The organism is Nocardia sp. FDAARGOS_372 (genome assembly GCF_002554515.1).
GTDB lineage: Bacteria > Actinomycetota > Actinomycetes > Mycobacteriales > Mycobacteriaceae > Nocardia > Nocardia farcinica.
On sequence record NZ_PDDW01000001.1, the window covers coordinates 2,415,663 to 2,471,198 of the forward strand.

Below are 55,536 nucleotides of genomic sequence, written 5' to 3' on the forward strand. Positions count from 1 at the left end.
GGCCGAGGAGATCGCCGCGGTGTTCGCCGGGCCCGGCGAGACCGTGGAGCTGCGGCCGGTCATGTGGCCGGGCGGCGACGATCAGTGACCGGCGCGACGGTGGCGGAGGTGTGGCGCCGGGAGGCGCCGCACGTCCTGCTCGCCCTGCTGCGCAGGCACGGCGATCTCGGCGACTGCGAGGACGCGGTGCAGGAGGCCGCCGCCGCGGCGGCCGAGCAGTGGCCCCGCGACGGCATCCCCGGCAATCCGCGCGGATGGTTGGTGCGGGTGGCCGCGCGGAAACTGATCGACCGGGTGCGGGCCGACCGGGCCCGGGCCGAGCGGGAGGCGACCGTCGGCGTCGCCCGGCCCGCCGACGCCGACCTGGCCCCGCCCGCCGACGAAACCGACCACTCCGGCGAGGACACCCTCCGGTTGTTCCTGCTGTGCTGCCACCCGAGCCTGAGCCGCCCGTCCCAGGTGGCGCTGACCCTGCACGCGGTGGCCGGACTGCCGACCGCCGAGATCGCGGCCGCCTACCTCGTCCCGGAACGCACGATGGCGCAACGGCTTTCGCGAGCCCGTCGCACCCTACGCGCGGCCGGGGCGCGCTTCGAACTGCCCGCCGCCGAGGAGTTGCCCGAGCGGGTGGCCGCGGTGCTCGACGTGTGCCACCTGATGTTCACCGCCGGGCACACCCGCAGCACGGGCGCGTCGGTCCACGACCCCGGCCTGGCCGCCGCGGCGCTGCGCCTCACCCGGCGCCTGCACCGCGCCGTCCCCGACCACGACGAGGTCGCCGGCGCGCTCGCGCTGATGCTGCTCACCCACGCCCGCGCCGCCGCCCGCACCGACGCCGCGGGCGAACTCGTCCCCCTCGCCGACCAGGACCGCACCCGCTGGGACCGGACTGCCATCGCCGAGGGCGTCGCCCTGCTCGAGCGGGTGCTACCGCGCGGCCATGTCGGGCCGTATCAGATCCAGGCGGCCATCGCCGCCGTGCACGCCGAGGCCCCCGGCGGAGACAGCACCGACTGGGCGCAGATCGCCGTGCTCTACGGAATGCTCGACCGGCTCGCGCCAGGACCGGCCGTCACCCTCAACCGCGCGGTCGCCGTCGCGATGGCGTTCGGCCCACGCCACGGGCTCGAACTCGTCACTCCCCTGCTCACCGACCCCGCCATGCGCCGCCACCACCGCACCCACGCCGTGCACGCCCACCTGCTCGAGATGAACGGCGACCTCGAGGCCGCCCGTGCCGCCTACACTCGCGCCGCCCAGCTCACCACCAGCACTCCGGAACAGCGCTACCTCAACGCCCGGCTGCGCAAACTCGCCGCCACCACCGGATAGGCCGCACAGCGCCGCTCGACCGCGGTCGCCGGGCTGGTCCGCCTCGCGAGCGCTCTCGGCGCGTGCGCTAACCGACCGGAACGGTGGCGGGCAGGGCGAAGTGGGTGCGGAGGTCGGCGCCGAGGAACCAGGTCACGTGGTGGATGGCGGTGGGTCCGACGGTGAGCACGAGCACGCCCGCGGGGTGCGCGGTGTGCGGGTCGGTATCGGTCAGGTAGCAGGCGAGGGCGGGCCGGGTGTTGGCGCGGGTCTCGACCAGGTGCAGGCGACGGGCTCCGCGCCAGGTGGTGAAGACGGTGAGGAAGGCGCCGATGGCGGGCAGGCCGTGGTATTCGTGCGGGGCGGGCGGCATGGTCAGCCAGGCGTCGTCGGTGAGCAGGGCGATGACGGCCGCGACGTCGCCCGCGGTGAACGCTTCGGCGAAACGGGCGGTCAGCGCGCGTTCCCGCGGGCTGTCGGGCAGCTCGACCGATTCGCGGTCGATCCGGTGTCGGCGCAGCTGCTCGCGGGCGCGTTGCAGCGCGCCCTTCACCGCGGTGGCGCTGGTGCCGAGCATGGCCGCGACCTCGTCGGCGGGAAAGCCGAGGACATCACGCAGCAGCAGCACCGCCGACTGGCGGGGCGGCAGGTGTTGTAGCCCCGCGACGAACGCCAGCTCGACGGACTCGCGTGCGTGGTAGCGGGCCTCCGGGCCGGCGGCCGGGTCGGCGACCCGGTCGAGCAGGCGGTCCGGGTAGGGCTCCAACCAGGTGACCGTGCTGCGGCGGCTGGGTTCGGGCGGGTCGAACGGCGGGTCGGGCTCGGGCGGGCGGCGACGGGCATTGTCGCGCATGGCGTTCAGGCAGCGGTTGGTGGCGATCCGGTAGAGCCAGGTACGCAGCGAGGAACGCCCGGCAAAGCCGCCGAGCCCGCGCCAGGCCGCCAGCAGCGTTTCCTGCAGCACGTCCTCGGCGTCGGTGAGCGAACCGAGCATCCGGTAGCAGTGCACCTGCAGCTCGTGCCGGTAGGGGTCGGTGAGGGCGCGGAAGGCGTCGTGGTCGCCGGCTCGCGCGCGCTCGAGAATGTCCGGATCCACCGGGGCATCGTCGCACGGGGCGGTGACGCGCTCCGGGACCGTTCCGTTCCGGCGACGGGCGGTGTCACCACAACGACCGACCCCGAACCGGATGGAGGAAATCCCGTGACCGAGACACCCACCCGCACCGTCCTCGACGATCTGGCGAGCACGATCGCCACCCTCGCCGATCTCGTCGCCACGATCGGCCCCGACCACTGGCAGGCGGCGACACCCTGTCCGGCGTGGACCGCCCGCGACCTGGTGAACCATCTCGTCCTCGGCACTCGGCTCTGCACCGCGGCGCTGACCGGAACATCGGAATCGGCGGCGGGCACACTGGACCCGGCGCTGGTCGACGCACTCGGCGCAGATCCGGCGAGCGCGTACCGGAGCGCGGGCGAGGCCCTGCTCGCCGCCTTCGGGCGGCCCGGCGCGGCGGACCGGATCGTGCACATGCCGTTCGGCGCCGTGCCCGGGACCGTCGCGGCGCACCTGCGGCTGACCGAGGAACTGGTGCACGGCTGGGACCTGGCGACCACGCTCGGCACCCGGCCACCGTTCACCGATGCCGCGGCAGAGCGGGCGCTCGCGTTCACTCGCGCCACGCTCTCCGAGGTCCCCGCCGGCCGCAGCCCGTTCGCGCCGCCGCGGCCCGCGCCGGCCACGGCCACACCGGTGGAGCAGCTCGCCGCCCTCCTCGGCCGCCCGGTGCGCTGATCGAGACCGGACCGCCCGCGCTGACACCTCGCGCATCGTTTTCGCATCGTTTTACCGACGGGCGGCGGGGTACGCGGCAAACATCCCGCGTCGGGCGGTCCGCCTCGGTGGCCGCTCGCTCGATCCGGGCCTCCCGCCCCCGACAGAGAGCGAAACACCATGACAGCGCACCGTTCCGAGGATCGCCCTGCCCTGCGGCACCGCCGTCCCGAGGGCGTCGACGACCAGACCGTCGCAGCCGCGGGCAAGCTCTCCGAGGCGCTGGAGACCATCGAGCGAGCCCGCGGCCACCTGTACTCGTTCCACCAGCTGACCGGCGGCGCCGACTTCCTGCTCGACGAGGCGGTGGCGTTGCTGCGCGACGCCGGACACCCCGAACTCGCCGACCGCATCGCCACCGAGCTCGTCGGGCGCAACGTGTTACCCGATCGCTGGACGTTCCAGATCGTCGAGGAGTACGACGAGGGCTACTACGCGCTGTTCCGCGAACTCGACCGCGCCGTCCGCGAGCAGTTGCTGGACGGGCGCACCCACGTGTTCGAAGCCGAACTCAAGGAGGCGCGGCGCACCCACGGCCGCGCGGGTCACTCCGCCGGACCCCGCTGACCACTCGGAAGCACCCGGAGCCGGATCGCTTCCGGGCCGGCGCATTCCAAGGCGGCTCATTCCAGAGCCGGATCCTTCCAGAGCCGCTTCATTCCAGAGCCGGTTCACTCCAGAGCCGGTTCACTCCAGAGCCGGTTCACTCCAGATCGATGACGACCTTCACCTCGTCGCCGGTGTCGCCGAACGCATCGACCGCGCGTTCGAGGGGCACCCGTCGGGTGATCATGGCCGCCAGCCACGCCGGGTCGGCGGCCGCCAGCGCGTCCGCCGCGGCGCGATAGTGGCGCTGGTTGGCGTTCACCGATCCGACCACCACGTCGTTCTCCAGCACGATGGACCGGTTGAGGCCGCCGGTGTCCACCTCGAACGGCCGCCCACCGGTGGACACGCCGGTGAGGCAGGTGATCCCGTAGTGCGCGGTGCCCGCCATCGCGGCGACGACGAGGGCGCTCACCCCGGTCGCCTCGATCACGACGTCCGGATGCGTCTCGGCGATCACCCCCGCCACGTCGCCGTGGTGATAGGTGGCGCCCAGGCCCCGCACCAGAGCGGGTTTCGGGCCGTCGGTCACCCGGTCCAGCACGTGCACCTCGAGTGCGCGCTGGACGCCCATCAGCGCGGCGAGCAGCCCGATCGGCCCCGCGCCGGTCACCAGCACGGTGCGCGGCTCGAACCAGCTGCGTCCGCCGATGCGTTCGATCTGCTCCCACGCCTTGGCCAGCACGCTGGCCGGTTCCAGCAGCACGCCGAGGTGGCCGAGCTCCGGGTCGACGCGCACCGCGTAGTCGGTCTCGACCGTCCACAGTTCGCTGCCGAACCCGTCGAGTTCCTTGATGCCGCGTTCGCGGTAGCGGCCGTTGCGGCACATGTCGAACTCACCGTGCGCGCACGCCCCGCACGGCACCGGGTCGGGCCTGCGCACCACACCGGCCACCAGCTCGCCCTCGGCGAATCCCGAGCCCGGCGGCGCCTGCACGACCCGGCCCAGCGACTCGTGCCCGAGCACCAGCCGGTCCCGCCCCGGCGGCGCCCACCCGTACTCCGCGGCACCGATCTCCTTGTCGGTGCCGCAGACGCCGAGCGCGACCCCGCGCACCAGCAGTTCGTCCGTTCCCGCGACGGGATCGGGCAGTTCCTCGACCTGTACCGACCCCGCCCGCCCCGGCTGCACAGTGATGGCCCGCATGCCCTCCGGCTACCCGCGCCGCCGTCGCTCTACCCCGCGGGTCTCAGATCAGCAACTGGTGCTGCGGCGGCCCGCTCGCGGCGGATTCGGCGGGCCCCGAGCGCCCGAGCATGGTGGCGGCCGCGGCCTGCCAGAATTCCAGCACCGACCGATCGCCGTGCCCGCGCCGGATCGGCGCACTGAAGGCGAGCCCGCGGGCCAGTTCGACGGTCAACATCGCCACCTGCGGATAGTGCGGGTGGGCAGCGATCTCGGGACCGAACAGCTCGGTGAGCTGCTCGCGCAGTCGCGCACCGATCTTCTCGACCAGCGGCACCAGGCTGGTGTGCAGGGCCGGGTTCGTCCGTGCGGCGGACCACAGCTCCATTTCGGCGAGAAAGTCCGGGCCGGAGAACAATTCGCGCACCGCGGCGATGGCGGCGACGAGCCGGTCGGCGGGTGGGCGGGCGGCGAATTCGTCGATGATGCGTTGCGCGCGGGTCGCGCGGCGGCCGACGAGTTCGTCGATGACCGCCGCGAGCAGGTCCTCCCGGGTCGGGAACTGGAACAACAGCGATCCCCTGGACAGCCCGCAGGCGGCCTGCACGGCACGAGTGGTGAGCGCGGAATAGCCGGCATCGGTGAGGATCGCGATGGCCGCGTCGATGATCGCGGCCCGCGCCCGCTCCCCGCGTGCCTGCCGCGCCATGGCCACCTCCCACCGACTCCTCCGCCGCCGGACCGGCGACCGCTTCACTGTATCCAGGGGCTTGACAGTGCTCTGGATCACCGCTGCCACGCCGGACCGGATCGCCATCCGCTACGGCGATCGCACCTGGACGTGGTCGCAATGGCGGGCGCGGATCGCCCGGGCAGCAGGCGGCATGCGGGCGGCCGGCATCGGCCCCGGCGACCGGGTGGCGTTCCTGGACAAGAACCATCCCGCCTGCCTCGAGATCGCCCTGGCGGCCGCCTCCCTCGGTGCCGCCGTCACCATCGCCAACTGGCGGCTGGCCGGTCCCGAGCTCGGCTATGTGCTCGCCGACAGCGGCGCCCGCCTGTTGTTCGCCGGCGCCGAGTTCGCCGCCACGGCGGCCGCGGCAGGCACCGGGATCGAACGCATCGTGGTCGTCGGCGGCGACCACGACGAGTACGAGCGATTCCTGGACACCGCCGAAGCGGCCGAGCCCGATCCGGCGGTCCGCCCCGAGGCCGACGCGCTCGTGATCTACAGCTCCGGCACCACCGGCCACCCCAAGGGCGTCGTGCTCAGCCAGCGGGCGCTGGTGGCACACACGGTCAACGCGGGCACCGGCTTCCCCTTCGACGCGGGAGATGTCAATCTGGTCGCGATGCCGCTGTTCCACGTCGGCGGGATCTGCTACGCGCTGTTCGGCATTCGCGCGGGCGTTCCCTCGATCATGACCCGCGAGCCCACCCCGGCCGCGCTGCTCGGCGCGCTCGCCGCCGGCGCCACGCACACGTTCTTCGTCCCGCCGGTGATCGCGGCCCTGCTCGATGCGGGCGAGCAGGCCACCGCCGCGCTCGGTCGCCTGAAGTACCTCGGCTACGGTGCCGCGCCGATGCCCCTCCCGCTCCTGCGCCGGGCGCTGGACACCTGGCCGGATCTCGCCTTCGTCCAGGTCTACGGCCAGACGGAAGTGTCCGGGGTGGTCACCATGCTGTCCCCCGAGGACCACCGCGGCGACGAGTCGCTGTTGCTGTCGGCCGGACGACCCGTCCCCGGCGCGGAGGTGCGCGTGGTCGATCCGGTGGACCTCACCGAGATCGGCGTCGGCGGGCAGGGGGAACTCTGGTTCCGTACCGACCAGCGGATGACCGGCTACCTGAACCGTCCGGACGCCACCGCCGCGACCGTGACGGCCGACGGCTGGGTGCGCACCGGTGACATCGGCCGGGTGGACGATCGCGGCTTCGTGTTCGTCGAGGACCGGCTCAAGGACATGATCATCACCGGCGGCGAGAACGTCTACGGACCCGAGGTCGAGCGCGTGCTGCTCGCCCATCCCGCCGTCGCCGACGCCGCGGTCGTCGGCGTGCCCGACGACCACTGGGGCGAGTCGGTCCACGCGGTGGTGGTGGCGGGCGAGCCGGTCGAGGCGGCGGACGTCATCGCGCACTGCCGCTCGCACCTGGCGGGCTACAAATGCCCGAAGACCGTCGAATTCGTCGCCGAGCTGCCCAGGAACGCCAGCGGCAAGATTCTGAAACGTACCCTGCGCGAACCGCATTGGTCCGGGCGCGCCCGAGCCATCTGACCCGTCGACCGCCGTGCGTCACACCGCTTCGACGACCACCGCGAGACCCTGACCGACGCCGATGCACAGGGCCGCCAGTCCCCACCGGCCGCCGGCGCGGCGCAGTTGATGGATCAGCTGGGTGACGACGCGGCCACCGGAGGCGCCGAGCGGGTGGCCGAGCGCGATGGCGCCGCCGTTGACGTTGACGATCGCGGGATCGAGTTCGGGCCAGTCGGCCAGGCAGGCCAGCGACTGCGCCGCGAAGGCCTCGTTGAGTTCCACCGCGGCCAGATCTCCCCAGCCGATGCCGGCGCGGCGCAACGCGATCTCGGCCGCGCGCACCGGGCCGATGCCGAACACGTCGGGGTCGACCCCGGCCGCCCCACGTCCGGCCACCCGCGCCAGCGGTTCGCGGCCGAGCCGAGCGGCGGTGGATTCGTCGCCGAGCAGCAGCGCCGCGGCGCCGTCGTTGAGCGGTGAGGCGTTGCCCGCGGTGACCGTGCCGTCGGGGCGGAAGGCGGGCTTCAGCCGGGCGAGGGTCTCGACGGTGGTGGCGGGGCGCAGGGATTCGTCGCGCACGAGTTCGCTGCCGGGCACCGCGACCACGTGGTCGTCGTAGAAGCCGCTGTCCCAGGCGCGCGCGGCCAGCTGATGGCTGCGGGCGGCGAACTCGTCCTGTTCGGCGCGGCCGATACCGTAGCGCTCGGCGAGGATCTCGGTGCTCTCCCCCAGCGACACCGTCCACCGGGCGGGCATGGCCGGATTCACCAGGCGCCAGCCCAGCGTGGTGGAGTGGGCGGTCGCGTTCGCGGCCGGAAACGCCTTGTCCGGCTTGGGCAGTACCCACGGCGCCCGGCTCATCGACTCCACGCCGCCCGCCACCACCAGCTCCGCGTCGCCGGTCTCGATGGTGCGGGAGGCCTGGACGATCGCGTCCATGCCGGACCCGCACAGCCGGTTGACGGTGGTCGCGGGCACGCCGGTCGGCCAGTCGGCCAGCAGCGCCGCCATCCTGGCGACGTTGCGGTTGTCCTCACCGGCCTGGTTGGCCGCGCCGAGTACCACCTCGTCGACGGTGGTCGGGTCGAGGCCGGTCCGTGCGGCCAGCGCGCGCAGCACGTGGGCGGCCAGATCGTCGGGACGGGTGCCGGCCAGGCCGCCCCCGTATCGCCCGAACGGCGTGCGGACACCGTCGTAGACGAACGCGCCGCTCACGACGCCGCCCGCAGCGCGCGCAGGGTCGCCAGTTCCTCGGCGGTCGGGGCGGGCGAGACCGTCGGGTGGTCGGCGACGCGCAGGTCCCAACCGGTCGCCGCGCGCACCTGCTCGACGGTGACGCCGGGGTGCACGGCGGTGAGCACCAGTTCGCCGGTCTCGTCGGGCCGCAGCACGCCCAGGTCGGTGATCACCAGGGTGGGTCCGGCGCCACGCAGGCCGAGTCGGGCACGCTCGCCGCCGCCGCGGCCGTGTCCGAAGGAGGTGACGAAGTCGACGCGGTCGACGAAGGTGCGCCGCGACTGCCGCACGACCACGAACACCTCACCGCAGGAGGCGGCGATCTCGGGCGCGCCGCCCGCGCCCGGCAGCCGCACCTTCGGGTGGTGGTAGTCGCCGCCGATGACGGTGGTGTTGATGTTGCCGAAGCGGTCGAGCTGGGCGGCGCCGAGGAAGCCGACATCGATGCGGCCCGGCTGTAGCCAATAGTTGAACACCTCCGGCACACTGATCACCGCGTCGGCGGTCTCGGCGAGGACGCCGTCGCCGATGGAGGCGGGCAGCCGGTCGGGTTTCGACCCGAGGGTGCCGGATTCGTAGATGAGCACCAGGCCGGGCGCGTGCGTGGTGCGCGCGAGATTGGCCGCGGTGGACGGCAATCCGATGCCGACGAAGCAGCGCCGATCCCCCCGCAGGGCGCGGGCCGCGGCGATCGTCATCATCTCGTCGGCGGTGTACTCGGCCGCGGGCGCGGCGGCGGTCTCGGTGGTGGTCATGCTCGGCTCCCCTGTGCGGCCGCGGCGTGGACGTGCTCGTCCAGCCAGCGGGTGAAGCCGTCCCGGTCGCGGGCGATGGCGTCCCAGGCGGCGTAGTAGGCGTTGTCGCGCTCGGAATAGCCCTGCGCGTAGGACGGATGCGCGCCGTCGGGCACCTCGGCGACCGCGGTGACCGCCCAGGCGGGCAGCACGATCGCGCCGGGCACCGGCGTCAGCTCGTCCACGATCTCCTCGACGGTGACCAGGCTGCGGCGCGCGGCCAGCACGGCTTCCTTCTGCACGCCGAGCAGGCCCCACAGCTGCACGTTGCCGTGCCGGTCCGCCCGCTGGGCGTGCACGATCGTCACGTCCGGGTTCAGCGCGGGCACGGCGGTGAGCCGTTCCCCGGTGAAGGGGCAGGTGATCGGTTTGATCGTGTCGGTCACCTCGGGCAGGTCGGTGCCGACGTAGCCGCGCAACACCGCGAACGGCAGGCCGGAAGCGCCGGCGACGTAGCGGTTGGCCATGCCCGCGTGGCTGTGCTCCTCGATCTCGAGCGGCACCGGCCAGCCGTTCTGCACCGCGTCGCGGAACCGGTGCAGCGAGCCGACGCCGGGGTTGCCGCCCCAGGAGAACACCAGCTTGCGCGCGCAGCCCGCGCCGATGAGCTGGTCGTAGACCAGGTCGGGGGTCATCCGCACCAGCGTCAGGTCGCGGCGGCGCTGCCGGATGATCTCCCGCCCGGCCGCCATCGGAATCAAGTGGGTGAAGCCCTCGAGCGCGACGGTGTCGCCGTCGTGCACGAGCTCGGCGATCGCGTCCGCCAGCGGCGCTATTTCGGCCACGAGCCCTCTCCTGTTCGCATCGTGAACACTTGTTCTCATTATGAACATTTCTCGAGGCACCGTCAACCGTCCCGAATTGATCATTCGCACGTATCAATCGGGCCGGAAATAGTATTTGTCCTGACTCAATATCTCTCTCTACCGTGACTCAGGACACAGCCGCAGTCTCGGTAGGACGGAAGGAGGCCCCGATGGAGCTTCGCCATCTGCGCTACTTCGCGGCCGTCGCCGAGACGCGGCACTTCGGCCGCGCGGCCGAACGCCTGCACATGGCCCAGCCCGCGCTGTCGCAAGCCATCCGCCAGCTCGAGGCCGAACTCGGCGCGGCGCTGCTCACCCGCACCACCCGACAGGTCGCGCTCACCCCCGCGGGCGAGTTCCTCCTGGGCGAGGCCCGGCGGGTGCTCGACACGCTGGACGACAGCGTGCGCGGGGTGCGCCGGATCGCCGCGGGCAGGCTCGGCCAGGTCCGGCTGGGCTTCACCAGCACCGCGACCCTCTCGCACCTGCCCGGCATCGCGCGGGCCCTGCGGCGCGAACTGCCGGGCGTGGTGCTCGAGGTCCACTCCGACCTGCTCACCGCCGACCAGTGCGAGCGCCTGCGCACCGGCGATCTGGATCTGGGCATCCTGCGCCCGCCGGTGATCGGCGACGGCCTCGGCCTGCGCACCCTCGAGATCGAACCGCTGGTGCTGGCCGTGCCCGCCGACCACCGGCTCGCCCACGAACCCGCGGTGGCGATGGCGGACCTGCGCGACGAGGACTTCCTGCTCTACGCCAACCGCGAATCCATCGTCAACGCCGCGGTGCTGCGCAGCGCCCGAGCCGCCGGGTACACCCCGCGCACCGCGCTCGAGGGCGTCAGCACCGGCGTCCTGCTCGCGCTGGTGGCCGGTGGGCTCGGCATCGCCGTGGTGCCTGCCTCGGCGCGCGCGCTCGCGCTCACCGGGGTGGTGTTCCGCGACCTGCCCGATGCCGAGTCGGTCGAACTGGCGTTGGCCTGGCGCCGCGACAGCGATTCCGAACTCGTCCGTTCCGTGCTCGGAGTGCTCGCCGCCGAGCTCCCCGACCCCCTACCACCCGTCGAGGTCGATCGATGAAAATCACCAGGGTCGAGGCGATCCCGTTCGCCATCCCCTACCGCAAGCCGCTCCGGTTCGCCTCCGGGGAGGTGCACACCGCCGAGCACGTGCTGGTCCGGGTGCACACCGACGACGGCGTCGTCGGTGTCGCCGAGGCGCCGCCGCGTCCGTTCACCTACGGCGAGACCCAGGACAGCATCGTCGCGGTGATCCGCAAGCTCTTCGCGCCGCAGGTCGTCGGACTGACGCTGCTGCAACGGGAGACGGTCGCCGCCCGGCTGGCCCGCACCGTCGGCAACCCGGCCGCCAAGGCCGCGCTGGACATGGCCATCTGGGACGCGCTCGGCCGCACCCTCGACGTGCAGGTGACCGAGTTGCTCGGCGGCTACACCGACCGCCTGCGTGTCTCGCACATGCTCGGTTTCGACGACCCCGCCGCGATGGTGGCCGAGGCGCAGCGCATGCGCGAACGGCACGGCATCACCACCTTCAAGGTGAAGGTGGGGCGCAGGCCGATCGGCCTCGACCTCGCGGTGGTGCGCGCGCTGCGCGAGGGCCTCGGCGAGGAGGTCGAGCTCTACGTCGACGGCAACCGCGGCTGGACGGCCTCCGAATCGGCGCGAGCCATGCGCGAGATGGCCGATCTGGGACTGCTCTTCGCCGAGGAGTTGTGCCCCGCCGACGACGTACTCGGCCGCCGCTGGCTGGTCTCGCAGCTGGACGTGCCGTTCATCGCCGACGAGTCGGTGCCCACCCCCGCCGACGTCACCCGCGAGGTCCTGGCCGGATCCGCCACGGCGATCAGCATCAAGACCGCCCGCACCGGCTTCACCGGCTCCCAGCGCGTACACCACCTGGCCGAGGGCCTCGGCCTGGAAGTGGTGATGGGCAACCAGATCGACGGCCAGATCGGCTCGCTGTGCACGGTCGCCTTCGGCGCCGCCTTCCCGCTGACCTCCCGTCGTGCCGCGGAACTGTCCAACTTCCTCGACATGAGCGACGACCTGCTCACCGAACCGCTCGACATCCGCGGCGGCGAGCTCACCGTGCGGCCCGGCGCGGGCCACGGCGCCGAGATCGACCCCGACAAGCTCGCCCGCTACCGCCAAGACCGCTGACCACAGCCCGGACATACCCACAGCCCGAGAGATACGAGGAGTCACCGATGACCACCGTGCATCCCGCACCGGCGCCCACCGCCGCCGATTCCGGCGCCAGCGCCACCGACCGCTTCAAGAACGACAAGGCCGTGGTCGCCGACACCCCGCCCGAGCGGGTGGATCTGCTGGCCCGCGAGGTGCTCTCGGCGGTGCACGAGACCATCCGCAAGCACCGGGTCACCTACGCCGAGTACAACGCGCTCAAGGCGTGGCTGATCGATGTCGGCGAGACCGGCGAATGGCCGCTGTTCCTCGACGTGTGGGTCGAGCACGTGGTCGAGGACGTGGCGACCTCGCACCGTCGCGGCAACAAGGGCACCATCGAGGGCCCGTACTACGTCCCCGGCGCGCCGGAGCTGGGCGCGAAGGCGACCATTCCGATGCGCGAGAACGAGGACGGCACCCCGCTGGTGTGGACGGGCCGGGTCACCTCGGTGGACGGCAGCCCGCTGCCCGGCGCCCGGATCGAGCTCTGGCACGCCGACAGCGACGGCCTCTACTCGCAGTTCGCGCCCGGCATCCCGGAGTGGAACCTGCGCGGCACCTTCGTCGCCGACGACGAGGGCGGCTTCGAGATCCGCACGATCCGCCCGGCGCCGTACCAGATCCCCACCGACGGCGCCTGCGGCAAGCTCATCGCCGCCGCCAACTGGCACGCCTGGCGCCCGGCCCACCTGCACGTCAAGGTGAGCGCGCCCGGACACGAAACCCTCACGGCGCAGCTGTATTTCCCCGACGACGAGCACAACGACGACGACATCGCCTCGGCGGTGAAGCCGGAGCTGATCCTGGACCCGCGGCCGGCCGCCGATGGCGAGCAGACCATCGACTACGGGTTCGTGCTCGACCCCGCGCAGCCGTAACCGTTCACCGACCGTCAGCGGCGCGGATGCCGGGCCGCGCCCTGCCCAGAGGAGTACTCACCCATGCTGTTCCATGTGCGGATGGATGTCCGCATCCCCCACGACCTGCCCGCCGACACCCGCGCCGAGATCGTGGCGCGGGAGAAGGCCTACAGCCAGGAGTTGCAACGGGCCGGGAAATGGCCGCAGCTGTGGCGCATCGTGGGTGAGTACTCCAACTTCTCGATCTTCGACGTCGAGTCCAACGACGAACTGCACGACCTGCTCTCGGGGCTGCCGCTGTTCCCCTACATGGACATCCACGTCACCCCGCTGGCCACCCATCCGTCCAAGGTCGCGGGGGTCTGAGGGTGGCGGTGCTGCGCACGCCCGCCGGTCCGGTGGGCTACACCGACGACGGGACCGGCCCGGCCCTGGTGTTCGTGCACGGTTTCCTCTTCGACAAGCGGATGTGGGCGCCGCAGGTCGCCCGGTTCACCGCACGCGGATACCGGGTGATCACGGTCGACATGGTGGGGTTCGGGGCGAGCACCGCGACCTCGGCGACGGTGCCGATGGGCGCGCACAGCGCCGCGCTGGCCGCCGTGCTGGCCGCGTGCGACGTGGACACCGTTGTGCTGACCGGGTATTCGATGGGCGGGCAGGTGGCGCTGGATTTCGTCGCCGCCCACCCCGGACGGGTGCGCGCGCTGGTGCTGTCGGACACGTTCGCCGGTCTCGACAGCGCCGAGGTCAAGGCATCCCGGTTCGCGTTGGCGGATCGGCTGGCGGCCGACGGCGTGGCGGACTACGCCGAGGAATTCCTGCCGCTGGTACTGAGTCCGCGCACCGTCGCGCAGCGGCCCGCGGTGACCGAGCGGGCCCGCACGATGATGCGCGCGGCCGATCCGGCGGGGGCCGCGGCCGCGCTGCGCGGGCGCGCCGAGCGGCGCGACTACACCGGCGTCGCGCGCACACTCGACGTGCCGGCCCTCGTGATCGTCGGTGCCGAGGACCAGTTCGACCGGGGCGTGCTCGGCGCCGACCTCGCCGCGACCATCCCGGACGCCCACCTGACCGTGATCGACGAGGCCGGACACACGCCGAACATGGAGCGGCCCGAGGCGTTCGACGACGCCCTCGCCGCGTTCCTGGACTCGCTCACCCGCGTCGGATAGCCCCATCACCGGCGCCGCGCCGCCACATCCCGACCCGGCCCCGGGCTACCGCCCGCCCGGGCTCAGGCCCCGCCCCGACCCCGGGCGGGGCCGTTCGTGTTGCGCAGATCCTGCTCGATCCGCGCCGCCGCCGCCAGCAGCGGCGGAACCAGATCCGCCCGGATCGAGGCGACGCTGTGCCGGGTCGCCTGGGTGGAGATGTTCACCGCGGCGATCACCGTGCCCGCGCGGTCGCGGATCGGGGCGGCGACCGAGCGCAGCCCCTCCTCGAGTTCCTGGTCGACCAGCGAATACCCTTGCGCGCGAACGGCGTCCAGTTCCGCACGCAACGCCGCCTCCGACACCGTGGTGTGCGGGGTGCGCGGCGCCAACGTGGTCGCGGCCAGGTAGGCGTCGAGTTCGTCGGGGGTCAGCCCGGCCAGCAGCACGTGACCCATCGACGTGGCGTAGGCGGGGAAGCGGGTGCCGATGTCGATGCGGACCGTCATGATCCGCGAGACGGCCACCCGTGCCACGTAGACGATGTCGGCGCCGTCGAGCACCGAGACCGACGACGACTCCGCCACCGTGCGCGAGAGCTGCTCGAGGTGCGGCTGCGCCACGTCCGGCAGACCCATGCTCGACAGGTAGGCGTAGCCGAGCTCGAGCACCCGCGCCGTCAGCGCGAAGTTCTTGCCGTCGGTGCGCACGTAACCGAGATCGGCCAGGGTGAGCAGGAATCGGCGCGCCGCCGCCCTGGCCAGACCGGTCCGCCGGGCCACCTCCGACAGCGTCAGCTCGGGATGCTCGGCGTCGAAGGCGCGGATGACGGCCAGACCGCGATCCAGCGACTGCACGTGGTGCGCGCCCCGTTCGCCGTCCTGTGCTGCCACCATCCCGCATCCTCTCGCCGCCGATTCCCCGACCGGCGTTCACGATACGCCCAGGTGTGCGCGGTATCGGTGGTCAGAGCCCGAGCAGTTCGGCGGTCTCCTCGCCGAGCGCGGGTCCGAGGGTCATGCCGCGACCGCCCGGCCCGGTGATCACCCACACGTGCTCGTCGGCGCGCGCCCGCGTGACGATCGCCGCCGGGTCGACACTCTGGCTGTACACCCCGGCCCAGCGCCGTACCACCGGCGGCAGGGTGCGGCCGAGCAGTTCCTCGGTGACCGCGGTGAGGTGTTCGTAGGGCGCCTCGTCGACGTCGAAGGCGAACGGCTCGGTGTATTCGTGGGTGTCGCCGATGGTGAGCCCGCCGTGCAGGCGCTGCACGCACAGCAGCTGCATCTTGTGCTCGGCGGCGGTGGCCGCCTGGGACTGCTCCCGCTCGAGCGCTTCGACCGCGGGCCCGGCGAAACCCGGGTAGTAGCGGAAGCTGTCGCCGTCGGCGATCGAGGTGGTCAGCGGCTCCCCCAGCGGCGCGGTCTGCATCATCTGCAGGCGCACGCGGCGCACCGGGATCTCGCCGACCAGTTCGCGCACCAGCCCGGAATGCGCGGCGCCGGGGCAGACCAACACCAGATCACCGGCGTGGACGCGGCCGTGGTCGTCGAGGACCGTGGCCGATGAGCCGGCGACGGACCTGGCCTCGGTGGCGGGATGGAAGGTGTAGCGCCCGGTGCCGGTGAGGTAGGCGCGCAACGCGGGCAGCGCCTGGCGGGATTCCACCGCGGCGTCGGTCGCGCAGTGCAGGCCGGCCAGATACGTGCCGCGCAACGCGGGGTTGAGCGCGCGGACCTGTTCCGGCTCCAGCAGGCGGAACCCGCGCGCGTCCGCGGAGGCCCCCGCCGCGGCGGCTTCGGCGACGGCCAGTTCCTCGGGGGTGCGCACCAGCGTGATCGAGCCGTTGGCACGGAATCCGATGCCGGGCACCTTGCCGCCCAGTTCCTCCCACAGCTCCCGGGAACGCAGGGTCGACGCGAGTTCGTGCTCGGCACGACCCGACACCCACACCAGACCGAAGTTCCGCACGGTCGCGCCGCGCGCTTCCGGTTCCCGTTCCAGCTGCACCACCTCGTGTCCGCGGCGCACCGCGGCCAGCGCGTGCGCGGTACCGAGAATGCCGCCACCGATGATCGTTACTCGCATGACGCCAGGATGCCGAATGGTCTAGACCTATGCGCGTCCCCGCCGCGAACGGCACGTGAACAATTGGTATAGACCAGTACCGGCGGCATCGGTGGCGGCGTTGAGCGGCAACCGGCTCGGCTTGGGTCAGGGTGCGACGGCGCAGCGGGTCCGTCCGGCGGGCGGACCGGTCAGGGCGGCGGCGATGTCGTCGAGCGGCAGCGGCTCGGCGACCAGTTCGTGCCAGGGGTAGGTGCCCGCCGTCGCGGCGAGGAAGTCGACGGCGTCGGTCAGATGCCGCGGCTCGTAGTTGTGCACGCCCGCGATGCGCAACCAGCGGCGCACCACCCGCTCCGCGTCCAACGGGACCGGCGGACCGGGCGCCACCGAACCGGCCAGCACCAGCGCCCCGCCGATGTCCAACCGGGTGAGCGCATCGGCGATGGCGGCGGACGAGCCGGAGAAGTCGAACGCGGCGTCCACCGGCAGGCCGTCGTCGGCCCCGCCGCCGAAGCCCGCCGCCAACGCCGCCCGCGCGGCGACGACGTCGCGTACCGCGACGTGCGCGCCCCGGTGCGCGCAGGCCGCGGCGGCGGTCAACCCGAGCATGCCCGCCCCGTAGACGAGCACCCGCCGCCCGGCCAGGTCACCGGCCGCCTCCAGCGCGGCCATCACCGTTGCGGTCGCGCAGGCGGCCGGGGCCGCCACCGCGTCGGGCACCGTGTCGGGCACCGCCACCGTGCGCACGCCCGCGGGCAGGACGAGATGGCGGGCGTAGGAGCCCGACAGCGGCCAGTCGCCGTCGAAGGCCTCGTGCCCGACCTTGCGCACGGACAGGCATTTGGCGGTGCGGTCCGCGCGGCACCGCGCGCACCGCCCGCACGCCGCCGTCACCGACCACACGATGCGCTGTCCCGGCGCGCCGTGCCCGGCCCGCGGCGTGGTGGCCACGATCTCGCCGACCGCCTCGTGCCCGAGCACCGACGGGCACGGTGCCGCACGCCGGCCCGCGACGGTGTGCAGGTCGCTGCCGCACACCGTGGCGAGGCGGACCCGTACCAGCGATTGGCCCGGCGCCAGGCGCGGCACCGGCACGTCGCGGACCGCGACCCCGGCACCGGTCCACACCGCCGCGCGCGTCACACCACCTGGGAGCGAATCCATCCGGAGAGCCTTTCGATGACGTAGACGAGCGCGAAGACGACGAGCACGATCGCGCCGGCGACGCCGAACTCGAGCGTGCGGATCGACTCGAACAACAGGTAACCGATCCCGCCCGCGCCCACGATCCCCAGGATCGTGGAGGTGCGGATGTTCACGTCGAGCAGGTAGAGCGTCGAACCAACCAGCGCGGGCACCGCCTGCGGAATCACCGCCGCCACCAACGTCTTCCACCAGCCGCCGCCGAGCGCGCGGACCGCCTCGAGCGGGCCCGTGTCGATCTCCTCGACGGCGTCGGCGACGAGTTTGCCGAGCAGCCCGACCGAGCCGATGGCCAGCGCGCAGGTACCCGCGATCGGCCCGAGGCCCAGTGCGGCGACGAAGATCACGGCCAGGATCAGCTCCGGGATCGCGCGCACGACCAGGATCCAGGCCCGCGCAGCCCAGTACACCGCCGGATGCGGAGTCACCGTGCGGGCGGCGAGGATTCCGACGGGCACCGACAGCACCGCCCCGATCGCGGTCGCCACCACGGCGATCGCGACCGTCTGCCAGGCCGCCTCGAGCAACTGCGGGCCCAGCGCGGCGAAATCCGGCGGCAGCAGCCGCCCGAACACCTCGACGGCGGCGGTAGGCCAGGTCAGCAGTTCCACCGGATCGACGTCGAGCACCACCAGCGCGGCCACCGTGGCCGCCACGGCGATCGCGCCGAAGGCCGTGCGGGCCGCCCTGGCGGCCCGGGGTCCGAGAGACTCCGGACTCAGCAGCACCCGCCGCGCGAGGATCGCGAACACCTCCATCGCCGCGATGATCGCCAGGATCACCGCCACGATGCCCAGCGCGCGGGGATAGGCCAGCCCGCGCAACGAATCCTGCAGCGCGAAACCGATGCCGCCCGCGCCGACGAAACCGAGCACCACCGAGATCCGCAGGTTGATGTCGACGCGATAGACGAACGTGCCGATCCAGGACGGGACCGTCTGCGGCACCACGGCGTGGATCATCTCGCGCAGGTACCCGGCGCCCGCCGCCCGGGCGGCCTCGCGCGGGCCGGGATCGGTCTGCTCGATCGCGTCGGCGAACAGCTTGCCGAGCATGCCGATGGAGTGCAGCGCCAGCGCGAGAATGCCGGGCAGCACACCGATGCCGAGCGCGCGCACCAGCAACGCCGCGAACAACAGGTCCGGCATGGCCCGGCAGAAGGTGATGATCCCGCGCGCGATCGCCGCCACCGCCGGGTGCGGGGTGGTGTTGCGTGCCGCCAGGAACGCCAGCGGCACCGAGGCCAGTGCCGCCAGCACGGTGCCCAGCACCGCCATCAGCAGCGTCTCCACCGCGAGCGCCCAGATCCGCGGCGGATCGTCCAGTCGCGGCGGCAGCATCCGCTCGAGCAGCGCGGCCATGTCGTCGAGACCGTCCAGCAGGGTGGCCGGGGCGAAATCGATCGACCAGGCCGAGATCAGGGTCAGCACGAGACCGCCCACCCCGAGCAGCCGCAGCAGCGCCGCCCGCACCCGCTCGGCCCGCGGCGGCGAGCCGGGCAGGACGGGCCCCGGTGTGGTGAGCGTCGCGGTCACAGCGCCCCCGCGGCCAGTCCGGCGGGCGCCGACCGGGTGACCTCGGCCCGCTGGTAGATCGCCATGACCTCGTCGCGGGACAGTCCGGCGGCGGGCCGGTCGAACACCTTGCGGCCGTCCCGCAATCCGATCACCCGGTGCGCCCAGCCCAGCGCCAGGTCCACCTGGTGCAGCGTGCACACCACGGTCAGGTTGTCCTCCAAGCAGATCCGGAACAGCAGATCCATCACCACCCCGGCGTTCTCCGGATCCAGCGAGGCGACCGGCTCGTCGGCCAGCACCAGCTTCGGGCGTTGCATGAGGGTGCGCGCGATCGCGACCCGCTGCTGCTGCCCACCCGAGAGCGTGTCGGTGCGCCGGTGCGCCAGATCGGCCAGCCCGACCCGGTCGAGGTGCGCGACGGCCTCCGCGCGCATCCGCTTCGGGTAGGTCAGCGCGCCGTAGCGCGGCAGGCGCAGCCGGGCCAGCCCGCCCAGCAGCACGTTGTCCAGGCACGACAGCCGCCCGACGAGGTTGAACTGCTGGAAGACGAACCCGATGTCGCGCCGCAGCGCGCGCACGGTGGCCCGCGGCGCGGTGTCCACCCGCGTGCCCGCCACGGTCACCGCACCGGAGGTCACCGGGTGCAGGCCGTTGAAGCAACGCAGCAGCGTCGACTTGCCCGAGCCCGACAGACCCAGCAGGACGACGAGTTCACTGCGGTGCACGGTCATCGATACCGCATCGAGCGCCAGGGTGGCACCGAAGCGCTTGGTCACCGCCTCGGCGTGCAGCACCACCTCGGCGCGGGAATCGGCGGACACGACGCTCAGCCCGCGCACTTGTCGGAGCGGGTGACCTCGCAGACGTGCCGCACGCCGTCGTAGTCGCTGTCGGCGGCGGGCACCACGCCCCAGGCGCGTTCGTCGGTGATCCGGCACTCGCCCGTGCACAGGCCGGCGCCGCGCAGGTGGTCGGCGTTCACCTTCTCGGTGAACAGCGTCCGCAGTTTCGCGACGGTCTCCGCGCCCAGCGCGTCGGCGGCGGCGAACACCGAGCCCGCGATGGTCTCGGACTTCCACACCGTCTTCAACTGGCCCGGCGCCAGGTCGCCCTTCTCGACGAGGGTCTTGTCGACCATGGTGTCGAAGGCGAAGCCCGCGTCGCAGTCACCGGCGGCGATCGAGAGCGCCGAGGCGTCGTGCCCGCCCGCGTAGATCGGCGTCAGCCCCTTGGACAGGTCGGCCTCCGCGCCGGAGGCGATGACCTTCTGCTCGATCAGACCCGCGGTGGGATAGAGGAATCCGGAGGTCGAGCTGGGATCGACGAAACACACCTTCTTGCCCGCGAAGTCGGCCAACGACTCGATCGCGGCGTTGTCGGAACGGGCCAGGCCGTAGGACTGATAGCCGGGCTTGCCCCCGGGTTCCTGCACGACCGCACCCAGCGGGGTCATCTTCGCGCCGTTGACACCGGCGACGACGTAGGCGAACGGGCCGAAGAACGCCATGTCGACGTTGCCCGCGATGATGCCCTCGACCACGCCCGCGTAGTCGGACGCCTGCACGAAGTCGATCTTCGCGCCGGTCTCGCGTTCGAGCAGCGCGATGACGGGATCGTAGCTGGCCTTCAGGTCGGTCGAGTTCTCGGCCGGGATGGCGGCCAGGGTCAGGGTCTCGGGGAAGCCCCTGTCGTTGATCGCGCGGGAGTCCGCGCCGGAGCCGGAACAGGCCGACAGCGCGAGGGCGAATCCGGCCAGCAGCGAGACGAGCGGGCGGGAGCGGCGGATGTTCATGCGCAGTTCCTTGCGGTGGAAGAGGTTTCAGGCGGGCAGCAACAGGGCGGGCAGTTCGGCGACGGAGTCGAGCACGTGGGTGGCACCGGCGCGGCGCAGCGTGTCCGCGTCGTGGGCGCCGGTCAACGTGCCGGCCAGGATGGTGGCGCCGGCGCGGCGGCCGGATTCGATGTCACCGGCGGTGTCACCGGCCACGGCGACACGGCGCACGTCGTCGACCCCGGCGCGCAGGACCGCCGCCAGCACCAGGTCGGGCATGGGCCTGCCGCGACCGGCATCCGGTGGGGCGAGGGCGAAGTCGGCGAGGGCGCGCCAGCCCAGGACGTCGAGGATCCGCTCCTGGGTGGCGGAGCTGAAACCGGTGGTCAAGGCGACGGTGAGCCCCCCGTCGCGCAGCGCGGCGATCGTCTCCGCCGCGCCGGGCAGGGCCTGCACGCCGCCGTCCTCGACGAATCGGGCGTAGGCGGCCTCGAACGCGGCATTGGCGCGCCGGGCGCGCTCCTCGTCGGCGAACAACGCGCGGAACACCGCGATCTTCGACTGGCCCATGGTGTCGAGCACGTAGCGGCGCGCGTTCTCGCGTTCCGCGCCCTCCGGCGGCAGGCCCGCGGCCGTGGCGGCTTCCTCGAAGGCGCGCGTGACGAGGCCGTCGTCGGTGACGGTGGTGCCGGCCATGTCCAGCACGGCCAGAGCGATATCGGTCATCTGAGTCCCAGTCCGTAAGGGGTGAACGGAAGTTCGGCGCCGGTCGGCCACGGGTCCGCCGGCGCCGCACCCCACGATGGCGATTGGTATAGACCATCCGTCGACGGTCGAGCGAACCGCAGGTGAACTCTTGGTATAGACCAAAATCCGGCTATGCTGGGTCGAGTGACCGCCCGCGCCGAACCACGCGTCCTCAAGCACCAGATCGTGCGTGCACAGGTGGACAAACTCCTCGACGAACTCGACGAGGGCGACCCGGTACCCTCCGAACGCGAGCTCGCCCTGCGCTTCGACGTGGCGCGCGAGACCGTCCGCCAGGCCCTGCGCGAACTCCTGCTGGCCGGACGCATCCAGCGGCGCGGCCGCGCCACCGTTGTCGCCGGGCCGAAGTTCGTCCAGCCACTGGCGTTGGGCTCCTACACCGAAGCCGCAGTGGCGCAAGGACATCGGGCCGGGCGCATCCTCGTCGGCTGGACCCGGCTGACCGCCGACCCGGCGCTGGCCGGCGACCTGCACATCGCCGAGGGCGATCCGGTGATCCAGCTCGAGCGCGTGCTGACCACCGACGACCTGCGCGTCGGCCTCGAAACCACCCGGCTGCCCGCCTACCGGTACCCGGAACTGGTCGAGACCTTCGACCACACCGCCTCGCTGTACGCCGAGATCCGCCGCCGCGGCATCGTTTTCGACCGGGCGGTGGACACCATCGAGACGACGCTGCCCGACGCCCGCGAGGCCGCGCTGCTCACCGCCGACGCTCGCACTCCGATGTTCCTGCTCAACCGCGTCTCCTACGATCCCGACGGCGTTCCGATCGAGCACCGCCGCTCCCTCTACCGCGGTGACCGGATGACCTTCACCGCCGTCCAGACGCGCGACCACTGATCCGGTAGCCACGCCGCACCTGATCGGTCGGCTTGACATATCGTTGTGTTTTTACAACACTTCGATATATGAGCCCAGTGCGACGGGGGGAAACCCGCCCGATCTACAACCGCATCGCGGTACTGCGCGCCGAACGGTCGCTCAGCCGCGCCGCGCTGGCCGAACTCATCGAGGTGAACCCGCAGACGGTGGGCGCGCTCGAGCGCGGCGACCACTATCCGAGTTTGGATCTGGCGCTGCGCATCTGCGAGGTGTTCGGCCTGCCGGTGGAAGCGGTCTTCTCCCGCACCGAGTTCACGCCGCTGTCGGCCGAGATCTACGGCCGTGAGAACCGAGGAAGGTGATCGGCATGTCCGCGACCAACCTGCTCGAGAACTATCAGGCCTACCGCACCAGGAGATTCCTGCAGAACGAGGCGATCACCGGCCGCTGGTTGCCGGGCTGGCGCACCAGGACGCGCAGGCGCGCGCTCGTGATCGCGCTGGCCGTCGAGTTCGCGGCACTGATCGCGATCGGCGCCATCTGCCTGGCGTCCATGACGATCGGACCGCTGCTGTGGCTGGTGGCCTGTGTGCTCTTCCTGCCGACCTGGACGATCCTGCAGGTGGTCTCGAGCAGGCAGAGCGACGCTCCCCGCGACGCACTGGACGAGCGGGAGATCGCCGAGCGCGACAGCGCCCGCTCGATCGGGCTCACCATCACCCAGACATTGGCGATGCTGCCCGCGTTCGTCCTCATCGTGGCGAGCTCGTTGAACGAGACGAATCCCGGCTTCGGCTACGCCTGCGGGCTGTGGATCGTCACCGCCCTGCTGATCGGCGGGTGCTCGCCCGCGATGATCCTGGCGTGGAACCGCCCCGACCCGGACCCCGAGGACTCCGGAATCGCCGGCGCCGTGCGCTGAGCGCACCGCGCGGCGTGGCATCGGAACGACTGCCTCGGCACGGATCGATGCGGTCCGCGAGACTTCCGCTGCCGCGTTTCGGCCCCCGCGGACGCGGGCATGCCGTCGACATGCCCCGCTCCCCGCAGCCCGCGGTCGCCGCGTCCAGCCGGTGGACCGGCGACGACGGCATCCGCTACCCGAGCGGCGACACCCACGCCTGGCTCCCCGGCACCAACCAGACGGTCTGTGGCGTGCCGCTGTCGCGAGCGCGGCTCGCGCGCTTCCCCCACGTGCCCTGGGGTGAGGCGCTGTGGCTGGCCGACACCGGGGACCGGCGGGTCGTGCTGTGCCGCCGGTGCACCGCGGCGACCCGCTCCGAGCGGCGCGGCTGGCAGCGGATCGATCCACGGCCGTGATCGGTCTCGTTTGCCCGGCTCCCGCTCGGGTAGCCGACACGAGCCGGAGCACGATCGAGACGAAAGGGTGCACATCGTGGCCGAGACCGAGGTGGATCAGGCACTGTGGGACGAGTTCCACCGGCTGGTCAACATGTCCTCCCGGCAACTGGGCGACTGGCTGCGCACCGAGGGCGCGGGCCCGCGCAGCGAGACCGAACCGGACCACGCCGGGCCCGAGCTGGGCCGGCGCATCCTGGCGGTGCTCGGCAAACGCCGCACCGACCTGAGCGCCGACGACATCGAGGTGATGCGCCGCGCCGTCGTCGAGATCACCGCCGCGCGCGGCGCCGAGGACGACGGCGAACCCCGCGCCGGCTCCGACGAGTGGCGGCGGCGCTTGATGTCACTGGGCCACGATCCGCTGCAACGCGGGTGAACACGCGCTGAACAGCGCCGAGCGGGTCCCGGATCGACCTTCCCGGCACGGGCCGGATCGGGTTGGATGGGGCGCATGGCTGACCCGGATTTCGTTGCACCGCAGGTCTCTTCCCCGTCGCCGGACACCGGTCCGGCCCGACCCCGCGGCCACGGCCTGCTGGCGGCCGCGATCGTCGTCGCCGGTCTCGGCGGCGGCCTGCTCGCCTGGCACCCGTGGGACGAGAACACCGTGCAGCAGCCGGCGAAGGACCCCCATCGAATCACCGTGCAGAAGGTCGGTGAGCAGCGCGAGTCGGGTAATTCCGACGCGACGCGGCCGGTCTACTGCCTCACCAACGAGACCGGTGGCCTGTACTGCCTGGTGATGCCCGACCGGTACACGATCATCGAGCCGGAGACGCGCTGACCCGAGCAGCGACATCCGGAACCCCGACATCCGGAACCCCGTCCGTTCGTTCCCCTTTCACCATAACGCGCACAGGGGGCCTTGCGGCAAGGCCCCCGTCGTGCTGCACACTGTGCGGCCGACGCCGGCACAAAGGACCGGCCGGTCGCGTACCCGCGCACCGGTCGCCGGCCGGAAAACCCTCGAGCGAAATGGGACGACTGACGTGATCGATGTGATCATCGCGGGTGCCGGACCGACCGGCTTGATGCTGGCCGGCGAACTGCGCCTGCACGGTGTGCGCACGGTGGTACTGGAGAAGGAGCCCACCCCGAACCAGCACTCCCGCAGTCGGGGCCTGCACGCGCGCAGCATCGAGGTGATGGACCAGCGCGGGCTGCTGGAGCGGTTCCTCGCGCACGGCGAGCAGTTCCGGGTCGGCGGGTTCTTCGCCGGGCTGGCCGCCGAATGGCCCGCCGACCTGGACACCGCGCACTCCTACGTGCTCGCGATTCCCCAGGTCGTCACCGAGCGCCTGCTCACCGAGCACGCCACCGAACTCGGCGCCGAGATCCGCCGCGGCTGCGAAGTGGCCGGGTTGGATCAGGACGCGGACGGGGTGACCGCCGAGCTGGCCGACGGCACGCGGTTGCGCGCCCGGTACCTCGTCGGCTGCGACGGCGGGCGCTCGACCGTGCGCCGTCTGCTCGGGGTCGACTTCCCCGGTGAACCCACCCGGGTCGAGACGTTGCTGGCCGACGTGCGGATCGACGTGCCGGTCGAGACACTGACCGCGGTGGTCGCCGAGGTGCGCAAGACCCAACTGCGATTCGGGGCCGTCCCGGCCGGCGACGGGTTCTTCCGGCTGATCGTGCCCGCGCAGGGCCTGTCCGCGGACCGCGCCGCACCCACCCTCGACGAGCTGAAGCGATGCCTGCACGCGACGGCGGGCACCGACTTCGGCGTGCACTCCCCGCGCTGGCTGTCCCGCTTCGGCGACGCCACCCGGCTCGCCGAGCGCTACCGCACCGGGCGGGTGCTGCTGGCGGGCGACGCCGCCCACATCCATCCGCCGACCGGCGGTCAGGGCCTCAATCTGGGCATCCAGGACGCCTTCAACCTCGGCTGGAAGCTCGCCGCCGCGATCGGCGGCTGGGCGCCGCCGGACCTGCTGGACAGCTACCACGACGAACGCCATCCGGTCGCCGCCGAGGTGCTGGACAACACCCGCGCCCAGATGACGCTGCTCTCCCTCGACCCTGGCCCGCGCGCGGTGCGCAGACTGATGGCGGAGCTGGTCGAGTTCCCCGACGTGAACCGGCACCTGATCGAGAAGATCACCGCGATCGCCGTCCGCTACGACCTCGGCGACGGCCACGACCTGGTCGGTCGACGGCTGCGCGACATCCCGCTCACCGAAGGCCGCCTCTACGAGCGGATGCGCGGCGGCCGCGGGCTGCTGCTCGACCGGACCGGGCGGCTGTCGGTATCGGGCTGGTCCGACCGCGTCGACCACCTCGCCGACCCGGGCGCGGCGCTCGACGTCCCGGCGGCGCTGCTGCGCCCGGACGGGCACGTCGCGTGGGTGGGCGAGGACCAGGACGATCTGCTCGCCCACCTGCCCCGCTGGTTCGGCGCCGCCACCTGACCGCGGAAGCGCCTACCCGTCCGAGGGGAGCCGCAGGTGCGGCCACCGCGCCAGATCGGCGAGCAGCTGCCGATCGTGGGTCGCCACCACCACCGCCGCCGCGGTCTCGCGCAGCGCGGCGGTCAGCTCGTCCACCAGCGCCGCCGACAGGTGGTTGGTCGGCTCGTCGAACAGCAGCACGTTGGGCCGGGCGGCGAGCCGCACGGCCAGGTGGAGCCGACGCTGTTGCCCCTGCGACAACCGCCCGACCGGGGTGTGCCGTGCGCTTTTCTCGAGCAGACCGGTCGCGGCCAGCGGCAGGGGCGCGATGCCGTCGTTCAGCTCGAGACCGCGCACGTGGCGCTCGTAGAACTCCTGCGCGGTCGGCTCGGGATCCCAGTCCGGCACTTCCTGACCGACCAGCGCCACCCGCGCCGTCGCGTGATGCCGGACGTCGCCGGTGGTCGGCGCCAGCTCGCCGGCGAGCACGGCCAGCAGGGTCGATTTGCCTGCGCCGTTACGTCCGGTCACCAGCAACCGCTCCCCCGCCGCGAGCGCGAGCGTGACCGGCCGGGCCGTCCGCCCCGCGACCGCGACCTCGTCGGCCCGCAGCAGCGGAGTGCCCGCGCGGGCGGGCAGTTCCGGGAACCGCAGGCGCAGCGGCGGTTCGGGCACGGTGACGACATGGGCGTCCAGTTCGGCCTCGCGGCGCCGCAGCGCCTGCACCACGCCGGGCGCGCGGGACTGCCGCTGATGCTTGCCGTGGCCTTTGTCGGGTCGCCACCCGGTGCTCAGCCGCTCGCGCGCACCGGCGACGGCCTCGCGCAGCCGCGCCCGCTCGGCGAGTTGGTCCTCGTGGTCGTGTTCCCAGCGCTCGCGGGCGCGGCGGCGACCCTCCTGCCACCCGGCGTAGCCGCCCGCGAACAATTGCGGCCGCCCGTCCCGGCTGGGGTCGAGGTCGAGGAATTCCTCGGCGACCGCGCGCAGCAGTGCCCGATCGTGGCTGACGACGGCGAACCCGCCGGGATGGGCGCGCAGGCGTTCGGTGAGGAAATCCAGGCCGTCGCGGTCCAGGTGGTTGGTCGGCTCGTCCAGCAGCAGGATGTCGTGGGCGGCGCCGAGCAGGCAGCCGAGCCGGACCCGATGGCGTTGTCCCACCGACAGTGTCGCCAGTGGCCGCGCCCGGTCGGTGCAGGCGCGCAGCGCGGCCAGGGCGATGTCGACGCGTCGCTCCGCGTCCCAGGCGTCCAGCCGGGTCGCGGCATCCAGCGCCGCGCCGTAGGCATCGTCGGCACCCGCTGTGCCGGCGGCGAGCGCCGCGGTCGCGGCGTCGAGGTCGCGCAGCGCCCGCTGCGCCGGGGCGATGGTCTCGGCGACGAGATCGCCCACGGTCTGGCCCGCGCGGGACGGGATCGCCTGCCGGGCGACACCGACGGTGCCGGCCCTGGTGACGGTTCCGCTGTCGGGCGCGCGCAGCCCGGCGAGCACGTGCAGCAGCGTGCTCTTGCCGCGCCCGTTCTCACCGACCACGGCCAGCCGGGAGCGCGCGGACACGGTGACCGACACGTCGGCCAGCACGGTCCGCGCCCCGAGGGTGACGTGGATCGAGGTGGCTCGCAGGTGCGCGCCCGCGCCGGCCGGTAGCGGGTCGCCGGGGGCGGCAGGGGCATCGGAGGTGGACAGGCCGCAACGGCCCGTGGAGGAAGCAGACACTGGAACTCCGCAGCTCGAGAAGGAGCCGGGACAGCGGAAGACCGCCCGGCGGGACTACCCGGACGGCGGCTGAGGGGAATCGAGGTATCGGGTCGCCGCCGTCAGCGGAGCGACCAGGGCCTCGTCATCGCGGTGCCTGTGAACACGCGCCCGACTGTATCGACTCGGCCGAGGCGCGGCAATGGGATTTCCGGTATCCGGCGCCGACCCGCCCGACCTGCCGTGGTTCCGCGCCGCACCGGGGTACGGTCGAGCGACACGTCAGCGGTGTGGAATGCCGGAGCCGATCAGGAGTCGCCATGCCTTTGTCGCACCCCTCCTTTCCGCAGGATCCCGGGCCGAGCGAGGTGGCCGTCAATCCCGTCTTCACCCGTGAACCGGTGTCGGTGCCGCGGGATCGGCTACCCGCGGGCGAACTCGACGCCGATATCGCCTACCAGGTGGTGCACGACGAGTTGATGCTCGACGGCAACGCCCGGCTGAACCTGGCCACCTTCGTCACCACGTGGATGGAGCCGAGCGCGCGGGTGCTCATGGCGGAGTGCTTCGACAAGAACATGATCGACAAGGACGAATACCCGCGCACCGCCGACCTCGAGCAGCGCTGTGTGCGCATGCTCGCCGACCTCTGGCACGCCGCCGATCCCGCCCACGCCACCGGCTGTTCGACCACCGGTTCCAGCGAGGCGTGCATGCTGGCCGGGCTGGCGTTGAAACGGCGCTGGCAGCACCGGCGCCGGGCGGCCGGGTTGTCCACCGAGCGCCCGAATCTGGTGATGGGAGCCAATGTTCAGGTCTGCTGGGAGAAGTTCGCCGACTACTGGGATGTGGAAGCCAGGCTGGTGCCGATGGCGGGCGACCGCTTCCACCTGACCGCGGAGGCGGCGCTGCCGCACTGCGACGAGAACACCATCGGCGTGGTCGCGGTGCTCGGCTCGACCTTCGACGGCAGTTACGAACCGGTTGCCGAGATCTGCGCCGCGCTCGACGAGCTGGAACGGCAGCGCGGCTGGGACATCCCGGTGCACGTCGACGGCGCCTCCGGCGCGATGGTCGCGCCGTTCTGCGACCCGGATCTGGTGTGGGACTTCCGGTTGCCGCGGGTCGCCTCCGTCAGCACCTCCGGGCACAAGTACGGGCTGGTGTACCCCGGGGTGGGCTGGGTGGTGTGGCGCGACGCCGCGGCGTTGCCGGAGGACCTCATCTTCCGGGTCAACTACCTCGGCGGCCAGATGCCCACCTTCGCGCTGAACTTCTCCCGCCCCGGCGCGCAGGTCGTCGCCCAGTACTACACCTTCCTGCGGCTGGGTCGCAGCGGCTACACGCGGGTCCAGCAGTACTGCCGCGACGTGGCGACCCGCCTCGCCGACCGGATCGCCGCCCTGGGCGCGTTCCGGTTGCTCACCGACGGCCGCCAGCTGCCGGTCTTCGCGTTCACCCTCGCCGAGGGCGAAACCGGCTACTCGGTGTTCGACGTCTCCGCCGCGTTGCGCGAACAGGGTTGGCTGGTGCCCGCCTACACCTTTCCCGCCGACCGCGAGGACCTGGCCGTCCTGCGCATCGTGGTCCGCAACGGATTCAGCCACGACCTGGCCGACATGCTGCTCGACGCCCTGGCCGCCGTCCTCCCCCGCCTGCGCGCCCAGGACCGGCCCCAGCACGGCCCGGACACCGCCACCTTCGCCCACGGCGCCCAGGCCCCGAGGGGCCACTGACCCGGCCGGGATTCAGGCGCTGATGCCCGCGGTGAGGATGGCGGCGAGTTCGCGGTAGGCGTGGGCGTCGTCGAGGCCGGTGCTCGCCCGGACCCCACCCTGCTGGATGCGGACCATCATGGTGGCCACGAGGTCGGCGGCGAAGGCGGCGTGCACGTCGCGGAACTCGCCGCGCGCGACGCCGTCGTCGACGAGTTCGCGGACGCGGCGGGCCGCGATCCTGGTGTTGCGCTCGTAGACCTCACGAGCGGGGGCGAAGGTGTCCAGGTCGGCCATGAACCGTTCCGAGGCGCCGGCCAGGGTGGTGCCGACCGCGGACAGGTAGGCGGTGATCTGCTCACGGGCGCTGTCGATGTCCCGGATGCGGGACTCGACGTCGTCGGTTGCGCGCCGGAAGAAGTGCACGGTCGCGGCCTTGACCAGCTGTTCCTTGCTGTCGGCGAGGGTGTAGAGGGTCGACTTGGAGCAGCGCAGCCGCCGGGCGATCTCGTCGAGGGTGAGGTGGGCGAAGCCCTCGGCGAGGAACAGGTCGACCAGCGCGTCGAACAGCTGGGTGCGACGTCTGGTCGCGAAACCCGCGGTGGTGAGCCCTGGCATGGGGTCGATGGTACTGGAGAGCGTCTTGCAGTACTGTCACCCGAACAGTACTGTGCTTGGTAATCCAGTACTGTTTCCCGTTGCCCACCGAGGAGAGATCGTGGCCGTCGACCGTCTGCTGCCCACCGAGGAGGCGCGCGAGCTGATCCAGCTCACCCGCGACATCGCCGACAAGGTCCTCGCTCCGCAGGTCGACGAGTGCGAGAAGACCGAGACCTATCCGGCCGGGGTGTTCGCGACGCTGGGCGAGGCGGGGTTGTTGAGCCTGCCCTACCCGGTCGAGTGGGGCGGCGGGGGCCAGCCGTACGAGGTGTACCTGCAGGTGCTCGAGGAACTCGCCGCGCGGTGGGCGGCGGTCGCGGTGGCGGTCAGTGTGCACAGCCTGTCCTGTCACCCGCTGCTGGCGTTCGGCACCGACGAGCAGCGGCAGCGCTGGCTGCCGGAGATGTTGAGCGGCAGCACCATCGGCGCCTACAGCCTGTCCGAGCCGCAGGCCGGTTCGGATGCCGCGGCGCTGGCGTGCAAGGCCACGGCGGTCGAGGGCGGGTACCGGATCGACGGCACCAAGGCGTGGATCACCCACGGCGGGGTCGCCGACTTCTACACCCTGTTCGCGCGCACCGGCGAGGGGTCGCGCGGCGTCTCCTGCTTCCTGGTCGACAAGGACACCGAGGGGCTGTCCTTCGGCAAGCCGGAGGAGAAGATGGGGCTCACCGCGGTGCCCACCACCTCCGCGCACTACGACAACGCCTTCCTGCCCGCCGAGCGCCGCATCGGCGCGGAGGGCCAGGGCCTGCAGATCGCCTTCAGCGCCTTGGATTCCGGTCGCCTCGGTATCGCGGCCGTGGCCGTCGGCCTGGCACAGGCCGCCCTGGACGAAGCGGTGGCCTACGCGCAGGAACGGACCGCCTTCGGCCGCAAGATCATCGACCATCAGGGCCTGGGCTTCCTGCTCGCCGACATGGCCGCCGCCGTCGATTCGGCCCGCGCCACCTACCTCGACGCCGCCCGCCGGCGCGACGCCGGACTCCCCTACTCCCGCCAGGCCTCCGTGGCCAAGCTGGTGGCCACCGATGCCGCCATGAAGGTCACCACCGACGCCGTGCAGGTGTTCGGCGGCTACGGCTACACCCGCGACTTCCGCGTCGAACGGTTCATGCGCGAGGCCAAGATCACCCAGATCTTCGAAGGCACCAACCAGATCCAGCGTCTGGTGATCGCCCGCTCACTCGCCACCCGCTGACCCGAAGTTCGACGAGCGCGGGAGCATCGCCGGCGGCGCCATCGCCGTCGGGCACCCGATGGGCATGGCAGGCGCATCGTGCCGCACCTCGCGCTCGAGCGCTGCCGCACCCGTGCGGCGGGGCGGGCAGGGTGATGTGCTGCTGGTCCACGCTTCGTGACGATCGAGCGACCACCATCACGCGGCGGAAGTTTGCGTCCCCGTCCCGGCCTGGGAATCATCGGTGGAGAGGAGAATTTCCACCCCCGGCCGAGAACGGACCCATGGACACCCACTCGCGCACCTCGCCCGGACCGCTGGCCCGATGCTGGAACCTGCGGCCCTGGCGCGCCCACCCGCTGCTGCGTCGCAGTGATCGGGCGATCGCGTGGCTGGTGTGCTGCGGGCTGCTGCTGGCCGCGCTGATGATCCCCGTCGCGGCCACCGTGGCCGCGCATGCGCACCAGGCCGCCACCGTCTCGGCCACCGAAGCGGCCGCCCGCCTGCATCCGGTGCAGGCGACGCTCGAGCAACCCGCCGCGATCCCCAACGGCTTCGACGGCAGGCCGCTCACCCCGGTGCGCTGGTCCGAACACGGCGCGACGCACCGGGCCGAGGTCTTCGTCCCGGCCGGTTACCAACGCGGCGAATCGATCGAGATCTGGGTGGACGGCGACGCCCGACCGGCGCAGCCACCGCTGGGGAGCTCGGCGATCCTGCTGGATTCGATCCTGCTCGGCCTGTTGGTCTGGGCGAGCGTCACCAGCGTGTCCGGCGTGCTCGTCTACGCGGTGACCCACCGCATCCGGGCCGGCCAGCTGGACCGCTGGGCCACCGAGTGGGCCCGGGTGGCGGCGGGCCGGCATCCCTGACCAGAACATTCAGCCGATCGGTTGAACATTGCGCCGCGCGCGTGCATACTCAACCATGTGGTTGAACATGACACCGAGACGCTGGACGCCCTGTTCCACGCCCTGTCCCACCCGACCCGGCGCGCGATGCTGCGACGGCTGGCCGACGACGGCGAACGCAGCGTCGGCGAGCTGGCCGAGCCGTATGCGATCACGCTGGCGGGCGCTTCCAAGCACATCCAGGTGCTCGAGCGCGCGGGACTGGTGCGGCGCACCGTGCACGGCCGGGTTCATGTCTGCCGCCTCGACGCCCGGCCGCTCCGGGACGGCGCCGAGTGGATGCGCTATTACGAGCGCTTCTGGACCGAGCGGCTCGACCGCCTGGAAACCCTGCTGCGAAACGAGGACGACGCATGACCACACCCCAGATCTCCGAGTACGGCACCCTGGTCGAACCGCGCACGGTGCGGCTCGAACGCCTGCTGCCCGGCCCGATCGAGCGCGTCTGGCGCTACCTGACCGAGGCCGAGCTGCGGCGATCGTGGCTGGCCGACGGTGCGATGGAGCTGACCGACGGCGGCCCGGTGGAGCTGATCTTCCGTAACTCCGAGCTTTCCACCGCCGACGATCCCGCGCCCGACGAGTACACGGCCGAACACCGGATCCGCGGCGTGATCCTGGCCTGCGAGCCGCCGCGACTGCTGCGCTACACCTGGGGCGACGAGAGTTCGGAGGTGACCTTCGCGCTCGAGCCTGCCGGCGATCAGGTGCGGCTCGAGGTCACCCACACCAAGTTGCCCGACCGCTCGGCGCTGCTCAGCGTCTCCGGCGGCTGGCACAGCCACCTCGACCTGCTGGCCGCACGGCTGGCGGGACGGGAACCGGAAGCGTTCTGGCCCAAGCACGCCCGGCTCCGGGAGGAGTACGAGCGCCGGTTCGCGGAGTAACTCACACCGCCTGCGCGTACCAGTCCAGCGGGCCCTCGCCCTCGACGTCGGTGCTGCGCAGATACTTGAAGCGGGCCCGGCGGGCGACCGCCACCGAGGCGGCGTTCGCCGGGTCGATCCGCAGGACCACCTCCTCGGCCAGTCCCGCCGCGGCCACATATCGGCAGCCGAGCACCACCGCGCGCGTGGCCAGCCCGCGCCCGCGCCACTGCGGGTCCACCGCGTAGGTCAATTCGGCCTGATCCCGGTGCAGATAGGGCGCCTCGGCGCGGACGCCGAGCGTGCCGACGACCTCCTCGTCGGCCGACCGCACGATCGCGAAGGTCTCGATCGGCGCCTCCGCGGCGATCCGATCGGGGGTGACGCCGGTGGCCTCGGCGGCCTCGGCCGCGGGCGGCGAGATGCCGATCGGAGACCGCTCGGCCCCGGTGGCCGGCCGTAAACTGATGACGCCGTCGGATAACTGCACCCCACCATGATCGGCAACACGGTCATGGGATCAAACCGGCGACACGCCGATTCAGCCGATCGCGTTGGCGGTGCAGTCGGCCACCACGACCTGCGCCGCACGCGGCTGGGCGCTGCCGAGATCCGGGAACGGGGGCGCGCTCTCCCCCAGCGAAGCCACCGCGGCCTGCTCCGCCTCGGCGCGCGAAGGCGCTGCGGCCCAACCGAATCGGCCGTCCGCACCGCGGGCGATGGCACCGCAGGCATCGACCAGACGCAGCACCAGATCGCAGTCGTAGACCCCGCACTCACGGATGGCGGCGGCATCGGCGGCGACCGGGCTGGGATGACCGACCGCGGCCACCGCCCGCCCGGTGCTCGGCGAATACGCCAGCGTGCCGTAGGACTTCGCGGCACCGGCCGCGGCACCCGCGCCCACGACGCCCGTGACGGCGGTGGCGGACACGGCCACCACGAGGGCGGACTTACGCAACACAGACAACGAGATCTCCCCGTCGAGATGGAACAACGGGGAGATCTTCGTCGAGCACGATCGAATTGTCCAGCGCCGAGGCGCTTTCCGGGGCGGCCGGATCAGACGGTGAAGCCCAGCGCGCGCAGCTGCTCGCGGCCGTCCTCGGTGATCTTGTCCGGGCCCCACGGCGGCATCCAGACCCAGTTGATCTCCATGTCCTCGACCAGGCCGCTGCGCACCAGCGCGTTGCGGGACTGGTCTTCGATGACATCGGTCAGCGGGCAGGCCGCGGAGGTGAGCGTCATGTCCAGCTTGGCGATGTCGTTCTCGACCCGCATGCCGTACACCAGGCCCAGATCCACCACGTTGATGCCGAGTTCGGGATCGACGACGTCGCGCATCGCCTCCTCGATGTCCTCGAGGAGCTTGGCGTCCTCGGCCGAGGGTTCGGCCTGCTGGGCAGGCTCGGTCACATCGGTCGGTGTCTCACTCATGGCGTTCCCCGCTTCCGCTGGCAAGGTCGGTCTCTCGGTCGGAGGATATCCGGATCACCGCGTCCTTGAACGCGAGCCAGCCCAGCAACGCGCACTTGACCCGGGCCGGGTATTTGGACACACCGGCGAGGGCGATGCCGTCGCCGAGCAGGTCCTCGTCGCCCTCCACGGTGCCGCGGCTGGAGATCATCTCGTTGTAGGCGTCGACGACCTTCAGCGCCTGCTGCACCGGCAGGCCGATCACCTGATCGGTGAGGATCGAGGTGGCGGCCTGGCTGATCGAACAGCCCTGGCCGTCGTAGGAGACGTCGGCGACGTCGCCGTTCTCGGCCAGCTGCACGCGCAGGGTCACCTCGTCACCGCAGGTCGGGTTGACGTGATGCACCTCGGCGCCGAAGGGCTCACGCAGACCGCGGTGATGCGGGTGCTTGTAGTGGTCCAGGATCACTTCCTGGTACATCTGCTCCATGCGCATGGTCTATGCAACCCCGAAGAAGCGCTGAGCCTTCCGCACCGCGGCCACCAACTGCTCGACCTCGTCGAGGGTGTTGTAGACCGCGAAGGAGGCACGGGCGGTGGCGGGCACGCCGAGGCGGCGCATCAGCGGCCAGGCGCAGTGGTGCCCGACCCGGATGGCCACGCCCTCGTCGTCGAGGATCTGGCCGACGTCGTGGGCGTGGATGCCGTCCACCACGAACGACACCGCGCCGCCACGGTCCACGTTCTCGGTGGGGCCGACGATCCGCACGCCGTCGATGGCGCCCAGACCCGCGAGCGCGGCACCGGTGAGCGCGTGCTCGTGCTCGGCGACCGCGGCCATGCCGATGCCCTCGAGATACCGCACGGCCGCGCCGAGGCCGACGACCTGCGAGGTCATCGGCACGCCGGCCTCGAACCGCTGCGGCGGCGGCGCGAAGGTGCTGCCCTCCATCGTCACGGTCTCGATCATCGAGCCGCCGGTGATGAACGGCGGGGTCTCCTCGAGCAGCGCGCGGCGGCCGTAGAGCACGCCGACACCGGAGGGGCCGAGCATCTTGTGTCCGGAGAAGGCGGCGAAGTCCACGCCGAGTGCCCGGAAGTCCACCGGCATGTGCGGCACCGACTGACAGGCGTCGAGCACGGTGAGCGCGCCCACCGCCGTCGCGCGCCGCACCAGTTCCTCGACCGGCGACACCGCGCCGGTCACGTTGGACTGGTGGGTGAACGCGACGACCTTGGTGGCGGGCGAGAGCTCCAGCGAGTCCAGGTCGATGCGGCCGTCGTCGGTGATGCCGTACCACTTCAGGGTGGCGCCGGTACGCCGCGCGAGCTCCTGCCACGGCACCAGGTTCGCGTGGTGCTCGAGTTCGGTGACCACGATCTCGTCGCCCGGTCCCACGTGGTAGGGGAACCGGTTGTCGGCGAAGGAGTAGGTCACCAGGTTCAGCGACTCGGTCGCGTTCTTGGTGAACACGATCTCCCCGGCATCGACCCCGACGAAGCGGGCGATGTCGGCGCGGGCGCCCTCGTAGGCGTCGGTCGCCTCCTCGGCCAGCTGATGCGCGCCGCGGTGCACCGCGGAGTTGCGCTCGGTGAGGAATTCGCGTTCGGCGTCGAGCACGGCCAGCGGTCGCTGCGAGGTGGCGCCGGAGTCCAGGTACACCAGCGGCTTACCGTCCCGGACCGTGCGGCTCAGGATCGGGAAGTCGGCCCGGATCCGGGCGACGTCGAGTGTCCGGCCCGTGACAGGCGCAGCGGTCATGTCAGGCTCCCGCGGTCGCGGTCTGGGTGAAGCGGACGTAGCCGTTGGCGTCGAGTTCCTCGGCGAGCTCGGGGCCGCCCTCGGCGACGATGCGGCCGCCGACGAAGACGTGCACGAACTGGGGCTGGATGTAGCGCAGGATGCGGGTGTAGTGCGTGATCAGCAGCACGCCGCCGTTCTCGCGCTCCCGGTAGCGGTTGACGCCCTCGGAGACGATGCGCAGCGCGTCGACGTCCAGGCCGGAGTCGGTCTCGTCGAGGATGGCGATCTTCGGCTTGAGCAGGCCCAGCTGCAGGATCTCGTGGCGCTTCTTCTCACCGCCGGAGAAGCCCTCGTTCACGCTGCGCTCGGCGAAGGCGGGGTCGATCTCGAGCTCGCTCATCGACTCCTTCACCTCCTTGACCCAGTGCCGCAGCTTCGGGGCCTCGCCGCGCACGGCGGTGGCGGCGGTGCGCAGGAAGTTCGACATCGAGACGCCGGGCACCTCGACCGGGTACTGCATGGCCAGGAACAGGCCCGCACGCGCGCGCTCGTCGACCGACATCTCCAGCACGTCCTCGCCGTCGAGGGTGATCGACCCCGAGGTCACGGTGTACTTGGGATGGCCGGCGATGGCGTAGGAGAGGGTGGACTTGCCGGATCCGTTGGGGCCCATGATGGCGTGCGTCTCGCCCGAGCGCACGGTCAGGTTCACGCCCTTGAGGATCTTGATCGGCTCGCCCGTCTCGTCGGGGTTGGCAACCTCGACGTGCAGGTCCTTGATTTCCAGGGTGGTCATGGAGTTCCTTTGCGGGGAGGGAAGTTTCGATGTGTCAGACGCCGACGGCGGCGAGCTCGGCCTCGATGGCCGCCTCCAGCCGCTCCCGGACCTGGGGCACCGTGATCTTCTGGATGATCTCGTGGAAGAAGCCGCGCACCACCAGGCGGCGGGCCGCGTCCTCGGGGATGCCGCGGGCGCGCAGGTAGAACAGCTGCTCGTCGTCGAACCGGCCGGTGGCCGAGGCGTGCCCGGCGCCGACGATCTCGCCGGTCTCGATCTCGAGGTTGGGCACCGAGTCGGCGCGGGCGCCGTCGGTGAGCACCAGGTTGCGGTTCAGCTCGAAGGTGTCGGTGCCCTCGGCGGCGGCGCGGATGAGCACGTCGCCGACCCACACCGTGCGAGCGTCGCCCTTCGGCGAGGCCGGGTCGCCCTGCAGCGCGCCCTTGTACAGCACGTTCGACTTGCAGTTCGGCACCGCGTGATCGACAAGCAGCCGCTGCTCGAAGTGCTGGCCCGCGTCGGCGAAGTAGAGGCCGAGCAGTTCGGCGTCGCCGCCGGGGCCGTCGTACTTGACGGTGCCGGTGAGCCGCACCAGATCGCCGCCCAGGGTGACCGCGGTGTGGCGCAGGGTGGCGTCGCGGCCCAGCCGCGCGTGGTGCGCGGTGGCGTGCACGGCGTCGTCGTCCCAGTCCTGGACGGCGACGACGGTGAGTTTGGCGCTGTCGCCGACCACGAATTCCACGTTCTCGGCGTAGGTTCCGCCGCCGCGCTGGTCGATGACCACGGTGGCGACGGCGAAGGCGCCGACCCGGATCTGCAGGTGGCCGTAGGCGGTGCGGCCCGCGCCGGGACCGGTGATCGTGACGACGACCGGCTGGCCGAGCTCGACCTCCTTGCCGACCGAGACGATGGTCGCGGTCTCGAAGCCGGAGTAGGCCTGCGCGGCGACCCGATCGGCGGGCACGCCCGCGGCGCCGAGGCGCTCGTCGGTGCGGTCCACGGTCTCGGTGATCACACCGTCGACGGGGGTCACCTCGACGGTGGCCTGCCCGTCGCGCACGGCGGTGCCGTCGTGCAGACCGCGCAGGCGGCGCAGCGGCGTGAACCGCCAGGCCTCGTCGCGACCGGAGGGCACCTCGAAGGCGTCGACGTCGAAGGAGGTGAACACCTCGCCCTTGTTGATGGCAGGCGTCCGTGCCTCGGCCGCCTCGGCCACGGAGGCCGCCCCGGTGGTCGATTCGAGCTCGGTCATCAGCCGACGGCCCCTTCCATCTGCAGTTCGATCAGGCGGTTGAGTTCCAGCGCGTACTCCATCGGGAGTTCCTTGGCGATCGGCTCGACGAAGCCGCGCACCACCATCGCCATCGCCTCGTCCTCGGTGAGGCCGCGGCTCATCAGGTAGAACAGCTGGTCCTCGGAGACCTTGGAGACGGTGGCCTCGTGCCCCATCGTCACGTCGTCCTCGCGGATGTCGACGTAGGGGTAGGTGTCGGAGCGGCTGATGGTGTCGACCAGCAGCGCGTCGCACTTGACCGTCGACTTGGAGCCGTAGGCGCCCTTGTTCACTTGGACCAGGCCGCGGTAGGAGGCCCGGCCGCCACCGCGCGCCACCGACTTCGACACGATGGTCGAGGAGGTGTGCGGCGCCAGGTGCAGCATCTTCGCGCCGGTGTCCTGGTGCTGGCCCTCGCCGGCGAAGGCCACCGAGAGCACCTCGCCCTTGGCGTGCTCACCGGTCATCCAGACCGCCGGGTACTTCATGGTGACCTTGGAGCCGATGTTGCCGTCGATCCACTCCATGGTCGCGCCCGCCTCCGCCTTGGCCCGCTTGGTGACCAGGTTGTAGACGTTGTTCGACCAGTTCTGGATGGTCGTGTAGCGGCAGCGGCCGCCCTTCTTCACGATGATCTCCACGACCGCCGAGTGCAGCGAGTCGGACTTGTAGATCGGCGCGGTGCAGCCCTCGACGTAGTGCACGTAGGCGCCCTCGTCGACGATGATCAGGGTCCGCTCGAACTGGCCCATGTTCTCGGTGTTGATCCGGAAGTAGGCCTGCAGCGGGATGTCGACGTGCACGCCCGGCGGCACGTAGATGAACGAGCCACCCGACCACACGGCGGTGTTGAGCGCGGAGAACTTGTTGTCACCGGCCGGGATCACCGAGCCGAAGTACTCCTGGAAGATCTCCGGGTGCTCCTTGAGACCGGTGTCGGTGTCGAGGAAGATCACGCCCTGGGCCTCGAGGTCCTCGCGGATCTGGTGGTAGACGACCTCGGACTCGTACTGCGCGGCGACACCGGCGACCAGCCGCTGCTTCTCCGCCTCCGGGATGCCCAGCTTGTCGTAGGTGTTCTTGATGTCCTCGGGCAGCTCGTCCCAGGACGCGGCCTGCTTCTCGGTCGAGCGCACGAAGTACTTGATGTTGTCGAAGTCGATGCCCTCGAGGTTGGAACCCCAGTTCGGCATCGGCTTGCGGTCGAAGATGCGCAGCGCCTTGAGCCGCTGCTCGAGCATCCACTCGGGCTCGTTCTTCTTCGCCGAGATGTCGCGCACGACGTCCTCGGACAGGCCGCGCTGCGCGGCGGCGCCCGCCGCGTCCGGATCGGCCCAGCCGTAGCCGTACTTGCCCAGCGAGGCGATCGTCTCTTCCTGGGTCAAAGGCGGTACCTGGGTGGCGGCTTCGCGGCCTGCCGCTGCGGTCGTCGTCATTCGGCACTCCTTCCGGAGTCGTTCGTTCCTGCCGTCGCGGGCTGTGCGACGGTTCGGGGAGAGGCTGTCTTCGTGGGGGCGGTGGGGGTTTTCGTGGCGCGGTTGTGTTCGGCCGCCGCGAGCGGGAGCAGCGGCACGTGGGTGGTGCACGCGCAGTCGCCGTTGGCGATGGTCGCCAGCCGCTGCACGTGCGTGCCGAGCAGGTCGCGGACCGCTTCGAGTTCGGCCTCGCACAGCTGCGGGAACTCCTCGGCCACGTGCGCGACCGGGCAGTGGTGCTGGCAGATCTGCACGCCGGCGCCCACCTTGCGGGTGGTCGCGGCGAACCCCGAGTCGGTGAACGCCGCCGCGAGTTCCTCGGCCTTGGCCTCGGTCCGCTCGGGCGTGTGCTCGCGCACCGGCTCGATGCCCGCCACGATCGTGCGTGCTCGTTTGCGGGCGAACTCGGTGATGGCCTGCGGGCCGCCGATCTCGCCGAGCTGACGGATCGCGGCACCGGCGAGGTCATCGTAGGCGTGGCCGAGCTGTCCGCGTCCGGCGGCCGTCAGCTGGTACTGCTTGGCCGGGCGGCCGCGCCCCTTCTGCTGCCAGGGCGCCGAGCGACCGGCCCTGGCCTGGCCCGATTCGATGAGGGCGTCCAGGTGCCTGCGTACGCCCGCGGGCGCGAGCCCGAGCTTGTTGCCGATGGCGGTCGCGGTGATCGGACCCTCCTCCAGCAACAGCTGGACGATCGCGGCGCGGGTATGCCCTTCGGCCACCGCCGCGGCGGGCGCAGCGGACAACGCGGCGCCGGTCCTGCGACCGGTCCCGTCGTCGTTCTTCCGCAAACCCACGGTTTTCACAACATCAGTGTGGCGGAATTCGTTCCCGAAATCTAATAAGGGTGCCCTGAGAAAAGGGGGTGACCGGCTGCGACATTCGCCACAGTCGGTCACCGGGGTGCGCGGTGCGCGCAGGTCAGCGCACCGCGACCAGTTTCAGCGGCGTCTCGAGCAGCGCGTCGATCGCGTCGTCCCAGCGCGCGGTCGAGGTGGTGACCGGGGTCGGATCGAAGCGGCCCGCGGCCACCAATTCCAGCACCCGCGGGATCGCAGGCCGCACGTGGGCGCGCCCGGTGTGCACGGTGCAGCAGCGGGTGTACATGTCGAAGAACGGCAACGCGACCTCGCCGAGTTGCACGCTGACGCTGGTGCACCAGCCGTCGTAGTCGGCGGCGGCGACGGCCGCGCGCAGTGCCGCGGCCGAGCCCGCCGCCTCGACGACGATCGGGAATCGCCCGACGCGCGTGTCCGGCGCGCCCTCGACGGCTTCGGCGCCGAGCCGCGCGGCGATCGCCAGGCGCTCGGCCGAGGTGTCGAGGTAGACCACGCGCTCGGCGCCGAGGGCGACGGCCAGCCCCGCCGCGTACAAGCCGATCGAGGCCGCCCCGGGCCCGCCGAGCACCAGCACCGGAGCATCCGGCCGGGCGGCGAGCTGCGGCGCCACCGCACGGTAGGCGTCGGGGATGTTGTCGCTGGCACTGGCCACGGCCACCGGGTCGACGCCGGGTGGCAACGGCACCAGCATCGCGTCGGCGTGCGGCACCAGCGCCAGATCCGCCCACAGCCCGCCCCAGCCGAGGCCGCCCAGGGAGCCCAGACCGTAGGTGGACAACCGCGGATGACTCGCGCAGTTGCCGGTCGTCCCGCGCAGGCACGCCGGGCAGGCGCCGCACGAGATCTGGAACGGCACCACCACCCGGTCCCCCACCGCGACCGAGCGCACCTCGGCGCCGACCGCGACCACCTCGGCCACCCCCTCGTGCCCGAAGGGATAGGGACCGGGCAGTGGAAAGGCGCCGCGCAGCACGGCCGGATCGATGTCGCAGGTGGCCAGGGCGACCGGTCGGACCAGCGCCTGGCCGGGGCCGGTGAGTTCGGGTTCGGGCGCGGACTCCCAGTGCAGCGCGCCGGGGCCGGAGAGCATCAGACGTTTCATCGACCGAGTGTCGCTAGAACGTTCTTTCCAGTCAAGACCCGAGCCGCCCCGGACACCGCACGCGGACGGATCCGCGCGGCGGTCAGGTCGGTACGGCGCCTCGCCTCGCGTCGTCTCCCCGCAGCGCCGGTGCCGGCTCGGCGCCCGGCGCCGCCAGAACCCCGCGCAGCATGCGTTCCATCGCCGCGGAGACGACCCGGAGCGGTTCGTCGCTGCGGCGCACGCGCGCCAGGATGGTCGCCCCCTCGTAGGCCGCGACCACCGTCGTCGCCACCTCCCCCGCCGCGCGCTCGTCGAGGCCGAGTTCGGTCAGCAACCCGGCGTAGGCGCGCTCCATCGTGTCGAACGCCGCCACGCACGCGTTCCGCACCGCGTCCACGTCGCTGCCGCCGTCGAGGGCGGGGGTGCCGACCGGGCAGCCCTCGGTCCAGTCCGAGCCCGCCAGCTTCGTCCGCATGAAGTCGAACATGGTGGCGGTGGTCGCGAAGACGTCCCCGGGCGCCTCGGCGATGATCCGGCCCGACATCAGCCCGGTGCCGGTGATCGCGGCGACCGCGATCTCCTCCTTGCCGCCCGGGAAGTGGTGGTAGATCGACCCGTAGGGCAGCCCGGCCGCGGCGCTGAGCGCCTTGAGACCGAAACCGTGATAGCCGTGCCTGGCCAGCAGCGCGCACGCGGCCGTCTCGATCCGGCGTCTCGACTCGGAAACCATGGTTCGATTGTGCTCCGCGCCGCCCACTAGGCTCCCTCTGGTGGCGGTACTCGAGCGCGCGCGGCGCAGGACATCAGCTCTGGGGCGCCGGGCGCTCGGACTCGACGTGCCTGCCGCCGACCACACGGTTGCGGTACTGCATCGCGACGAGATCGAGGTCCCCGAACTCGACCGCAAGGAACTGGTCCAGCTCGACCGGATCCGGCTGCTCGGCGCGACCGGCACGGTGCTCATGGCGATCAGCGCGCTGGGCATCGGCGCCCAGCCGGTGCAGCAGAACCCGACCTCGGGGATGCGGGTGCTCGGCATCTTCGCCCGCGCGCACACCGGCTCGCTGGCGATGTGCATGATCGGCGCGGTCGTGGTGGTGCTGGCCTGGTTGCTGCTGGGGCGCTTCGCGATCGGCGGTTTCGGTGACGCGCCGCGGCACCGCCTCACCCGCTCCCAGCTCGATCGCACGCTGCTGCTGTGGATCATCCCGCTCAGCGTGGCCCCGCCGCTGTTCAGCAACGACGTCTACTCCTATCTCGCGCAGAGCGAGATCGCCGCGCGCGGGATCGACCCGTACCAGGAGGGCCCGGTCGCGGGCCTCGGCATCGACAACGTGCTGACCAACAACGTGCCAACCATCTGGCGCGACACCCCTGCCCCCTACGGCCCGCTGTTCCTGTGGGTCGGCCGCGGCATCGCCGAATTGACCGGGGACAACATCATTCTCGGCGTCTGGGTGCATCGTGTGCTGGCGCTGGCGGGCGTGGCGCTGATCGTGTGGGCGCTGCCCCGACTGTCGGTGCGCTGCGGTGTCGCCCCGGTGAGCGCCCTGTGGCTGGGCGCGGCCAATCCGCTGGTGCTGTTCCACCTGGTCGGCGGCGTGCACAACGACGCGCTGATGATCGGCCTGATGCTGGCGGGCGTGGAGTTCGCGCTGCGCGCCATCGAGGACTCGCCGGTGTTCGACGCGCGGGCCTACACCTTGCTGATCGGCGGCTCGCTGCTCATCGCCCTGTCCTCGTCGATCAAGATCACCTCCTTGATCGCGATGGGTTTCGTCGGGATGGCGCTGGCCAGACGCTGGGGCGGCACGCTGCGCGCGGTCCTCGTCGCGGCGGCGTTGCTCGGCGCGATCGCGCTGGGCGCCACCCTGTTCATCAGTTCGGTCAGTGGGCTGGGCTTCGGCTGGATCCACACCCTCAACACCGCCAGCGCCGTGCGCAGCTGGATGTCGCTGCCCACCGCCGTGGGCATCATCACCGGATTCGGCGGCGTGCTGCTGGGCCTCGGCGACCACACCACCGCCCTGCTGAGCATCACCCGCCCGATTGCGGGCGCGGTGGCCGGCTTCGTGGTGGTGCGCATGCTGGTGGCGACCGGCACCGGGCGGCTGCATCCGGTGGGCGCGCTCGGCGTCTCGCTGGGGGCGATCGTGTTGCTGTTCCCGGTGGTGCAGCCCTGGTACCTGCTGTGGGCCATCGTGCCGCTGGCCGCGTGGGCGACACGGCCGGTGTTCCGGGTGCCGGCGGTGGCCTTCTCCGCGGTGGTCAGCGTGCTGCAGATGCCGCGCGGCGCCGATCTCGAGGTGTTCCAGATCGTCGGCGCGGCCATCGCGACGACGATCGTGTGCGTGCTGTTCATCGTCGTCACGCGCAACGCCCTGCCGTGGCGGGCGCAGACGGGGGTGTCGGCTCCGTCACAGCGCACCACGTCCTACGGTGTGTCATCGTGACCGCAGCCACCGGACCCGCCGTACGCGTCGAGGACGTCGCCAAGCACTTCGGCGAGACGGCCGCGGTGGACGGGCTGAGCTTCGAGGTCGAGCCGGCCCAGGTGCTCGCGCTGCTCGGCCCCAACGGCGCGGGCAAGACCACCACGGTGCAGATGTGCGAGGGCTTCGTCCGGCCCGACGCGGGCCGGGTGCGGGTGCTCGGCCTGGACCCGATCGCCGACTCCGAGCGGCTGCGGCCCCGGATCGGCGTGATGTTGCAGGGCGGCGGCGCCTATCCGGGCGCCCGTGCCGGGGAGATGCTGGACCTGGTCGCCTCCTACTCGGCCGACCCGTTGGATCCGGACTGGCTGCTGCGCACGCTCGGCCTGCAGGACAACCGGCGCACGCCCTATCGGCGCCTGTCCGGCGGGCAGCAACAGCGCCTGGCGCTGGCCTGCGCGCTGGTGGGCCGCCCCGAGATCGTCTTCCTCGACGAGCCGACCGCGGGACTGGACGCCCAGGCCCGGCTGATCGTCTGGGAGCTGGTCGACGCGCTGCGCCGCGACGGCGTGAGCGTCGTGCTGACCACGCACATGATGGACGAGGCCGAGCAACTGGCCGACCAGCTGGTGATCATCGACCACGGCCGGGTCGTCGCCTCCGGCACCCCCGCCGAGGTCACCGCGCACGGCGCCGCGGGCCAGCTGCGGTTCACCGCGCCGCCGCGGCTGGACCTGGCCCTGTTGCAGAGTGCGCTGCCCGAGGGGTTCGCGCCACGCGAGACCTCGCCCGGCTGCTACCTGGTGGAGGGCGAGATCGATCCGCAGGTGCTGGCCACCGTCACCGCGTGGTGCGCGCGGATGAACGTGCTGGCCACCGACATCAGGATCGACCAGCGCCGCCTCGAGGACGTCTTCCTGGAACTGACCGGACGGGATCTGCGCGGATGACCCAGCACGAACTCACGCCGAACCGCTTCGCGCCGGGCACCTTCGCGCCCGACCCCCGCCCGAGCAGCCGGGCCGCCATGCTCACCGCGCAGACCAGGATCGAGCTGATCCTGTTGCTGCGCAACGGTGAACAGCTGCTGCTGACGATGTTCATCCCGATCACCCTGCTGGTCGGGCTCACCCTGCTGCCCTTCGGCGAACTGGGCGACACCCGGGTGGACACCATCGTGCCCGCGGTGATGATGGTGGCGGTGATGTCGACCGCGTTCACCGGCCAGGCCATCGCCGTCGGCTTCGACCGCCGCTACGGCGCGCTGAAACGGCTGGGCGCCACGGCGTTACCGCGCTGGGGCATCATCGCGGGCAAGAGTGCCGCGGTACTGATCGTGGTGGTGTTGCAGGCGCTGATCCTCGGGCTCATCGGCGTGGCACTGGGCTGGCGTCCCGGGGTCGGCGGGCTGGCGCTTGGCGCGGTGATCATCGCGCTGGGCACCGCGACCTTCGCGGCGATGGGCCTGCTGCTGGGCGGCACGCTCAAGGCCGAGGTGGTGCTGGCCCTGGCCAACATCCTCTGGTTCGTGATGCTCGGCATCGCCAGCGTGGTGTTCGTCGGCGAGGATCTGCCCACCGCGGTGACGGTGATCGCGCGGCTGGTGCCGTCCGGTGCGCTGGCCGAGACCCTCGAGCGCGCACTGGCAGGCTCGGTGGATGTGTTCGGTGTGCTGGTGCTGCTGGCCTGGGGCGCTGTCACGGGCGCGCTGGCCGCGCGCTGGTTCCGTTTCGAGTAGTAACGACGGCTTGTAGTAGACCGGGTGCGGGCGCGTTCCGGCGGCTGGCTACCATCGTTGGGTGCTGTATCGCGCCTTTCTGCGACTCGTCGACAAGCTCCCGCTGCCCTCGCTGCGGGTGCAGCGGCTGATCGCCCTCGCGGTTCTGCTCACGCAGGCCGGCATCTCGGTCACCGGCGCGGTCGTGCGCGTCACCGCCTCCGGGCTCGGCTGCCCCACCTGGCCGCAGTGCTTCCCCGGCTCCTTCACCCCGGTCGGGGTGTCCGAGGTCGCGGTGGTGCACCAGGCGGTCGAGTTCGGCAACCGGCTGCTGACCTTCCTCGTCACGCTGTGCGCGGCGCTGGTCGTGCTCGCGGTGACCAGGGCCCGGCGCCGGCGCGAGGTGCTGGTCTACGCCTGGCTGATGCCCGGCGGCACCGTCGTGCAGGCGGTCATCGGCGGCATCACCGTGCTCAGCGGCCTGCTGTGGTGGACGGTCGCGGTGCACCTGCTGGCCTCGATGGTGATGGTGTGGCTGGCCGCGGTGCTCTACGCCAAGATCGGCCAGCCCGACGACGGAATCGCCACGGTGCAGGCACCGGCGCCGCTGCGCTGGCTGACCGTGCTCAGCGGCGTCGCGCTGGCCGGGGTGCTGGTCGCGGGCACGCTGGTCACCGGCGCGGGGCCGCACGCCGGTGACAAGAGCATCGACCGCCCGGTGCAGCGCCTCGAGGTCGAGATCGTCACGCTGGTGCACCTGCATTCGCAGCTGCTCGTCGGCTACCTCGCCCTGCTGATCGGCCTCGGTTTCGGCCTCTACGCCGTCGGCATCACCCGCGCGGTGCGCACCCGGCTGTTCGTACTGCTCGCGGTGGTGTGCGCGCAGGCGCTGGTCGGGATCGTGCAGTACTTCACCGATGTGCCCGCCGTGCTGGTCGTGGTCCACGTCGGCGGCGCGGCGGCGTGCACGGCGGCGACCGCGGCGCTGTGGGCCGCGCTGCACACCAGGGAGAAGGTGGGCGCGCCGGTCGCCGATCAGGCGGTGTCGTCGGCCTGATCGCCGGGGGTCTCGAGCACCACGGCGTACCCCGCCGCCCGCAGGGTGCGGGCCAGCAATTCCAGCTCCACCGAGGTGCCGGTGCGCCCGGTGGTGCGGATCTCGGCCACCGTCGACTTGGCCTCGAACAGGGCGGCGCTCTCGTGGCGGCGCAGCAGCCCGAGCAGGCAGGCGTCGTCGGCGGGACCGTCGGCCACCCACAAGCGGCTCGGGCCGTGGGTGGCGAGCAGCGCGGCACGGACGTAGTCGTCGGGGCCGTCGGAGCAGGCGGCCCAGGCGTTGCCGCAGGCCGGGCAGCGGCTCTCGATCTCGGACCGCAACCGGTCCTCGACGATGGCTTCGCGCACCGCACAACGCATCACGGCGCCGCACCGGTCACAGGTCGTCCCGGTCACCACCGATTCACTGCTCACATGCCGCGTCATCGTCGAACCCCGCCATCCGAGACGAGACGCTAACCCGGCCGGTGGCCACCCGACAAAGAATGCGTCATTCGCCGTGCAAGGCTCACTCACCGGGGCAACACGCGCCCGGCGCGGATCACCCGCGAACACGCGCTCCGGTGTCAGGCTGGAGGCACTCTGGCCTTCGCACAGACGGGAGCGCAGCATGCAGGATCGGGTCGATCGTCAGACCATCGTCGTCGGCATCGACGGCAGCCGCGGTGCGGTGGCCGCGGCCCGCTGGGCGGGCGGGCTCGCCGCGCGGCTCGGGGCGCCACTGGCGTTGATCGCCGTGGTCGCGACCGTCGACTTCCGGATCACCGCGGCCGCGCTCGCCGAGGCCGACATCATGCCGACGCTGCGCCAGGCGGCGCGGCGCACGGTGGAACAGGCCGCCGACGCGGTGCGCGCCGACCGGCCGGATGTGGCGATCACCGAACAGGTGGTGGAAGGGCTGCCCGCACGCGAACTGGTGAGCGCGAGCGAACACGCCCGCATGCTCGTCGTCGCGGCCACCGCCGACGACCGGATCAGCACCTTCCTGCTCGGCTCCACCGCGTTGCAGGTGGCCAACAAGTCGCGGTGTCCGGTGGCGGTCTGGCGCGGCGATCCCGCGCGCGTCCTGCCCGACGACCGCCCGGTGCTGGTGGGTGTGGACGGCAGCCCCGAGGGCGATGCCGCGGTTGGGCACGCGTTCGCGCTGGCCGCCGGACTCGGGGTCGAACTCGTCGCCCTGCACGCCTGGAACGATCCCGATCTGCTGCGCTGGGTGCCGGTGCCGCCGAGCAACGAGGCACTGGCCCAGCAGGAGGAGTCGCTGCTCGGTGAGCGCCTGGCCGGATGGACCACCAAGTACCCCGACCTGCGGGTGACCCGTGAGGTGCGCAAGAGCCCGACGGCGCCGGCGCTGCTGGAGCGGGCCGCCGACGCGCAGGTGATCGTCACCGGGAGCCGGGGCCGCAACCGGGTGACCGGCACGTTGCTCGGCTCGACGAGCCAGAACCTGCTGCACCACGCGCCGTGCCCGACGGTGGTGTGCCGCACCGACTTCGAGTGAGACGCGCTACTTCTCGTTGCGCGCCGCCGGGAACCGGGTCTGCTTGGCGACCCAGCCCGCCATCCGGGCCCAGTGACCTTTGCGCGGAGTGACCACGGAGGTGAGTTCGCGGTCCCACTCCTCGGTCGCGGTGAGACCGGGCACCAGCTCGACCAGCTTCTCGGCGGTCGGCAGGTCGGCCACGACGCGGTCGCCGAGCACGCCGTCGGCCCCGACCAGGGTGACCCGCACGCCCATGCGTCCCAGCGGCTGCAGCACGGCGGTGCCGGAACCACCGTGCTCGGCGACGAAGCCCTTGACCGAATTCACCACGGCGGCGGGCACTTCTGCGGGGGCCGGGGCAGTCTCAACGCTCATGGGCGCGAGTTTACCGGCCGGTAGGCAGCCGCGGGACCCTGCCTGTGCCGTGGCGGCGGTCACCCCGGGTGTAGAACTGGACCCATGCGCGCGATTCAGGTTTCCGAGCACGGCGGACCCGAGGTCCTCACCTACACCGAGTTGCCCGAGCCCTCGATCGGAGCGGGCGGATTGCTGGTCGAGACCGAGGCGATCGGGATCAATTTCATCGACACCTACATCCGCACCGGCACGTACCCGCAGGACGTGCCCTACGTCCCCGGCGCGGAGGGCACCGGTGTGGTGACCGCCGTCGGCGACGGCGTCACCGAGTTCGCCGTCGGCGACCGGGTGGCCTGGGCGGCAGCGCCGGGCAGCTACGCCGAGAAGGCGGCCGTGCCCGCCGACGTCGCGATCCCGGTGCCGGACGGGGTGAGCGCGCCGATCGCGGCCTCGGTGCTGCTGCAGGGCATGACCGCGCACTACCTGATCGAATCGGTGTACCGGCCCGAGCCCGGCGAGACGGTGCTCGTGCACGCGGGCGCGGGCGGGGTCGGGCTGATCCTCACCCAGCTGGCCGTCGCGCGCGGTGTCCGGGTGATCACCACGGTGTCCTCCGACGAGAAGGAGGCGCTCTCGCGCGAGGCGGGCGCCGCGGAGGTGCTGCGCTACGGCGACGACCTGGCCGAGCGGGTGCGGGCGCTCACCGACGGCGTCGGGGTGGCCGCGGTCTACGACGGGGTCGGTAAGGACACCTTCGACGCGAGCCTGGCCGCCCTGCGCATCCGCGGCACGCTGGCATTGTTCGGCGCGGCCAGCGGGCCGGTGCCGCCGGTCGACCCGCAGCGGCTGAACTCCGGCGGATCGCTGTTCCTCACCCGCCCGACGCTGGCGCATTACACCCGCGACCGCGCCGAACTGCTCTGGCGGGCCGGTGACGTGTTCCGCGCGGTGGCCGACGGGACGCTGCGCATCCGGGTCGGCGCCCAGTATCCGCTGGCCGAGGCCGAACGCGCGCACCGCGATCTGGAGGGCCGCAAGACCACCGGCTCGATCGTGCTGATCCCCTGAGAACACGCGGGCGGTCGCCGTTCCGGCGGCCGCCCGGCAACGGCCGGAAGACGAGACGGTCAGCCGAAGAAGCTGCCGATGGTGTCCCAGCCGAGCACCGAGTCCACGGCCAGACCGCAGAACACCACGGCCAGGTAGTTGTTGGACTGCAGGAACAACCGCAGCGGCTTGACCGACTCGCCACGGCGCACACCCGCGTACAGCTGGTGCGCCATCAGCAGGAACCAGGCGCCGGCGACCAGCGCGACCGCCGCGTAGATCACGCCGGTGGCCGGCACCAGCGCGAGCGTGGTGAGCACGGTCAGCCAGGTGTAGATCACGATCTGCTTGGTGACGGTGCGCTCGGTGGCGACCACCGGCAGCATCGGCACCCCGGCCGCGCGGTAGTCCTCCTTGTAGCGCATCGCCAGCGCCCAGGTGTGCGGCGGCGTCCAGAAGAAGATCACGCCGAACAGCGCCAGCGCGGGCCAGCCGATGGTGCCCGTCACCGCCGACCAACCGACCAGCGCGGGCATGCAGCCCGCCGCGCCGCCCCACACCACGTTCTGCGAGGTGCGGCGCTTGAGGCCGAGGGTGTAGACGAAGACGTAGAACAGGATGGTCGCGACCACCAGCGCGCCGCTGAGCAGGTTCGCCTGCCACCACAGCCAGGCGAAGGAGGCCAGGCCCAGCACCACGCCGAAGACGAACGCGTTGCGGGTGGGCACCGCGTCCCTGGCCAGCGGCCGCTTGGCGGTGCGCTTCATGACCTTGTCGATGTCGGCGTCGGCGACGCAGTTGAGCGTGTTGGCGCTCGCCGCGCCCATCCACCCGCCGAACAGCGTGGCCAGGATCAGCCGGATGTCGATGTGCCCGCGATCGGCCAGCAGCATGGTCGGGATGGTCGCCACCAGCAGCAGCTCGATCACCCGCGGCTTGGTCAACGCGATGTAGGCCAGCACCCGTCGCATCAGCCGGGACGGCAGGCCCGAACCGGTGAACCGGTCGGCAAGCACCGTCGCGGAGGAGCCGTGCGCACCATTGCCACTCGGCTGTTCCCCAATCCGCACTGTCTCTCCTCGCACGCTGTGCATCGCATCGACACCGAACAAAAGCAGCGCCCTCGTGTCTTCCGGTCCGGACACGCACAACTGTTGCGGCGCGACTACTACAAAGGATGGTAGACCCTCGGGCACCCCGCCCCGGCCCGAGCCCCGTCCGGCCGCCCGCTCCCCCGCCGAAACCGGCGCGGCGATGTAACCCGGGTTACTTCCATGTGCCCGAGCGGGCACAACTAGGGTGGTCTCGTAACACCCGGAACCTTCGAGCAACCGGCGCGCGTCCCCGCCTCGGGCGAGCCGCGGCCGGAGCACACCCCGCCGTCGACGAGACCACATGTCAGGAGAATCCCGGTCGTGTCAGTGACAGACGACATCCGCGCCCTCACTCAGCCGAACTACCCGGACGACTGGACGGATCTCGACACCAAGGCCGTCGACACCGTCCGCGTGCTGGCCGCCGACGCCGTGCAGCGGGCGGGCAACGGCCACCCCGGCACGGCGATGAGCCTGGCCCCGCTGGCCTACACCCTCTACCAGCGGGTGTTGCGGCACGACCCGAGCGACCCGAGCTGGGTCGGCCGGGACCGGTTCGTGCTCTCCTGCGGTCACTCCAGCCTCACCCAGTACATCCAGCTGTACCTGGCCGGCTTCGGGCTCGAACTCGACGATCTGAAGAACCTGCGCAAGTGGGGTTCGCTGACCCCGGGTCACCCGGAGTTCCGGCACACCGACGGCGTGGAGATCACCACCGGCCCGCTGGGCCAGGGCCTGGCCTCCGCGGTCGGCATGGCGATGGCCGCCCGCCGCGAGCGCGGCCTGTTCGACCCGCACGCCGCGCCGGGCACGAGCCCGTTCGATCACCACATCTACGTGATCGCCTCCGACGGCGACCTGCAGGAGGGCGTCACCGCCGAGGCGTCCTCCATCGCGGGCACCCAGCAGCTGGGCAACCTGATCGTCTTCTACGACGACAACAAGATCTCCATCGAGGACGACACCACCATCGCCTTCACCGAGGACGTGGCCGCGCGCTACGAGGCCTACGGCTGGCACGTGCAGACCGTGCAGGGCGGTGAGGACGTGGTCGCCATCGAGGCGGCGATCGAGGCGGCCAAGGCGGTGCTCGACAAGCCCTCGATCATCGTGCTGCGCACCATCATCGGCTACCCGGCCCCCAACAAGATGAACACCGGCTCCGCGCACGGCGCCGCGCTGGGCGCCGACGAGGTGGCCGCCACCAAGAAGGTGCTCGGCTTCGACCCGGAGCAGACCTTCCAGGTGACCGACGAGGTCATCGCGCACACCCGCAAGGCCGTCGAGCGCGGTCGGGCCGCGCACCGCGCCTGGCAGGAGCAGTTCGACGCCTGGGCCGCGGCCAACCCCGAGCACAAGGCCCTGTTCGACCGGCTCGCCGAGCGCAGGCTGCCGGAGGGCTGGACCGCGAATCTGCCGGTGCACGAGCCCGATCCGAAGGGCATGGCCACCCGCAAGGCGTCCGGCAAGGTGCTGGCCGCGCTGGCGCCGGTGCTGCCCGAACTGTGGGGCGGCTCGGCCGACCTGGCCGAATCCAACAACACCACCATGCCCGGCCAGCCCAGCTTCGGCCCGGAGTCCATCTCCACCGGCATGTGGAAGGCCGAGCCGTACGGCCGCACCCTGCACTTCGGTGTCCGCGAGCACGCGATGGGCGCGATCCTCAACGGCATCGCCCTGCACGGGCCCACCCGCCCCTACGGCGGCACCTTCCTGGTGTTCAGCGACTACATGCGCCCGGCGGTCCGGCTGGCCGCGCTGATGCGGGTGCCCGCGGTCTACGTCTGGACCCACGACTCCATCGGCCTGGGCGAGGACGGCCCGACGCACCAGCCGATCGAGCACCTGGCCGCGCTGCGCGCCATCCCCGGCCTGAACGTGGTGCGCCCCGGCGACGCCAACGAGACCACCTACGCCTGGCGCACCATCCTCGAACGCGACTCCGCCGAGCACACCTCGCATTTCCGCGTCTCCGAGCCGCCGCACCAGGACGGCCCGTCGGCGCTGGCGCTCACCCGCCAGGACCTGCCGATCCTGGAAGGCACCAGCTACGAGGGCGTGGCCAAGGGCGGGTACGTGCTGGCCGACTCCTCCACCGAGACCCCGCAGGTGATCCTGATCGCCACCGGGTCGGAGCTCCAGATGGCGGTCGCCGCGCGCACTACGCTGGAGGCGCAGGGCATCGGAACCCGCGTGGTGTCGATGCCGTGTGTGGAGTGGTTCGACGCGCAGGACAAGGCCTACCGTGACGAGGTGCTGCCGCCCGCGGTCCGCGCGCGCGTCGTGGTCGAAGCCGGTATCGCGATGCCGTGGCACCGGTTCGTCGGCGACGCGGGCGAGATCGTGTCGATCGAGCACTTCGGCGCCTCGGCCGATTACCAGACCCTGTTCCGCGAGTTCGGCTTCACCGAGGAAGCTGTCGTTGCCGCCGCGCAGCGCACGCTGGAAAACGTGAAGGGATAGCAGCTCATGGCACAGAACGAGAACATCGCGGCGTTGGCCGCGGCCGGCGTGTCGGTCTGGCTCGACGATCTGTCGCGCGACCGCATCCGGTCGGGCAACCTCGCCGAACTGGTCCGGACCCGCGGCGTCGTGGGGGTCACCACGAACCCGACGATCTTCCAGGGCGCGCTGAGCAAGGGCCACGCCTACGACGCGCAGCTGAAGGAACTGGCCGCGCAGGGCGCCGACGCCGACGCGGCGATCCGCACCATCACCACCGACGACGTGCGCGAGGCCTGCGACGTGCTCGCCCCGGTCTTCGAGGCCACCGGCGGCCTGGACGGGCGGGTCTCCATCGAGGTCGATCCGCGCTTCGCCTTCGACGCGGACAAGACCGTGGCCCAGGCCGTGGACCTGTGGAAGACGGTGGACCGGCCCAACCTGTTCATCAAGATCCCGGCCACCGAGGAGGGCCTGCCCGCAATCACCGCGGTGATCGCCGAGGGCATCAGCGTCAACGTCACGCTGATCTTCTCGGTGCAGCGCTACCGCGCGGTGATGGGCGCCTACCTCGACGGCCTGCGCAAGGCCCGGGTGGCCGGGCACGACCTGGCCAAGATCCACTCGGTCGCCTCGTTCTTCGTCTCCCGCGTGGACACCGAGATCGACAAGCGGCTCGCGGCCGTCGGCACGCCGGAGGCGCTCGAGCTGCGCGGCAAGGCGGGCATCGCCAACGCCCGGCTCGCCTACGCCGAGTACCAGGACGTGTTCGACGGCGGTGCGCACACCTCGACCTACCAGCACCTGGCCGCCGCGGGCGCGCGTCGGCAGCGGCCGCTGTGGGCCTCGACCGGTGTGAAGAACCCGGACTACCCCGACACCATGTACGTCACCGAGCTGGTCGCGCCCAACACGGTCAACACGCTGCCGGAGAAGACGCTCGAGGCGGTGGCCGATCACGGCGAGATCCGCGGCGACACGGTGAGCGGCACCGCGGCCGAGGCGGCCGAGGTGTTCGAGCGGCTGCGCGCGGTCGGCATCGATCTCGACGACGTGTTCGCGGTGCTCGAGCGCGAGGGCGTGGAGAAGTTCGAGGCGTCGTGGGCGGAGCTGCTGTCCGCGACCGCGGAGGAGTTGCGCGCGGCCGCGTCCGGGTCCGAGGGCAACTGAGCGATGGCAGGCACGGCTTCCGTACCGTCGGCAGGCTGGCGCAACCCTCTTCGTGACGAACGGGACAAGCGGGTACCGCGGATCGCGGGCCCGTGCAGTCTGGTGATCTTCGGTGTCACCGGCGACCTGTCCCGCCGGAAACTGATGCCCGCCATCTACGACCTGGCGAACCGGGGGCTGCTGCCGCCCGGTTTCGCCCTGGTCGGCTTCGCGCGGCGCGACTACGCGAACGAGGATTTCGCGCAGGTCGTACTCGAGGCCGTCAAGGCGCACGCCCGCACGCCCTTCCGCCAGGAGGTCTGGGACCACCTGGCGGAGGGGATCCGGTTCGTGCAGGGCACCTTCGAAGACGACGCCGCCTTCGCCACCCTGGCCCAGACCCTGGGCCAGCTGGACAAGGAGCGCGGCACCGGCGGCAATCACGCCTTCTACCTGTCGATTCCACCGGACATGTTCCCGGTGGTGCTCGACCAGCTCTCCCAGCACAAGTTGGCCGGGCCGGTCGACCCCGACGCCTCCGGCCGCACACCGTGGCGGCGGGTGGTGATCGAGAAGCCGTTCGGGCACGACCTGGACAGCGCGGTGGAACTGAACACGCTCGTCAACCGGGTGTTCCCCGAGGAGACGGTGTTCCGCATCGATCACTACCTGGGCAAGGAGACGGTGCAGAACATACTGGCGCTGCGCTTCGCCAACCAGCTGTTCGACCCGATCTGGAACGCCAACTACGTCGACCACGTGCAGATCACCATGGCCGAGGACATCGGCCTCGGCGGGCGCGCGGGCTACTACGACGGCATCGGCGCCGCCCGCGACGTCATCCAGAACCATCTGCTGCAACTGCTGGCGCTCACCGCGATGGAGGAGCCGATCAGCTTCGAGCCCAAGCAGTTGCAGGCCGAGAAGATCAAGGTGCTCTCGGCGACCAAGCTGGTGGAGCCGCTGGACGAGACCACCGCCCGCGGCCAGTACAGCGCGGGCTGGCAGGGCGGCGAACGGGTCGTCGGACTG

General features: G+C 71.8%; 60 protein-coding genes (2 of these 60 running past the window's edge). 31 read left to right on the forward strand and 29 right to left on the reverse strand.

From position 1 onward, the window contains the following. Positions 1-88: the 3' portion of a YciI family protein gene (locus tag CRM89_RS11550; RefSeq protein ID WP_041561131.1), read on the forward strand. It extends 305 nt beyond the left edge of the window; the window shows 88 of its 393 coding nt (coding positions 306-393); its start codon lies off the left edge, out of view; its stop codon occupies positions 86-88. Beyond that, on the forward strand, positions 85-1,332 hold the full coding sequence (locus CRM89_RS11555; protein ID WP_060590234.1) for an RNA polymerase sigma factor: 1,248 nt from the start codon (positions 85-87) through the stop codon (positions 1,330-1,332). Before CRM89_RS11550 ends, CRM89_RS11555 begins: the two co-directional genes overlap by 4 nt. Positions 1,333-1,399: 67 nt before the next feature. Here the strand turns inward: CRM89_RS11555 and CRM89_RS11560 are convergent, their stop codons facing one another. Next, positions 1,400-2,407 (reverse strand): RNA polymerase subunit sigma-70, encoded by a 1,008-nt coding sequence (locus tag CRM89_RS11560; RefSeq protein ID WP_098084000.1) that lies wholly within the window; start codon positions 2,405-2,407, stop codon positions 1,400-1,402. A 105-nt stretch (positions 2,408-2,512) separates the two neighbouring features. Here CRM89_RS11560 and CRM89_RS31680 point away from each other — a divergent pair, with 105 nt between their 5' ends. Both CRM89_RS31680 and CRM89_RS11570 read left to right on the forward strand, forming a co-directional pair. Next, complete coding sequence (locus CRM89_RS31680; protein ID WP_098086957.1) at positions 2,513-3,106, forward strand: TIGR03086 family metal-binding protein; 594 nt, start codon at positions 2,513-2,515, stop codon at positions 3,104-3,106. Positions 3,107-3,265: 159 nt separating this feature from the next. Further along, on the forward strand, positions 3,266-3,712 hold the full coding sequence (locus tag CRM89_RS11570) for a hypothetical protein (RefSeq protein ID WP_060590229.1): 447 nt from the start codon (positions 3,266-3,268) through the stop codon (positions 3,710-3,712). Positions 3,713-3,848: 136 nt separating this feature from the next. On the opposite strand, the gene CRM89_RS11575 is transcribed toward CRM89_RS11570, so the two are convergent. Both CRM89_RS11575 and CRM89_RS11580 read right to left on the reverse strand, forming a co-directional pair. Further along, positions 3,849-4,898 carry a glucose 1-dehydrogenase gene (locus CRM89_RS11575; RefSeq protein ID WP_098084001.1) on the reverse strand — a complete coding sequence of 350 codons (1,050 nt, stop codon included), beginning with the start codon at positions 4,896-4,898 and terminating at the stop codon, positions 3,849-3,851. 43 nt (positions 4,899-4,941) lie between these two features. Next, on the reverse strand, positions 4,942-5,586 hold the full coding sequence (locus tag CRM89_RS11580) for a TetR/AcrR family transcriptional regulator (protein WP_011210048.1): 645 nt from the start codon (positions 5,584-5,586) through the stop codon (positions 4,942-4,944). A gap of 67 nt (positions 5,587-5,653) precedes the next feature. Here CRM89_RS11580 and CRM89_RS11585 point away from each other — a divergent pair, with 67 nt between their 5' ends. Then, the gene (locus CRM89_RS11585; protein WP_098084003.1) at positions 5,654-7,156 is read left to right on the forward strand and encodes an AMP-binding protein; all 1,503 of its coding nucleotides are present in this window, start codon (positions 5,654-5,656) and stop codon (positions 7,154-7,156) included. A gap of 18 nt (positions 7,157-7,174) precedes the next feature. On the opposite strand, the gene CRM89_RS11590 is transcribed toward CRM89_RS11585, so the two are convergent. From CRM89_RS11590 to CRM89_RS11600, 3 genes are read right to left on the reverse strand one after another with little or no spacing between them, the layout of a single operon-like run. Next, positions 7,175-8,353 carry a thiolase family protein gene (locus CRM89_RS11590; RefSeq protein ID WP_098084004.1) on the reverse strand — a complete coding sequence of 393 codons (1,179 nt, stop codon included), beginning with the start codon at positions 8,351-8,353 and terminating at the stop codon, positions 7,175-7,177. After that, positions 8,350-9,129 (reverse strand): CoA-transferase subunit beta, encoded by a 780-nt coding sequence (locus CRM89_RS11595; RefSeq protein WP_098084005.1) that lies wholly within the window; start codon positions 9,127-9,129, stop codon positions 8,350-8,352. Before CRM89_RS11595 ends, CRM89_RS11590 begins: the two co-directional genes overlap by 4 nt. Beyond that, positions 9,126-9,953: a CoA transferase subunit A gene (locus CRM89_RS11600; protein WP_098084006.1), complete on the reverse strand. Its 828-nt coding sequence runs from the start codon at positions 9,951-9,953 to the stop codon at positions 9,126-9,128. The genes CRM89_RS11595 and CRM89_RS11600 overlap by 4 nt, the downstream gene beginning before the upstream one ends. Positions 9,954-10,144: 191 nt before the next feature. Between CRM89_RS11600 and CRM89_RS11605 the strand changes: the two genes are divergently transcribed. The 5 genes from CRM89_RS11605 (at position 10,145) to CRM89_RS11625 (ending at position 14,215) form a co-directional block, all read left to right on the forward strand. Beyond that, entirely contained in the window at positions 10,145-11,053 is a 909-nt protein-coding gene (locus tag CRM89_RS11605; RefSeq protein ID WP_011210053.1) for a LysR substrate-binding domain-containing protein, read from the forward strand. Next, on the forward strand, positions 11,050-12,153 hold the full coding sequence (locus tag CRM89_RS11610) for a mandelate racemase/muconate lactonizing enzyme family protein (RefSeq protein WP_098084007.1): 1,104 nt from the start codon (positions 11,050-11,052) through the stop codon (positions 12,151-12,153). Before CRM89_RS11605 ends, CRM89_RS11610 begins: the two co-directional genes overlap by 4 nt. Before the next feature lie 47 nt (positions 12,154-12,200). After that, a complete protein-coding gene (gene catA / locus CRM89_RS11615; RefSeq protein ID WP_060590213.1) occupies positions 12,201-13,058 on the forward strand; it encodes a catechol 1,2-dioxygenase in 858 nt (285 codons plus the stop codon). Between the two features lie 63 nt (positions 13,059-13,121). Then, positions 13,122-13,406, forward strand: coding sequence for a muconolactone Delta-isomerase (catC, locus tag CRM89_RS11620; RefSeq protein ID WP_098084008.1), 285 nt, complete (start codon positions 13,122-13,124; stop codon positions 13,404-13,406). Positions 13,407-13,414: 8 nt separating this feature from the next. After that, complete coding sequence (locus tag CRM89_RS11625) at positions 13,415-14,215, forward strand: alpha/beta fold hydrolase (RefSeq protein WP_253805090.1); 801 nt, start codon at positions 13,415-13,417, stop codon at positions 14,213-14,215. Positions 14,216-14,277: 62 nt separating this feature from the next. Here the strand turns inward: CRM89_RS11625 and CRM89_RS11630 are convergent, their stop codons facing one another. From CRM89_RS11630 to CRM89_RS11660, 7 genes are all read right to left on the reverse strand, one after another. After that, positions 14,278-15,090, reverse strand: coding sequence for an IclR family transcriptional regulator C-terminal domain-containing protein (locus CRM89_RS11630; protein ID WP_060590209.1), 813 nt, complete (start codon positions 15,088-15,090; stop codon positions 14,278-14,280). A gap of 70 nt (positions 15,091-15,160) precedes the next feature. Next, the gene (locus CRM89_RS11635) at positions 15,161-16,282 is read right to left on the reverse strand and encodes a TIGR03364 family FAD-dependent oxidoreductase (RefSeq protein WP_098084010.1); all 1,122 of its coding nucleotides are present in this window, start codon (positions 16,280-16,282) and stop codon (positions 15,161-15,163) included. A gap of 126 nt (positions 16,283-16,408) precedes the next feature. Then, complete coding sequence (locus tag CRM89_RS11640; RefSeq protein ID WP_098084011.1) at positions 16,409-17,425, reverse strand: zinc-binding dehydrogenase; 1,017 nt, start codon at positions 17,423-17,425, stop codon at positions 16,409-16,411. Next, a complete protein-coding gene (gene phnE / locus CRM89_RS11645; protein WP_098084012.1) occupies positions 17,401-18,999 on the reverse strand; it encodes a phosphonate ABC transporter, permease protein PhnE in 1,599 nt (532 codons plus the stop codon). Before phnE ends, CRM89_RS11640 begins: the two co-directional genes overlap by 25 nt. Beyond that, positions 18,996-19,802, reverse strand: coding sequence for a phosphonate ABC transporter ATP-binding protein (gene phnC, locus CRM89_RS11650; protein WP_011210062.1), 807 nt, complete (start codon positions 19,800-19,802; stop codon positions 18,996-18,998). Before phnC ends, phnE begins: the two co-directional genes overlap by 4 nt. Positions 19,803-19,807: 5 nt before the next feature. Continuing rightward, on the reverse strand, positions 19,808-20,773 hold the full coding sequence (locus CRM89_RS11655; protein WP_060590203.1) for a phosphate/phosphite/phosphonate ABC transporter substrate-binding protein: 966 nt from the start codon (positions 20,771-20,773) through the stop codon (positions 19,808-19,810). A gap of 27 nt (positions 20,774-20,800) precedes the next feature. After that, positions 20,801-21,478: a phosphonatase-like hydrolase gene (locus tag CRM89_RS11660; protein WP_086849959.1), complete on the reverse strand. Its 678-nt coding sequence runs from the start codon at positions 21,476-21,478 to the stop codon at positions 20,801-20,803. A 153-nt stretch (positions 21,479-21,631) separates the two neighbouring features. On the opposite strand from CRM89_RS11660, the gene CRM89_RS11665 reads away from it, so the two are divergent. From CRM89_RS11665 to rox, 7 genes are all read left to right on the forward strand, one after another. Beyond that, entirely contained in the window at positions 21,632-22,363 is a 732-nt protein-coding gene (locus CRM89_RS11665; RefSeq protein WP_098084013.1) for a GntR family transcriptional regulator, read from the forward strand. A 68-nt stretch (positions 22,364-22,431) separates the two neighbouring features. Beyond that, positions 22,432-22,707: a helix-turn-helix transcriptional regulator gene (locus tag CRM89_RS11670; RefSeq protein WP_011210066.1), complete on the forward strand. Its 276-nt coding sequence runs from the start codon at positions 22,432-22,434 to the stop codon at positions 22,705-22,707. A 5-nt stretch (positions 22,708-22,712) separates the two neighbouring features. Then, the gene (locus CRM89_RS11675) at positions 22,713-23,267 is read left to right on the forward strand and encodes a hypothetical protein (RefSeq protein ID WP_060593252.1); all 555 of its coding nucleotides are present in this window, start codon (positions 22,713-22,715) and stop codon (positions 23,265-23,267) included. A 110-nt stretch (positions 23,268-23,377) separates the two neighbouring features. Then, positions 23,378-23,665 (forward strand): hypothetical protein, encoded by a 288-nt coding sequence (locus CRM89_RS11680; protein WP_011210068.1) that lies wholly within the window; start codon positions 23,378-23,380, stop codon positions 23,663-23,665. 76 nt (positions 23,666-23,741) lie between these two features. Then, a complete protein-coding gene (locus tag CRM89_RS11685) occupies positions 23,742-24,083 on the forward strand; it encodes a DUF3140 domain-containing protein (protein WP_098086959.1) in 342 nt (113 codons plus the stop codon). 75 nt (positions 24,084-24,158) lie between these two features. Continuing rightward, complete coding sequence (locus tag CRM89_RS11690) at positions 24,159-24,491, forward strand: hypothetical protein (protein WP_193776874.1); 333 nt, start codon at positions 24,159-24,161, stop codon at positions 24,489-24,491. 205 nt (positions 24,492-24,696) lie between these two features. Next, the gene (rox, locus tag CRM89_RS11695) at positions 24,697-26,118 is read left to right on the forward strand and encodes a rifampin monooxygenase (protein WP_098084014.1); all 1,422 of its coding nucleotides are present in this window, start codon (positions 24,697-24,699) and stop codon (positions 26,116-26,118) included. A 12-nt stretch (positions 26,119-26,130) separates the two neighbouring features. Here the strand turns inward: rox and CRM89_RS11700 are convergent, their stop codons facing one another. Continuing rightward, positions 26,131-27,780, reverse strand: a complete 1,650-nt coding sequence (locus tag CRM89_RS11700; RefSeq protein ID WP_172964622.1) for an ABC-F family ATP-binding cassette domain-containing protein — start codon at positions 27,778-27,780, stop codon at positions 26,131-26,133. Between the two features lie 329 nt (positions 27,781-28,109). Here CRM89_RS11700 and CRM89_RS11705 point away from each other — a divergent pair, with 329 nt between their 5' ends. Continuing rightward, complete coding sequence (locus CRM89_RS11705; RefSeq protein WP_098084016.1) at positions 28,110-29,525, forward strand: glutamate decarboxylase; 1,416 nt, start codon at positions 28,110-28,112, stop codon at positions 29,523-29,525. Positions 29,526-29,537: 12 nt separating this feature from the next. Here CRM89_RS11705 and CRM89_RS11710 read toward each other — a convergent pair whose 3' ends face one another. Continuing rightward, a complete protein-coding gene (locus tag CRM89_RS11710; protein WP_011210080.1) occupies positions 29,538-30,122 on the reverse strand; it encodes a TetR/AcrR family transcriptional regulator in 585 nt (194 codons plus the stop codon). Between the two features lie 100 nt (positions 30,123-30,222). On the opposite strand from CRM89_RS11710, the gene CRM89_RS11715 reads away from it, so the two are divergent. The 4 genes from CRM89_RS11715 (at position 30,223) to CRM89_RS11735 (ending at position 33,142) form a co-directional block, all read left to right on the forward strand. Next, positions 30,223-31,365, forward strand: coding sequence for an acyl-CoA dehydrogenase family protein (locus tag CRM89_RS11715; protein ID WP_011210081.1), 1,143 nt, complete (start codon positions 30,223-30,225; stop codon positions 31,363-31,365). A 263-nt stretch (positions 31,366-31,628) separates the two neighbouring features. Next, positions 31,629-32,216 (forward strand): hypothetical protein, encoded by a 588-nt coding sequence (locus CRM89_RS11725; protein WP_098084018.1) that lies wholly within the window; start codon positions 31,629-31,631, stop codon positions 32,214-32,216. A gap of 57 nt (positions 32,217-32,273) precedes the next feature. Then, on the forward strand, positions 32,274-32,612 hold the full coding sequence (locus CRM89_RS11730) for a helix-turn-helix transcriptional regulator (RefSeq protein ID WP_011210083.1): 339 nt from the start codon (positions 32,274-32,276) through the stop codon (positions 32,610-32,612). Further along, on the forward strand, positions 32,609-33,142 hold the full coding sequence (locus CRM89_RS11735) for an SRPBCC family protein (RefSeq protein ID WP_098084019.1): 534 nt from the start codon (positions 32,609-32,611) through the stop codon (positions 33,140-33,142). The genes CRM89_RS11730 and CRM89_RS11735 overlap by 4 nt, the downstream gene beginning before the upstream one ends. A 1-nt stretch (position 33,143) precedes the next feature. Here the strand turns inward: CRM89_RS11735 and CRM89_RS11740 are convergent, their stop codons facing one another. The 11 genes from CRM89_RS11740 to CRM89_RS11790 form a co-directional block, all read right to left on the reverse strand. Further along, entirely contained in the window at positions 33,144-33,611 is a 468-nt protein-coding gene (locus CRM89_RS11740) for a GNAT family N-acetyltransferase (protein WP_011210086.1), read from the reverse strand. Positions 33,612-33,662: 51 nt separating this feature from the next. Next, entirely contained in the window at positions 33,663-34,085 is a 423-nt protein-coding gene (locus CRM89_RS11745; RefSeq protein WP_229435075.1) for a DUF4189 domain-containing protein, read from the reverse strand. 98 nt (positions 34,086-34,183) lie between these two features. Continuing rightward, a complete protein-coding gene (locus CRM89_RS11750) occupies positions 34,184-34,558 on the reverse strand; it encodes a metal-sulfur cluster assembly factor (protein ID WP_011210088.1) in 375 nt (124 codons plus the stop codon). Next, positions 34,551-35,033 carry a Fe-S cluster assembly sulfur transfer protein SufU gene (gene sufU / locus CRM89_RS11755; RefSeq protein ID WP_060590187.1) on the reverse strand — a complete coding sequence of 161 codons (483 nt, stop codon included), beginning with the start codon at positions 35,031-35,033 and terminating at the stop codon, positions 34,551-34,553. The genes CRM89_RS11750 and sufU overlap by 8 nt, the downstream gene beginning before the upstream one ends. A gap of 3 nt (positions 35,034-35,036) precedes the next feature. Then, positions 35,037-36,299, reverse strand: coding sequence for a cysteine desulfurase (locus CRM89_RS11760; protein WP_011210090.1), 1,263 nt, complete (start codon positions 36,297-36,299; stop codon positions 35,037-35,039). A gap of 1 nt (position 36,300) precedes the next feature. Next, positions 36,301-37,077, reverse strand: a complete 777-nt coding sequence (gene sufC / locus CRM89_RS11765) for a Fe-S cluster assembly ATPase SufC (protein WP_011210091.1) — start codon at positions 37,075-37,077, stop codon at positions 36,301-36,303. 34 nt (positions 37,078-37,111) lie between these two features. After that, the gene (gene sufD, locus CRM89_RS11770; RefSeq protein WP_060590185.1) at positions 37,112-38,311 is read right to left on the reverse strand and encodes a Fe-S cluster assembly protein SufD; all 1,200 of its coding nucleotides are present in this window, start codon (positions 38,309-38,311) and stop codon (positions 37,112-37,114) included. After that, positions 38,311-39,768 carry a Fe-S cluster assembly protein SufB gene (sufB, locus tag CRM89_RS11775; protein ID WP_011210093.1) on the reverse strand — a complete coding sequence of 486 codons (1,458 nt, stop codon included), beginning with the start codon at positions 39,766-39,768 and terminating at the stop codon, positions 38,311-38,313. Before sufB ends, sufD begins: the two co-directional genes overlap by 1 nt. Then, a complete protein-coding gene (locus CRM89_RS11780) occupies positions 39,765-40,601 on the reverse strand; it encodes a metalloregulator ArsR/SmtB family transcription factor (RefSeq protein ID WP_098086960.1) in 837 nt (278 codons plus the stop codon). Before CRM89_RS11780 ends, sufB begins: the two co-directional genes overlap by 4 nt. Before the next feature lie 124 nt (positions 40,602-40,725). Further along, a complete protein-coding gene (locus tag CRM89_RS11785) occupies positions 40,726-41,745 on the reverse strand; it encodes an alcohol dehydrogenase catalytic domain-containing protein (protein ID WP_060590183.1) in 1,020 nt (339 codons plus the stop codon). Between the two features lie 82 nt (positions 41,746-41,827). Further along, positions 41,828-42,457: a TetR/AcrR family transcriptional regulator gene (locus CRM89_RS11790; protein WP_098084021.1), complete on the reverse strand. Its 630-nt coding sequence runs from the start codon at positions 42,455-42,457 to the stop codon at positions 41,828-41,830. On the opposite strand from CRM89_RS11790, the gene mptB reads away from it, so the two are divergent. The 4 genes from mptB (at position 42,456) to CRM89_RS11810 (ending at position 46,933) form a co-directional block, all read left to right on the forward strand. Continuing rightward, positions 42,456-44,180, forward strand: a complete 1,725-nt coding sequence (mptB, locus tag CRM89_RS11795; RefSeq protein WP_170986776.1) for a polyprenol phosphomannose-dependent alpha 1,6 mannosyltransferase MptB — start codon at positions 42,456-42,458, stop codon at positions 44,178-44,180. The genes CRM89_RS11790 and mptB overlap by 2 nt on opposite strands. Further along, positions 44,177-45,109, forward strand: coding sequence for an ABC transporter ATP-binding protein (locus CRM89_RS11800; RefSeq protein WP_011210098.1), 933 nt, complete (start codon positions 44,177-44,179; stop codon positions 45,107-45,109). Before mptB ends, CRM89_RS11800 begins: the two co-directional genes overlap by 4 nt. Next, on the forward strand, positions 45,106-45,897 hold the full coding sequence (locus CRM89_RS11805) for an ABC transporter permease (protein WP_011210099.1): 792 nt from the start codon (positions 45,106-45,108) through the stop codon (positions 45,895-45,897). The genes CRM89_RS11800 and CRM89_RS11805 overlap by 4 nt, the downstream gene beginning before the upstream one ends. 61 nt (positions 45,898-45,958) lie before the next feature. Then, positions 45,959-46,933: a heme A synthase gene (locus CRM89_RS11810; RefSeq protein ID WP_060590177.1), complete on the forward strand. Its 975-nt coding sequence runs from the start codon at positions 45,959-45,961 to the stop codon at positions 46,931-46,933. Here CRM89_RS11810 and CRM89_RS11815 read toward each other — a convergent pair. After that, on the reverse strand, positions 46,912-47,295 hold the full coding sequence (locus CRM89_RS11815; protein WP_172964505.1) for a hypothetical protein: 384 nt from the start codon (positions 47,293-47,295) through the stop codon (positions 46,912-46,914). The genes CRM89_RS11810 and CRM89_RS11815 overlap by 22 nt on opposite strands. Positions 47,296-47,542: 247 nt before the next feature. On the opposite strand from CRM89_RS11815, the gene CRM89_RS11820 reads away from it, so the two are divergent. Beyond that, positions 47,543-48,433 (forward strand): universal stress protein, encoded by an 891-nt coding sequence (locus CRM89_RS11820; protein ID WP_060590174.1) that lies wholly within the window; start codon positions 47,543-47,545, stop codon positions 48,431-48,433. A 6-nt stretch (positions 48,434-48,439) separates the two neighbouring features. Here the strand turns inward: CRM89_RS11820 and CRM89_RS11825 are convergent, their stop codons facing one another. Next, the gene (locus CRM89_RS11825) at positions 48,440-48,790 is read right to left on the reverse strand and encodes a hypothetical protein (protein ID WP_011210103.1); all 351 of its coding nucleotides are present in this window, start codon (positions 48,788-48,790) and stop codon (positions 48,440-48,442) included. Positions 48,791-48,874: 84 nt separating this feature from the next. Between CRM89_RS11825 and CRM89_RS11830 the strand changes: the two genes are divergently transcribed. Next, a complete protein-coding gene (locus tag CRM89_RS11830; protein WP_098084024.1) occupies positions 48,875-49,840 on the forward strand; it encodes a quinone oxidoreductase in 966 nt (321 codons plus the stop codon). Positions 49,841-49,899: 59 nt separating this feature from the next. On the opposite strand, the gene CRM89_RS11835 is transcribed toward CRM89_RS11830, so the two are convergent. Further along, positions 49,900-50,889, reverse strand: coding sequence for a heme o synthase (locus tag CRM89_RS11835; protein ID WP_041560235.1), 990 nt, complete (start codon positions 50,887-50,889; stop codon positions 49,900-49,902). 345 nt (positions 50,890-51,234) lie between these two features. On the opposite strand from CRM89_RS11835, the gene tkt reads away from it, so the two are divergent. The 3 genes in view from tkt to zwf are tightly spaced (at most 6 nt apart) and all read left to right on the forward strand, a layout consistent with a single transcriptional unit that may run on beyond the window. Continuing rightward, positions 51,235-53,376 carry a transketolase gene (gene tkt, locus CRM89_RS11840; protein ID WP_098084025.1) on the forward strand — a complete coding sequence of 714 codons (2,142 nt, stop codon included), beginning with the start codon at positions 51,235-51,237 and terminating at the stop codon, positions 53,374-53,376. Between the two features lie 6 nt (positions 53,377-53,382). Continuing rightward, entirely contained in the window at positions 53,383-54,525 is a 1,143-nt protein-coding gene (gene tal, locus CRM89_RS11845; RefSeq protein WP_060590169.1) for a transaldolase, read from the forward strand. A gap of 3 nt (positions 54,526-54,528) precedes the next feature. Beyond that, on the forward strand, positions 54,529-55,536 hold the 5' portion of the coding sequence (zwf, locus tag CRM89_RS11850) for a glucose-6-phosphate dehydrogenase (RefSeq protein WP_060590167.1). It continues 561 nt past the right edge of the window; only the first 1,008 of its 1,569 coding nucleotides appear in the window; the start codon lies at positions 54,529-54,531; its stop codon lies beyond the right edge, outside the window.

Coding starts and splice junctions, on each gene's coding strand:
- sufU (WP_060590187.1), bottom strand. CDS start 35,033: ATGCGCATGGAGCAGATGTACCAGGAAGTGATCCTGGACCACTACAAG.
- CRM89_RS11830 (WP_098084024.1), top strand. CDS start 48,875: ATGCGCGCGATTCAGGTTTCCGAGCACGGCGGACCCGAGGTCCTCACC.
- CRM89_RS11690 (WP_193776874.1), top strand. CDS start 24,159: ATGGCTGACCCGGATTTCGTTGCACCGCAGGTCTCTTCCCCGTCGCCG.
- CRM89_RS11680 (WP_011210068.1), top strand. CDS start 23,378: ATGCCCCGCTCCCCGCAGCCCGCGGTCGCCGCGTCCAGCCGGTGGACC.
- CRM89_RS11675 (WP_060593252.1), top strand. CDS start 22,713: ATGTCCGCGACCAACCTGCTCGAGAACTATCAGGCCTACCGCACCAGG.
- CRM89_RS11760 (WP_011210090.1), bottom strand. CDS start 36,299: ATGACCGCTGCGCCTGTCACGGGCCGGACACTCGACGTCGCCCGGATC.
- CRM89_RS11655 (WP_060590203.1), bottom strand. CDS start 20,773: ATGAACATCCGCCGCTCCCGCCCGCTCGTCTCGCTGCTGGCCGGATTC.
- CRM89_RS11575 (WP_098084001.1), bottom strand. CDS start 4,898: ATGCGGGCCATCACTGTGCAGCCGGGGCGGGCGGGGTCGGTACAGGTC.
- CRM89_RS11750 (WP_011210088.1), bottom strand. CDS start 34,558: ATGAGTGAGACACCGACCGATGTGACCGAGCCTGCCCAGCAGGCCGAA.
- sufD (WP_060590185.1), bottom strand. CDS start 38,311: ATGACCGAGCTCGAATCGACCACCGGGGCGGCCTCCGTGGCCGAGGCG.
- CRM89_RS11665 (WP_098084013.1), top strand. CDS start 21,632: ATGCTGGGTCGAGTGACCGCCCGCGCCGAACCACGCGTCCTCAAGCAC.
- CRM89_RS11705 (WP_098084016.1), top strand. CDS start 28,110: ATGCCTTTGTCGCACCCCTCCTTTCCGCAGGATCCCGGGCCGAGCGAG.
- CRM89_RS11660 (WP_086849959.1), bottom strand. CDS start 21,478: ATGACCGATATCGCTCTGGCCGTGCTGGACATGGCCGGCACCACCGTC.
- CRM89_RS11610 (WP_098084007.1), top strand. CDS start 11,050: ATGAAAATCACCAGGGTCGAGGCGATCCCGTTCGCCATCCCCTACCGC.
- catA (WP_060590213.1), top strand. CDS start 12,201: ATGACCACCGTGCATCCCGCACCGGCGCCCACCGCCGCCGATTCCGGC.
- catC (WP_098084008.1), top strand. CDS start 13,122: ATGCTGTTCCATGTGCGGATGGATGTCCGCATCCCCCACGACCTGCCC.
- CRM89_RS11735 (WP_098084019.1), top strand. CDS start 32,609: ATGACCACACCCCAGATCTCCGAGTACGGCACCCTGGTCGAACCGCGC.
- CRM89_RS11785 (WP_060590183.1), bottom strand. CDS start 41,745: ATGAAACGTCTGATGCTCTCCGGCCCCGGCGCGCTGCACTGGGAGTCC.
- CRM89_RS11670 (WP_011210066.1), top strand. CDS start 22,432: ATGAGCCCAGTGCGACGGGGGGAAACCCGCCCGATCTACAACCGCATC.
- CRM89_RS11790 (WP_098084021.1), bottom strand. CDS start 42,457: ATGGTTTCCGAGTCGAGACGCCGGATCGAGACGGCCGCGTGCGCGCTG.
- CRM89_RS11580 (WP_011210048.1), bottom strand. CDS start 5,586: ATGGCGCGGCAGGCACGCGGGGAGCGGGCGCGGGCCGCGATCATCGAC.
- tal (WP_060590169.1), top strand. CDS start 53,383: ATGGCACAGAACGAGAACATCGCGGCGTTGGCCGCGGCCGGCGTGTCG.
- CRM89_RS11635 (WP_098084010.1), bottom strand. CDS start 16,282: ATGCGAGTAACGATCATCGGTGGCGGCATTCTCGGTACCGCGCACGCG.
- CRM89_RS11820 (WP_060590174.1), top strand. CDS start 47,543: ATGCAGGATCGGGTCGATCGTCAGACCATCGTCGTCGGCATCGACGGC.
- sufB (WP_011210093.1), bottom strand. CDS start 39,768: ATGACGACGACCGCAGCGGCAGGCCGCGAAGCCGCCACCCAGGTACCG.
- sufC (WP_011210091.1), bottom strand. CDS start 37,077: ATGACCACCCTGGAAATCAAGGACCTGCACGTCGAGGTTGCCAACCCC.
- CRM89_RS11725 (WP_098084018.1), top strand. CDS start 31,629: ATGGACACCCACTCGCGCACCTCGCCCGGACCGCTGGCCCGATGCTGG.
- CRM89_RS11570 (WP_060590229.1), top strand. CDS start 3,266: ATGACAGCGCACCGTTCCGAGGATCGCCCTGCCCTGCGGCACCGCCGT.
- mptB (WP_170986776.1), top strand. CDS start 42,456: ATGGTTCGATTGTGCTCCGCGCCGCCCACTAGGCTCCCTCTGGTGGCG.
- CRM89_RS11640 (WP_098084011.1), bottom strand. CDS start 17,425: ATGGATTCGCTCCCAGGTGGTGTGACGCGCGCGGCGGTGTGGACCGGT.
- CRM89_RS11710 (WP_011210080.1), bottom strand. CDS start 30,122: ATGCCAGGGCTCACCACCGCGGGTTTCGCGACCAGACGTCGCACCCAG.
- CRM89_RS11630 (WP_060590209.1), bottom strand. CDS start 15,090: ATGGTGGCAGCACAGGACGGCGAACGGGGCGCGCACCACGTGCAGTCG.
- CRM89_RS11605 (WP_011210053.1), top strand. CDS start 10,145: ATGGAGCTTCGCCATCTGCGCTACTTCGCGGCCGTCGCCGAGACGCGG.
- CRM89_RS11595 (WP_098084005.1), bottom strand. CDS start 9,129: ATGACCACCACCGAGACCGCCGCCGCGCCCGCGGCCGAGTACACCGCC.
- CRM89_RS11805 (WP_011210099.1), top strand. CDS start 45,106: ATGACCCAGCACGAACTCACGCCGAACCGCTTCGCGCCGGGCACCTTC.
- CRM89_RS11825 (WP_011210103.1), bottom strand. CDS start 48,790: ATGAGCGTTGAGACTGCCCCGGCCCCCGCAGAAGTGCCCGCCGCCGTG.